Origin of the sequence: Pseudoalteromonas sp. SG45-2, assembly GCF_014164115.1 — a bacterium.
Taxonomy (GTDB): domain Bacteria; phylum Pseudomonadota; class Gammaproteobacteria; order Enterobacterales; family Alteromonadaceae; genus Pseudoalteromonas; species Pseudoalteromonas distincta.
The window spans coordinates 23,550-81,220 of record NZ_JACJEO010000010.1 but is presented as its reverse complement, the minus strand read 5'-3'; the positions used below and the strand labels follow the sequence as shown (position 1 = coordinate 81,220).

General features: G+C 37.9%; 54 protein-coding genes and 1 tRNA gene (1 of these 55 only partly in view). 35 read left to right on the top strand and 20 right to left on the bottom strand.

Going from position 1 to position 57,671, the window contains the following annotated elements:
- On the top strand, positions 1-1,403 hold the 3' portion of the coding sequence (putP, locus tag H5116_RS09195) for a sodium/proline symporter PutP (protein WP_149602304.1). The gene continues 76 nt to the left of window position 1, outside the view; only the last 1,403 of its 1,479 coding nucleotides appear in the window; its start codon lies beyond the left edge, outside the window; its stop codon occupies positions 1,401-1,403.
- A 273-nt stretch (positions 1,404-1,676) separates the two neighbouring features.
- On the opposite strand, the gene H5116_RS09190 is transcribed toward putP, so the two are convergent.
- Complete coding sequence (locus H5116_RS09190) at positions 1,677-1,994, bottom strand: YebG family protein (RefSeq protein WP_004335683.1); 318 nt, start codon at positions 1,992-1,994, stop codon at positions 1,677-1,679.
- A gap of 314 nt (positions 1,995-2,308) precedes the next feature.
- On the opposite strand from H5116_RS09190, the gene H5116_RS09185 reads away from it, so the two are divergent.
- On the top strand, positions 2,309-2,605 hold the full coding sequence (locus tag H5116_RS09185; RefSeq protein ID WP_165723515.1) for a helix-hairpin-helix domain-containing protein: 297 nt from the start codon (positions 2,309-2,311) through the stop codon (positions 2,603-2,605).
- 24 nt (positions 2,606-2,629) lie between these two features.
- Here the strand turns inward: H5116_RS09185 and H5116_RS09180 are convergent, their stop codons facing one another.
- Both H5116_RS09180 and dsbB read right to left on the bottom strand, forming a co-directional pair.
- Entirely contained in the window at positions 2,630-2,932 is a 303-nt protein-coding gene (locus tag H5116_RS09180; RefSeq protein WP_024595348.1) for a DUF6170 family protein, read from the bottom strand.
- Position 2,933: 1 nt separating this feature from the next.
- Positions 2,934-3,452, bottom strand: coding sequence for a disulfide bond formation protein DsbB (dsbB, locus tag H5116_RS09175; protein ID WP_024595347.1), 519 nt, complete (start codon positions 3,450-3,452; stop codon positions 2,934-2,936).
- 528 nt (positions 3,453-3,980) lie between these two features.
- On the opposite strand from dsbB, the gene fadR reads away from it, so the two are divergent.
- Positions 3,981-4,694 (top strand): fatty acid metabolism transcriptional regulator FadR, encoded by a 714-nt coding sequence (gene fadR, locus H5116_RS09170; RefSeq protein ID WP_004335692.1) that lies wholly within the window; start codon positions 3,981-3,983, stop codon positions 4,692-4,694.
- Between the two features lie 362 nt (positions 4,695-5,056).
- Positions 5,057-5,662 carry a peroxiredoxin gene (locus tag H5116_RS09165; RefSeq protein ID WP_007378637.1) on the top strand — a complete coding sequence of 202 codons (606 nt, stop codon included), beginning with the start codon at positions 5,057-5,059 and terminating at the stop codon, positions 5,660-5,662.
- Positions 5,663-5,749: 87 nt separating this feature from the next.
- Here H5116_RS09165 and H5116_RS09160 read toward each other — a convergent pair whose 3' ends face one another.
- Together H5116_RS09160 and smpB are read right to left on the bottom strand one after the other, a co-directional pair.
- Entirely contained in the window at positions 5,750-8,341 is a 2,592-nt protein-coding gene (locus tag H5116_RS09160) for a TonB-dependent receptor (protein WP_182695461.1), read from the bottom strand.
- A 425-nt stretch (positions 8,342-8,766) separates the two neighbouring features.
- Entirely contained in the window at positions 8,767-9,246 is a 480-nt protein-coding gene (gene smpB / locus H5116_RS09155) for an SsrA-binding protein SmpB (RefSeq protein WP_004335699.1), read from the bottom strand.
- A gap of 146 nt (positions 9,247-9,392) precedes the next feature.
- Here smpB and H5116_RS09150 point away from each other — a divergent pair, with 146 nt between their 5' ends.
- Positions 9,393-9,833, top strand: a complete 441-nt coding sequence (locus tag H5116_RS09150) for a type II toxin-antitoxin system RatA family toxin (RefSeq protein ID WP_182715998.1) — start codon at positions 9,393-9,395, stop codon at positions 9,831-9,833.
- Positions 9,830-10,153 carry an RnfH family protein gene (locus tag H5116_RS09145; protein WP_138488725.1) on the top strand — a complete coding sequence of 108 codons (324 nt, stop codon included), beginning with the start codon at positions 9,830-9,832 and terminating at the stop codon, positions 10,151-10,153. The genes H5116_RS09150 and H5116_RS09145 overlap by 4 nt, the downstream gene beginning before the upstream one ends.
- A 132-nt stretch (positions 10,154-10,285) precedes the next feature.
- On the opposite strand, the gene H5116_RS09140 is transcribed toward H5116_RS09145, so the two are convergent.
- Positions 10,286-10,645 carry an outer membrane protein assembly factor BamE gene (locus H5116_RS09140; protein ID WP_004335706.1) on the bottom strand — a complete coding sequence of 120 codons (360 nt, stop codon included), beginning with the start codon at positions 10,643-10,645 and terminating at the stop codon, positions 10,286-10,288.
- Between the two features lie 107 nt (positions 10,646-10,752).
- Here H5116_RS09140 and H5116_RS09135 point away from each other — a divergent pair, with 107 nt between their 5' ends.
- The gene (locus H5116_RS09135) at positions 10,753-11,082 is read left to right on the top strand and encodes a GIY-YIG nuclease family protein (protein ID WP_004335709.1); all 330 of its coding nucleotides are present in this window, start codon (positions 10,753-10,755) and stop codon (positions 11,080-11,082) included.
- A 94-nt stretch (positions 11,083-11,176) separates the two neighbouring features.
- On the opposite strand, the gene H5116_RS09130 is transcribed toward H5116_RS09135, so the two are convergent.
- Both H5116_RS09130 and ilvC read right to left on the bottom strand, forming a co-directional pair.
- Positions 11,177-13,096: a methyl-accepting chemotaxis protein gene (locus H5116_RS09130; RefSeq protein WP_182715997.1), complete on the bottom strand. Its 1,920-nt coding sequence runs from the start codon at positions 13,094-13,096 to the stop codon at positions 11,177-11,179.
- A 192-nt stretch (positions 13,097-13,288) separates the two neighbouring features.
- Positions 13,289-14,761 carry a ketol-acid reductoisomerase gene (ilvC, locus tag H5116_RS09125; RefSeq protein WP_182715996.1) on the bottom strand — a complete coding sequence of 491 codons (1,473 nt, stop codon included), beginning with the start codon at positions 14,759-14,761 and terminating at the stop codon, positions 13,289-13,291.
- A 138-nt stretch (positions 14,762-14,899) separates the two neighbouring features.
- Between ilvC and ilvY the strand changes: the two genes are divergently transcribed.
- The 6 genes from ilvY to H5116_RS09095 all read left to right on the top strand — a co-directional run bounded on the left by ilvY (position 14,900) and on the right by H5116_RS09095 (position 20,543).
- Positions 14,900-15,805 carry an HTH-type transcriptional activator IlvY gene (ilvY, locus tag H5116_RS09120; RefSeq protein ID WP_024594947.1) on the top strand — a complete coding sequence of 302 codons (906 nt, stop codon included), beginning with the start codon at positions 14,900-14,902 and terminating at the stop codon, positions 15,803-15,805.
- 116 nt (positions 15,806-15,921) lie between these two features.
- Positions 15,922-16,968 (top strand): GGDEF domain-containing protein, encoded by a 1,047-nt coding sequence (locus tag H5116_RS09115; RefSeq protein WP_182715995.1) that lies wholly within the window; start codon positions 15,922-15,924, stop codon positions 16,966-16,968.
- Between the two features lie 400 nt (positions 16,969-17,368).
- The gene (locus H5116_RS09110; RefSeq protein WP_182715994.1) at positions 17,369-18,181 is read left to right on the top strand and encodes a MipA/OmpV family protein; all 813 of its coding nucleotides are present in this window, start codon (positions 17,369-17,371) and stop codon (positions 18,179-18,181) included.
- A 1-nt stretch (position 18,182) separates the two neighbouring features.
- On the top strand, positions 18,183-18,563 hold the full coding sequence (locus H5116_RS09105) for a DUF3019 domain-containing protein (RefSeq protein WP_024594944.1): 381 nt from the start codon (positions 18,183-18,185) through the stop codon (positions 18,561-18,563).
- 14 nt (positions 18,564-18,577) lie between these two features.
- Positions 18,578-19,270, top strand: a complete 693-nt coding sequence (locus H5116_RS09100) for a response regulator (protein WP_004335729.1) — start codon at positions 18,578-18,580, stop codon at positions 19,268-19,270.
- 25 nt (positions 19,271-19,295) lie between these two features.
- Positions 19,296-20,543: an ATP-binding protein gene (locus tag H5116_RS09095; protein WP_004335732.1), complete on the top strand. Its 1,248-nt coding sequence runs from the start codon at positions 19,296-19,298 to the stop codon at positions 20,541-20,543.
- A gap of 91 nt (positions 20,544-20,634) precedes the next feature.
- Here the strand turns inward: H5116_RS09095 and H5116_RS09090 are convergent, their stop codons facing one another.
- Together H5116_RS09090 and H5116_RS09085 are read right to left on the bottom strand one after the other, a co-directional pair.
- A complete protein-coding gene (locus H5116_RS09090; protein WP_024594942.1) occupies positions 20,635-20,856 on the bottom strand; it encodes a DUF3820 family protein in 222 nt (73 codons plus the stop codon).
- Positions 20,857-21,206: 350 nt separating this feature from the next.
- Positions 21,207-22,781: a cation:proton antiporter family protein gene (locus tag H5116_RS09085; RefSeq protein WP_004335737.1), complete on the bottom strand. Its 1,575-nt coding sequence runs from the start codon at positions 22,779-22,781 to the stop codon at positions 21,207-21,209.
- A 266-nt stretch (positions 22,782-23,047) separates the two neighbouring features.
- Here H5116_RS09085 and H5116_RS09080 point away from each other — a divergent pair, with 266 nt between their 5' ends.
- Both H5116_RS09080 and H5116_RS09075 read left to right on the top strand, forming a co-directional pair.
- Positions 23,048-23,791, top strand: a complete 744-nt coding sequence (locus tag H5116_RS09080) for a sporulation protein (RefSeq protein WP_182715993.1) — start codon at positions 23,048-23,050, stop codon at positions 23,789-23,791.
- A gap of 69 nt (positions 23,792-23,860) precedes the next feature.
- Positions 23,861-24,310 (top strand): GNAT family N-acetyltransferase, encoded by a 450-nt coding sequence (locus H5116_RS09075; protein WP_004335742.1) that lies wholly within the window; start codon positions 23,861-23,863, stop codon positions 24,308-24,310.
- Positions 24,311-24,388: 78 nt separating this feature from the next.
- Here H5116_RS09075 and H5116_RS09070 read toward each other — a convergent pair whose 3' ends face one another.
- The 6 genes from H5116_RS09070 to H5116_RS09045 all read right to left on the bottom strand — a co-directional run bounded on the left by H5116_RS09070 (position 24,389) and on the right by H5116_RS09045 (position 30,427).
- Entirely contained in the window at positions 24,389-25,744 is a 1,356-nt protein-coding gene (locus H5116_RS09070) for a sodium-dependent transporter (protein ID WP_182672328.1), read from the bottom strand.
- Between the two features lie 204 nt (positions 25,745-25,948).
- Positions 25,949-27,241: a HAMP domain-containing sensor histidine kinase gene (locus tag H5116_RS09065; protein ID WP_182682682.1), complete on the bottom strand. Its 1,293-nt coding sequence runs from the start codon at positions 27,239-27,241 to the stop codon at positions 25,949-25,951.
- Positions 27,242-27,260: 19 nt separating this feature from the next.
- Positions 27,261-27,965 (bottom strand): response regulator transcription factor, encoded by a 705-nt coding sequence (locus H5116_RS09060; protein ID WP_004335749.1) that lies wholly within the window; start codon positions 27,963-27,965, stop codon positions 27,261-27,263.
- A 24-nt stretch (positions 27,966-27,989) separates the two neighbouring features.
- Positions 27,990-28,373 (bottom strand): DUF3019 domain-containing protein, encoded by a 384-nt coding sequence (locus tag H5116_RS09055; RefSeq protein WP_024597091.1) that lies wholly within the window; start codon positions 28,371-28,373, stop codon positions 27,990-27,992.
- Positions 28,363-29,145, bottom strand: coding sequence for a MipA/OmpV family protein (locus tag H5116_RS09050; RefSeq protein WP_259395072.1), 783 nt, complete (start codon positions 29,143-29,145; stop codon positions 28,363-28,365). Before H5116_RS09050 ends, H5116_RS09055 begins: the two co-directional genes overlap by 11 nt.
- A gap of 478 nt (positions 29,146-29,623) precedes the next feature.
- Positions 29,624-30,427: a hypothetical protein gene (locus tag H5116_RS09045; protein WP_182715992.1), complete on the bottom strand. Its 804-nt coding sequence runs from the start codon at positions 30,425-30,427 to the stop codon at positions 29,624-29,626.
- Between the two features lie 112 nt (positions 30,428-30,539).
- Here H5116_RS09045 and H5116_RS09040 point away from each other — a divergent pair, with 112 nt between their 5' ends.
- Positions 30,540-31,694: a serine hydrolase gene (locus H5116_RS09040; RefSeq protein WP_182715991.1), complete on the top strand. Its 1,155-nt coding sequence runs from the start codon at positions 30,540-30,542 to the stop codon at positions 31,692-31,694.
- Positions 31,691-32,191, top strand: a complete 501-nt coding sequence (locus tag H5116_RS09035) for a histidine phosphatase family protein (protein ID WP_002963152.1) — start codon at positions 31,691-31,693, stop codon at positions 32,189-32,191. Before H5116_RS09040 ends, H5116_RS09035 begins: the two co-directional genes overlap by 4 nt.
- 82 nt (positions 32,192-32,273) lie before the next feature.
- On the opposite strand, the gene yhbY is transcribed toward H5116_RS09035, so the two are convergent.
- A complete protein-coding gene (gene yhbY, locus H5116_RS09030) occupies positions 32,274-32,570 on the bottom strand; it encodes a ribosome assembly RNA-binding protein YhbY (protein ID WP_002963153.1) in 297 nt (98 codons plus the stop codon).
- Positions 32,571-32,658: 88 nt separating this feature from the next.
- On the opposite strand from yhbY, the gene rlmE reads away from it, so the two are divergent.
- The 8 genes from rlmE (at position 32,659) to H5116_RS08990 (ending at position 40,748) form a co-directional block, all read left to right on the top strand.
- Complete coding sequence (rlmE, locus tag H5116_RS09025) at positions 32,659-33,288, top strand: 23S rRNA (uridine(2552)-2'-O)-methyltransferase RlmE (protein ID WP_002963155.1); 630 nt, start codon at positions 32,659-32,661, stop codon at positions 33,286-33,288.
- A gap of 66 nt (positions 33,289-33,354) precedes the next feature.
- Positions 33,355-35,298, top strand: a complete 1,944-nt coding sequence (ftsH, locus tag H5116_RS09020) for an ATP-dependent zinc metalloprotease FtsH (RefSeq protein WP_033013425.1) — start codon at positions 33,355-33,357, stop codon at positions 35,296-35,298.
- Between the two features lie 79 nt (positions 35,299-35,377).
- A complete protein-coding gene (gene folP, locus H5116_RS09015; RefSeq protein ID WP_154903580.1) occupies positions 35,378-36,223 on the top strand; it encodes a dihydropteroate synthase in 846 nt (281 codons plus the stop codon).
- On the top strand, positions 36,223-37,572 hold the full coding sequence (gene glmM, locus H5116_RS09010) for a phosphoglucosamine mutase (protein ID WP_002962765.1): 1,350 nt from the start codon (positions 36,223-36,225) through the stop codon (positions 37,570-37,572). The genes folP and glmM overlap by 1 nt, the downstream gene beginning before the upstream one ends.
- Before the next feature lie 71 nt (positions 37,573-37,643).
- The gene (gene tpiA, locus H5116_RS09005) at positions 37,644-38,393 is read left to right on the top strand and encodes a triose-phosphate isomerase (protein ID WP_002962767.1); all 750 of its coding nucleotides are present in this window, start codon (positions 37,644-37,646) and stop codon (positions 38,391-38,393) included.
- A 1-nt stretch (position 38,394) separates the two neighbouring features.
- The gene (gene secG, locus H5116_RS09000) at positions 38,395-38,748 is read left to right on the top strand and encodes a preprotein translocase subunit SecG (protein ID WP_182715990.1); all 354 of its coding nucleotides are present in this window, start codon (positions 38,395-38,397) and stop codon (positions 38,746-38,748) included.
- Positions 38,749-38,828: 80 nt separating this feature from the next.
- A tRNA-Leu gene (locus H5116_RS08995) sits at positions 38,829-38,913 on the top strand.
- Positions 38,914-39,122: 209 nt separating this feature from the next.
- Positions 39,123-40,748, top strand: a complete 1,626-nt coding sequence (locus H5116_RS08990) for a methyl-accepting chemotaxis protein (protein ID WP_024594860.1) — start codon at positions 39,123-39,125, stop codon at positions 40,746-40,748.
- Between the two features lie 188 nt (positions 40,749-40,936).
- Here H5116_RS08990 and H5116_RS08985 read toward each other — a convergent pair whose 3' ends face one another.
- Together H5116_RS08985 and H5116_RS08980 are read right to left on the bottom strand one after the other, a co-directional pair.
- Positions 40,937-41,344, bottom strand: a complete 408-nt coding sequence (locus H5116_RS08985) for a hypothetical protein (protein WP_002962772.1) — start codon at positions 41,342-41,344, stop codon at positions 40,937-40,939.
- A 12-nt stretch (positions 41,345-41,356) separates the two neighbouring features.
- On the bottom strand, positions 41,357-42,487 hold the full coding sequence (locus tag H5116_RS08980; RefSeq protein WP_024594859.1) for a porin: 1,131 nt from the start codon (positions 42,485-42,487) through the stop codon (positions 41,357-41,359).
- A 478-nt stretch (positions 42,488-42,965) separates the two neighbouring features.
- Between H5116_RS08980 and H5116_RS08975 the strand changes: the two genes are divergently transcribed.
- From H5116_RS08975 to H5116_RS08950, 6 genes are read left to right on the top strand one after another with little or no spacing between them, the layout of a single operon-like run.
- Positions 42,966-43,436, top strand: coding sequence for a hypothetical protein (locus tag H5116_RS08975; protein WP_182673104.1), 471 nt, complete (start codon positions 42,966-42,968; stop codon positions 43,434-43,436).
- 52 nt (positions 43,437-43,488) lie between these two features.
- Complete coding sequence (locus H5116_RS08970) at positions 43,489-43,965, top strand: hypothetical protein (protein WP_182673105.1); 477 nt, start codon at positions 43,489-43,491, stop codon at positions 43,963-43,965.
- 56 nt (positions 43,966-44,021) lie between these two features.
- A complete protein-coding gene (locus H5116_RS08965; RefSeq protein ID WP_182673106.1) occupies positions 44,022-44,720 on the top strand; it encodes a molecular chaperone in 699 nt (232 codons plus the stop codon).
- Positions 44,721-44,761: 41 nt separating this feature from the next.
- Positions 44,762-45,436 carry a hypothetical protein gene (locus H5116_RS08960; RefSeq protein WP_259396093.1) on the top strand — a complete coding sequence of 225 codons (675 nt, stop codon included), beginning with the start codon at positions 44,762-44,764 and terminating at the stop codon, positions 45,434-45,436.
- Between the two features lie 29 nt (positions 45,437-45,465).
- Positions 45,466-47,847: a fimbrial biogenesis outer membrane usher protein gene (locus H5116_RS08955; protein WP_259398801.1), complete on the top strand. Its 2,382-nt coding sequence runs from the start codon at positions 45,466-45,468 to the stop codon at positions 47,845-47,847.
- Positions 47,837-48,688 (top strand): hypothetical protein, encoded by an 852-nt coding sequence (locus H5116_RS08950; RefSeq protein ID WP_182712939.1) that lies wholly within the window; start codon positions 47,837-47,839, stop codon positions 48,686-48,688. Before H5116_RS08955 ends, H5116_RS08950 begins: the two co-directional genes overlap by 11 nt.
- Here the strand turns inward: H5116_RS08950 and H5116_RS08945 are convergent.
- A complete protein-coding gene (locus tag H5116_RS08945; RefSeq protein WP_182715988.1) occupies positions 48,678-49,268 on the bottom strand; it encodes a LuxR C-terminal-related transcriptional regulator in 591 nt (196 codons plus the stop codon). The genes H5116_RS08950 and H5116_RS08945 overlap by 11 nt on opposite strands.
- Positions 49,269-49,676: 408 nt before the next feature.
- On the opposite strand from H5116_RS08945, the gene H5116_RS08940 reads away from it, so the two are divergent.
- The 4 genes from H5116_RS08940 to H5116_RS08925 form a co-directional block, all read left to right on the top strand.
- Positions 49,677-51,899: a TonB-dependent receptor gene (locus tag H5116_RS08940; protein WP_182715987.1), complete on the top strand. Its 2,223-nt coding sequence runs from the start codon at positions 49,677-49,679 to the stop codon at positions 51,897-51,899.
- Between the two features lie 255 nt (positions 51,900-52,154).
- Complete coding sequence (locus tag H5116_RS08935; RefSeq protein ID WP_039484462.1) at positions 52,155-53,276, top strand: 4-phosphoerythronate dehydrogenase; 1,122 nt, start codon at positions 52,155-52,157, stop codon at positions 53,274-53,276.
- 48 nt (positions 53,277-53,324) lie between these two features.
- Positions 53,325-54,341, top strand: a complete 1,017-nt coding sequence (locus H5116_RS08930) for an aspartate-semialdehyde dehydrogenase (protein WP_182712937.1) — start codon at positions 53,325-53,327, stop codon at positions 54,339-54,341.
- 353 nt (positions 54,342-54,694) lie between these two features.
- Positions 54,695-57,671: FimV/HubP family polar landmark protein (locus H5116_RS08925; RefSeq protein ID WP_310735990.1), on the top strand; the 2,977-nt coding region annotated here is incomplete at its 3' end.

Below are 57,671 nucleotides of genomic sequence, written 5' to 3'. Positions count from 1 at the left end.
AATCTACTGACGATGTATCTGGTTACATGTTAGGTGGACGAAATCTATCTCCAAGTGTAGCTGCACTGTCTGCAGGTGCATCTGATATGAGTGGCTGGATTTTAATGGGCCTACCTGGTGCGATGTTTGTTACTGGTTTTAGTAGTACATGGATAGCAATTGGCTTGGTGATTGGTGCTTGGTTAAATTATCTGTTAGTTGCACCGAGATTACGTGTTTACACTGAAAAAGCAAATGACTCTATAACCATCCCAGACTACTTTTCAAATCGCTTCAATGATAAATCCAACCTATTACGTGTTGTATCAGCTGTGGTAATTATTGTTTTCTTTACTCTTTATACTTCATCTGGTGTTGTCGCTGGTGGTAAATTGTTTGAAAGCTCATTTGGTTTAACTTATGAAATGGGTTTATACATTACAACGGGCGTAGTTGTTTTATATACCTTGTTTGGTGGTTTTTTAGCTGTAAGCTTAACTGACTTTGTGCAAGGTTGTATTATGTTCATTGCACTTATTCTAGTACCAACGGTTGCATACTCTTTGCTTGAACAACCTTTAGAATCAACTTTACATAGCGTAAATCCAGATATGCTTAACTGGATTGGTGCAGGTTCTGCATTAGGTATTATTTCTGCAATGGCTTGGGGTTTAGGTTATTTTGGCCAACCACATATCATTGTTCGTTTTATGTCGGTACGTAGTGTTAAAGATATGCCTAAAGCACGCCGTATTGGTATGACATGGATGATTGTTGCTGCCATTGGTGCTGTTGGTACTGGTATATTTGGTGCAGCTTATACTTATGAGAACAACATTGTAGTTGAAGACCCTGAAACAATTTTCTTAATTCTTTCTGAGTTGCTGTTCCACCCACTTATTGCTGGCTTTTTACTTGCTGCAATTTTGGCTGCGATTATGAGTACTATCTCATCTCAATTATTGGTTAGTTCAAGTTCATTAACAGAAGATTTCTATAAAACATTCTTACGTAAAGATGCCAGTGATAAAGAGCTAGTTGCTGTTGGCCGTATTAGTGTTGCCGTAGTTGCTATGTTCGCTATTTATTTAGCTTACGACAGAGATAGCTCTATTTTAGACCTAGTAAGTAATGCGTGGGCTGGCTTTGGTGCTGCGTTTGGACCACTTGTATTGTTTAGCCTTTATTGGAAACGCATGAACTTTGCTGGTGCGTTAGCTGGTATGTTAGTAGGCGCATTTACTGTGCTAATTTGGATATATGGACCATTTACTATCAATGGTGAAAGCTTAAGTAGCTTTATGTACGAAATAGTACCGGGCTTTATTTTAGCGAGTATTGCAATTGTTGTTGTTAGCTTAGTAACAAAAGAGCCTGAGCAAAACATCACTGCTTTATTTGATGAAGTAGAAAAAGAGCTTTAATTAGCAATTACTATTTATTTTAAAATGAGTAGTAATTAATACCAATCCGCAATAATACTTAATCATTTTGCGGGGCTAAACGTGTTGCTACCGGCGTTAAAAAATTCTCATTTAGAACAACTAAATATCGAATTTTTGCCTAGCTATCAACACGTTTTTCCACCCTCAAAGAGATCACTTAATTAAGCGAATTGGTATAATAAAAAAGGGAGCAACTTAGTTGCTCCCTTTTTTATTTAGTTTGTCCCGTCCGAGGAGGGAGCATTCTATGAATTAACTTACTTTTTTATCGTTGTTATCTTCAATTGATGCAACGTTATCTGACTTTTTACTTTTTGCTGGCGCTTTGGTAACAGCTGGATCTTTGCCACCTTTTAATATGGTCATAAAATCATCTTTGCTTTTCGCTATTTCTAAAGCAAGTGATTCAATTTGTTGCTCACTAAGCGGTACGTCTACCTTTTCTAGCATCAGCTCAAGTGATTCTGCTATATCGAGCATCTTGTCATAAGCATCCGCTTCTTTTTTGGTAGTAAACGTCATACGCTCGACTCCGTTTCGTTCTACAACATATTTAACAACAACAGCCATGATTTCTCCTGCAAAATTGCTTGGCACCGTGGTTTTTAAAAAACCATTAGATTACTGTTTTTATGTACAGTAATGGTTTGTAAGTAAATTTGCAAGCGCGAAGTATTAATTTTTAGGTGTCTTAAATTTGACAAAAAACGGTAACTTTACTTTAGTTAAGCAATCACTTTGTTGTACCAGCTGCATTTTCAGGATTTCGGATCATAGTGATAATGCGTTTAGGTACACTTTAAGTGATGAACTTTACAGTTCCTTATTTATTGATTTCCTGAGCAATACTCAAAATTAAGAAAAGAAGAATAAGGGCAAGTTTAATGAAAACGTTAAAAAATTTACTCATCATAAGTTTATTATGTTTACTACCCGCGACTACCGCGTATGCACAATTATCAGAAGTAACTAAGCAAATGCCTCAAGCTGAGACAATTAGTATAAATAATGCTGATGCAGAGATGCTTGCTAAGTTACCTGGTATAGGTAAGAAAAAAGCGCAGGCAATTGTGGATTATCGTGAAGAAAATGGCGAATTTAAAAGCGTTAGTGATTTATCGCAAGTTAAAGGGATTGGCAAAAAACTTTTAGCTAAATTAGAGGGGAAACTTTCACTTTAATATTTCTAAAAAGTAATCAGGGTGCTAGGCGCCCTGATTAAATTGTTTTAGCGCATCGCTTAAGTGCTTTTTAGCAAAGTTAATTTCAATAGGTGTAGTTAATAGTGGATAGCACAATCCGCCAAGTATCAAAAATGGTATTAATATCCAACCTTTAAATACAGTGAATATTAAAAATAGTGGGCTAAGTAATAGCAACTTTATAATACGCAATAGAACTTTATCAGTTGGCGATAGCTGACTTAATGCAAGCGCAATTACGTCTTGACGCTGGCGTACTTTTAAATGCTTAAGCTGGTCTAATTGGCTTGAAAAAAATGTAAACATATCAAATCGACTTTTTAATTGATAAACGGGCAATAATTATAATAAATAGCGTTAGTGAGAAAATCCCAAATATCACTTCCATCCAAGCAGGCATGCTCATGCCAACAAACTGCCAATCTATATTTCCACAATCCCCGGTAGCTTGAAAAAAGCTAGGTATCCATTCATGTAGTGGCATAAATGATGGGAAATTTGGTTCAAACTCGCAGCTAAATGCAAAAGGGTCTGTGGTGGTTTGCATATCAATATGTTCGCGAGCAATTAAGTATCCCCAAACACTCGATATTCCCCAAATAACATACGCTATCATACGCACAGTTTTACTTTGTGGTTTACTTGAGCCTACAATCCCTGCGCCTAATAACCCCAATACTGCAGTGCGTTGATATATACACATTATGCAAGGCGCTAACCCCATTTTGTATTGAAAGAAAAGAGCGGTAACTTCAAGTAAAAAAACGATAGCTGTAAATAAAAGCCACGGGGTTCGTTGGGTAGGTAATTGTGCAAGCCAGTTCATAAAAATTCCGCGTTTTAATAGGACGTTAGATTATGACGTAGGATAAAGTATGCAGCAACAAAAAGGAAAAAAAAGCTACCGAAGTCGCTTTTTATAAGATGAAATTAATGACTACTCAATTCAGCCTTAGCAAAGGTTAAATGACGTTCTATTATTTTCCCATCGATACATAAGCTCAGTTATATTGCTTACTTATACTAAGGTGATGCATCATCTAAAGAATTTTTTATGGTTGCACTTTTTTGTACTTTTTCTTATGGCAAGTGCGGGATAAGTTAATTAAGCTCAGGCGCTGCGTAAATAAAAATATCTCCATAATAACAATGTACCTACAATGAATATTACTCTAGATATTCATGCATTGTAGCTAAATTAGAGAAACCCAAATTTAATTATTTATTAATTTTAAATTTCTACCCATTTGCTTTATTAATATATTACTTTACTTGTTAGTTGTGCTTCGTCTGGTACAATCAGTCAGTTATTCGTGTAAAACGATGAGTGTTGATTAATTCGAGTGGGAACTGGATGAGAATTTTTAAAGCGAAAAGCCCAGCAGGATTTGCTGAAGAATATATAGTTGAGTCCATTTGGAACGGCGATTTCCCTCCAGGTTCAATTTTACCTGCCGAGCGAGAACTTTCAGAGTTAATTGGTGTTACAAGAACAACCTTGAGAGAAGTATTACAGCGTTTAGCACGTGATGGTTGGCTAACAATTCAGCATGGTAAACCTACAAAAGTAAATAACTTTTGGGAAACGTCTGGCTTAAACATTCTTGAAACATTAGCGCGCTTAGATGAAGACAAGATGCCAGAGCTGACAGATCAGCTTTTATCTGCACGTACTAATATTAGTGCTATTTATACACGTGCTGCAATTAAGTTAAATCCTGAACGCGTGATTGAAATTTTATCACAAAGCCATGAGCTAGAAGACACCGCTCAAGCATTTGCTGACTATGATTATAAAGTGCATCACGAATTAGCCGTTGCGGGTAATAACCGTATTTATGTATTAATACTTAATGGCTTTAGAGGTTTTTATTCAAAGATTGGTTGTCATTACTTCTCTGATGCCGGAACTCGTGAACTTGCTCGTCAGTTTTATAAAGATTTAACCATTTTGGCAGAAAATAAAGAGCATGATGGTGCTATTTCTATGATGCGTAAATATGGTCATCAAACGGGTGAGATTTGGCAAAAAATCCGTGGTGATATGCCCTCAGATATAATGGACTAAGTCTAAGCGAGAAACCTGCATTTGCAGGTTTTTTTATATCGGTAAAATTTAGCGCCACCGTATATGAAATTCTAAAAAGTTTAATGTATAAACCACTTCGATATTTTTAAAATTTCTACTTAGTTACAACGCAACTTACACTTTAAAATAGACCTATTATTTAAGTATATTAGTGCAAGTTGCAAGTGTTCGTTATTTTCGATTGCTCACATCGTTAAATGCGATTGTCCTTTTGCAGTGAATAACTTTAGAATGCCAATTAATTATATGTATGCGCTATTGGTTTTTAATTTTTAGCGCCCATATAAGTACCAGCATTGCGAAAGCAATTGAAAACAAACTCAAAATATTTGGAGAATAAAATGGGTGTATTAGTAGGCCGCCAGGCACCAGACTTTACCGCTGCAGCTGTTCTTGGTAACGGTGAAATTGTAGATAGCTATAACCTTCATGAAACAATTAAAGGTAAAAAAGCAGTTATCTTCTTTTACCCACTAGATTTCACGTTTGTATGTCCTTCTGAACTTATTGCATTTGATAAGCGTTTTGAAGAGTTTCAAAAGCGTGGCGTAGAAGTAATTGGTGTTTCTATCGATTCACAATTCTCACATAACGCATGGCGTAACACTGCTGTTGCAGACGGCGGTATTGGTAAAGTTCAATACGCACTAGTTGCAGATGTTAAACACGAAATTTGTAAAGCATACGACGTTGAGCATCCAGAAGCGGGTGTTGCGTTCCGTGGTTCTTTCTTAATTGATGAAGAAGGTAACGTACGTCACCAAGTAGTGAACGATTTACCACTAGGTCGTAACATCGACGAAATGCTTCGCATGGTTGACGCGCTAGCGTTCCACACTGAGCACGGTGAAGTATGTCCTGCTGGTTGGACTGAAGGTAAAAAAGGTATGGACGCAAGCCCTGAAGGCGTTGCTAAGTTCTTATCTGAAAACGAAGGCGAGCTATAATTTAGCCCTTAGTTTTAAATAAAAAAACCGCCAATTGGCGGTTTTTTTATTTGTAGCGTTAGCTCACTTTAAAATAAGCTCGCAAAGTTAAAACGAGAAACTAACTTTAGTGTAGAAGTATCGGCCTCTAGGGTTGTGTACACCTGAGGCATAACCGTATAGATCAGCGTCGCCATCACCAATTGCAAATGGTGGCTCTTCATCAAATAAGTTATTTACACCTAGCGATACTTTAGTTGAGTCAGTAACACGATAAGATGTTTGTAAATCTACCAATGTTTGCGAATCAATCATACGTGATGTATTGCTATCAAAGTCTAAATTACCGTCAAAATCAATATCAGGGGTATCTTCAAACTCACCTACATAACTGATGTTTACGTTTGTATTAAACTCGCCAATTTCCCAGTTTGTAGAGAAAATCCAGCGGTGCTCTGGATAGCCATACTCACCGGTGTAATCGCGGCCATCTTTTTCAAATTTATCTTGGTATGCCCATTCTAAATTAAATTTCAATAAACCTAAGTCATCAAGTGAGTGATTGTAGTTAGCTGAAACATCGACCCCAGATACTTCTTGCGAAGAAACGTTTTCAAATGTGCTGTAAATTTTTTGAATTGTTCCTAAGCTATCGCCACCTGTAGGTGTTAAGCGCACACATACAGTACTATCTTGGTTATTACACTCAGAGTTATAAATTGGACCAAACTCTTGCTCATCAATTTTGTTATCTTGAGTGATGCTCCACACATCGACACTTAAACCAAACTCAGCAGAAGGCGCCCAAATAAAGCCGACATTCCATGATTCTGATTCTTCAGCTTCAAGGTCAGGGTTACCAGCAAATTCAATGTTGTAATCAAGTGCATCACAATCAAGGCCCGTTGCTTCACATCGGTATGTATCTACAAAGAATTGGCTTTCTTGAGATGGACCCAAACCAACTTGTGCCAAGGAAGGCGCTCTAAAGCCTTGTGCCCAAGAGCCACGCACTGTGATTTCATCAGTAGGCGCCCAGCGAAGAGCTACTTTAGGGTTTGTTGTTGTACCGAAGTCACTGTAGTCATCGTAACGGCCAGCAAGTTGTAGCTCTAAATTATCAGCAAGAGGGATAGAAAACTCGACATAGGCAGCGTATTGTTCACGATCTGCAGATGCAGATACAGACTCTGTGCCAAATATTAAACCACGTTGAAATTGATCATCAGGAATGTCATTAACGTCTTCTTCACGGTACTCAATACCTGCAGCCATCATTACTACATCATCGCCAAAACTAAATGCTTCGCCTGTAATATTTGCATCAAAGGAAGTCATGTGAGACTCACCACGACGCACTAAGCTTGTTGTAATACGATCAATTACAGCAGGGTCGTTGTATGTGCCACCAAATGGATTGTAGTTTCCTGCATCAATTTCTTGTTGTAAGAAATCAGTACGCACCCAACCTTGTGTTCTATCACCTGTTTGAAGAGATTTACTTCGGCCTTTTTGTACAGCGGTTTCCCAACTCCAGTCATTAAACTCACCTCTAAGCCCTGCAACAAAGCGAAGAGTATCTGATTCAATATCCCATTGGCGTGCGCCAGCATCAACTGTACGGTAACGACCAATTTGAATGTCTTCACCAAATGGATTGTTAGGGTGGCTAGCTGGGACAGTTAAGCCTGCATCTTCATCAAGTGGAGTAGGGGCTCCGGCCGCAACAGACGTATTGTGCTGTACTGCCATTTCTAAAAAGCCCGTAATGCCATTATCAAAGTTATATTCAAATTGAGAAATAGCACCCACGCGTTCAGACGCTGGTGCGATATAACCGTAGGGGCCGTAATCAAATAAACAACTGCCGCTTGAAGTTGCATTTTCAGCAGGACAAGCCGGATCAATTGTTTTAACACCGTCTACATAAAAATATCCAGGGAAGCCACGAGATGAGCGAAAATCTTCACCACCATAAGGTGATTGATTTGCTGTACCTAAGCTGCCCATTTCATCAGAAGAAAGAGATGTATTTTTAAAGTAATCGATAATAACTGACGCGCTACTTTTCTCGCTAGTAGTACCCCATACTAAACTTGCTGTTGTTTCTTCATAATTGGGACCATCAGTACCACCGTAGCCCAAATTAACTTCAACACCGTCAATGTCTTTTTTCAAGATTACGTTTACCACACCCGCCACTGCGTCTGAGCCGTAGATAGCTGAAGCACCATCTTTTAGTATATCGATTCGCTCAATGGCAGAAACTGGGATACTGTTAATATCTACAAATGAGTTTGTGATACCTTCGGCAAATGCACTAATAGATACACGACGGCCATTGATTAGTACGAGCGTAGCATCAGCACCTAAGCCACGTAAACTAACAGCAGCAGACCCATTTGCAGTTGAGTCTTGGTTGTTACCACGTGTTGAGAAAGTACCGCTACCCGCGACAGGCATTCTTTCGAGGAGTTGTTGTAGGTTGTCATAACCCATGTTCTCAATATCAGCTCTTGCGATTGATTGAACCGGAGAAGGTCCTTCGATATCTGAACGTTTGATTCGTGAGCCAGTTACTTCAATGCGCTCTACTTTTTTAGCTTCTTCAGCAGCGTAAGTTGTTGTTGTAAAACCTGCTGAAAGTGCGATTGTAGCACCTGCAATTAAGCTAGGTGTAAATGCAGTTGATTGCTTCATCCTTAAGTCCTTGTTGATATGTTATAAATTTAGTTGCTCTATACCAATCCTTTTTAAATTGTTAAATAAATCCCATATTTAAGCGGATTGATATAACAAGCGACGACATTAATATCATGTAACTTAAGTGTTAGCAATTAGACTGAAATGTGATTTTAGTATGGTTTTTTGTGTGTTTTTGGATGATTTTAAAACAGATGTTATGCGCTGAAGAAGGTTGAAATAGGCGCATATGCTTTATTTTGGAAATAACAAATACAGCCTAAATGCGAGTAATAATTAAATTAATTAATTCACAATAAAATTGTAATAAATTATTTACATGTATATTCTGAATGAATAGTAATCTTGTTGTATATTAATAAAACAAATAATAGTTGGTTTTTTAATAAAAAAACGCCTAACTTGTTAGTTAGGCGCTGTGCTTATACTTTGTGTTTCATTAAACGTTCTTTTTCGCGAGACCAATCTTTATTTTTCCCGTCGTCACGTTTATCGTGCAACTTTTTACCTTTTGCTAGATGAAATTCAAGTTTTACCCAACATTTTTTCCAGTACATAGCTGTAGCTATTAATGAATAGCCATCTCGCTCTGTTGCACCGAGTAGACGGTCAAGTTCGCGTCTGCTTAATAGTAACTTACGATAACGCAACGGATCGCAAATTACATGGGTTGATGCACTATTAAGTGGCTGGATTTGCGCGCCAAGCAAAAATGCTTCGCCATTTTTAAGATGAATATAAGTTTCGGTGATGTTTACCTTACCTGCTCGGATACTTTTTACTTCCCAGCCTTGTAGTTCAACACCTGCTTCAAACTTATCGTGTAAAAAATACTCATGTCGCGCTTTTTTGTTTAGCGCGATGGTATTACTTGTCGATTTTGATGAATTTTTCTTAGCCATAGTGCCCTATAATATACGTAATGTGAGATGTTTTACATCGATTTTTTAATAATGCTTTTAAAAATTAAGCTTTAATTTAAGCAGCATGAAAATTTGGGGAAACGCGCAAAGCTTGCTAAAATTCGCCCACACAGTTGGGAGTGAGTATGCCACAAATAGAAAAAAGTGCGCTGGTTATGTACAGCACTAAAGAGATGTTTGATCTAGTTAATGATGTAGAAGCTTATTCGCAGTTTTTACCAAATTGCTCAGACTCAAAAATTGTTTCACAGCATGATAATAACATGACCGCGAGTTTAGAAATATCCAAGGCGGGTATAAAAAAGTGGTTTACCACCGAAAACACCTTTGTTGATGAGCAAACAGTGTTACTAAGCCTTGTTGATGGACCATTTAAGATGTTAAAAGGACGTTGGCACTTTCAAGAGCTTGACGCCAAAGCATGTAAAGTTCACTTGCAACTAGAATTTGAATTTTCAAGTAAGTTAATAGAGCTTGCCTTTGGTAAGATTTTTAACGATGTTGCAAAAAATATGGTGAGTGCATTTACTCAACGTGCAAAACAGGTTTATGGAGCGAGAGCATGATTAATGTTGAGGTGGTATTTGCATTACCAACCACGGCCACGTGTTTATCAATTGAAGTGCCACTAGGGACTACAGTCGAGCAAGCTGTTATTCAGTCAGGTATTATACAAAAGTGCCCTGAGATAGATGCTACATCGCTAACTTTAGGTGTGTGGAATCGAACTGTAAAAGCTAACTATGAGTTAAAAGACGGTGACCGTATAGAAATATATCGTCCATTAATTGCAGATCCTAAAGATGCGCGTAGAAAGCGTGCAGAAAAAGCTAAAGAAGAAGGGCGTGCAAATAAAATAACGGGTGGCCGCCCACTCGAAAAGTAACGAAAATCGGTATAAACGTGGAAAATTTAACGGATTAAATCACACGCTGACGTTGTTTAAAATGGTAAAAGCTTTTAAATAAACCAATAAAAAAGGTGAGCCATGCTCACCTTTTTTTACCACTTGAGAAATTTATTGCTCGAGCGGTGTAGTAAAGTTTTCAGGTTGGTCATAATCACCTGAAATTGAAACTAACTTTTCATTTTCAAAGTTAATTACTAACTCTTTATTTTGCTCGTTTTTACGGCCTTTATTGAAGCTGTAAATATAACGCCAAGTATTGTTATCAAAGGCGTCTTCGGCAATAGGTCTGCCTAATACGTAAACAACTTGCTCTCGAGTCATATTTACACGAAGTTTTTCAACATCCGATTGCTCTAAAAAGTTGCCTTGTGGGATGTTAATTCGGTATACCCAGCTAGAGCAACCTGCTGCTGAGCTAAGTGTTAAAGCAACGATAAGCCAAAGAGAAAAAGTTTTTAACGACTGCATTGTTAGTTGTGATCCTTATTTTTTATAATCTGCATGATACCGATTAGTCACTGAAGGTAAAACCCTTTTAAGCAATTGTTTTATGTTAAGGGCGTTAAGGTAATGTTTTGACCATTAATAATGAAAAAAGTTTACAGCACATCGAAACGAATATTTTAAAAACGGAGTCTACTTGGTTTTTATATATAGTTGAGACACGATTTGGTCATTGGTACACAGGGATCACGACTAATGTTGAAAAACGCTTTGCAACTCATCAAGCCGGCAAAGGGGCCAAAAACCTTAGAGGGAAAGGGCCGCTTTTACTTATCCATCAACAACAAGTTGGTAATAAAAGTGAAGCAAGTAAACTTGAGTATCAATTAAAAAAGCTTTCTAGAGCCAAAAAAGAAGCATACGTTTTAGCATTTAATACCGGCGACACTAAAATCATTTAGTTAATTTACTTAGATTAAACCGTATTCGCTGTGGGCAAAAGCTAGCTTTTAATATAGCTTTTGCTCACAAAGGAAATATAGCCGTTATAGCTGCTTAGCGATGTTTTTCAAAGGTAGCGACAAGTGCATCGAGTGTTTGAGCGCTGTTTGCCAAGTCACGAATAGCTTGCTCTGTATTGATTTGCTCGCTCATTGCTTTATCGCTAATTTCACTTATTTGCTCTATGTTACGACCTACATCAGCAACCACATTACTTTGCTGCTCAGTTGCAGTTGCAATAAGCGTAGCCATATCGTTTATTTGATTAGCTGTTTCGGCTATCGCATCGAGTAATTCTACTGAGCTTTGCATGGCTCCAACGCTTTGCTGCGCTTTATCTTTTGATTGGCTAATATCGTTAACTACATCATCAGATATTCTTGTAAGCTCTTCAATCATAGATTGAATTTCGGTGGTTGATTGCGATGTACGGTTTGCCAGAGCGCGTACTTCATCAGCAACAACAGCAAAGCCTCGGCCGTGCTCACCTGCGCGAGCAGATTCAATTGCCGCGTTTAAAGCAAGTAGATTAGTCTGATCCGATATCCCTCTAATTGAATCCACAATACTTGCTATATCAACCGTTTTTTTAGAAAGCAAAGTAACTTGCTCTGTTATGCCATCAATATCGCTAGCTAGGGCTGAGATAGTTGCCTGGCTTTGTAATACTTGTTTATGGCTTTGAATGGTGTTCTCACGGCTGTTATCGGTTAACTTAGCTGTATTCGCTGCGCTTTGTGCTATTTCTTGCACTGTAGCGCCCATTTCGTTGATAGCTGCTGCGACAGATATTGTTTGCTCTTTTTGATTATCAATTGCTTGCGAGTTTCGTTTTGCCTGTTCAAATACATGATCAGAACTTTGGCGAATATCGTGGCTTTCACTGGCAACTTGAGTAATCGCTGTTTCTATTTTATTTATAAACTGGTTAAAGCCATTACTTAAATTGTTGAGCTCTGGTTGGCTTGATTCTGGTAAGCGGTACGCTAAGTTTGCATCGCCAGAGCCTAAGCGTGAAAATAACTCAGCCATTTTAGAAAGTGGAGATGAAAGAGAGCGAGCAAGTAAGTAACTAATCAAGCTAGCAACTAACGCGGTGATTACTGTAAAAGTAAATATTTGCCATTGTAGGGTGTTTACACTTGCGAATACTTCACTTTTTGGTACTTGAGCTACAACATATAAGTCAGTGTTTTTAATTGGGGTTGCAGCTATAAGAGTTGGTTCGCCATTTAAGTTAATTTCTTCTAGTGCAAAGCCATTACTATTAAATAGTTGGCTGTGAATATTTGCAGTATATAAATCGTCAATATTTGCTTTTGCTACTTTATTGGCATCTTTATGAAGTTGAATTAATCCATTTTTATCTGCAATAAATACAAAACCTGTTTGCTCAATTTTAAATTGCTGTAATAGCTTTTGCATATCAGTGATGCTTTTTGCAAGACCTGCTAAACCAGTACCATTAGCTTGCTGATGATTTACAAACATTTTCACATCATTGGCTGACTCTTGATAAATACTGATAGAATAAGGTTGTTTTGATTGTTTGAACGCAAAAAACCAGCCATCAGCTGCATCGTTTTTTAACACACGCAAAAAACCATTTTGGTTCCAGTACTGTGCAGTGTCTCTATTTGCCCAAGATGCTGTTGCTAAATCGTATTGCTGGGCAACACGATTTAATTCTTTTAATAATAAAGTGTCGTCTTGATTACTAGACTGAGCCCACTGTAAAACAAATTCGTTTGATGATAGTTGCTGAGCAGCACCAAGTAACTCATTAATTTCACCGCCTATATGATTACTGATTGTTTGCAGTTTACTAGGTAGCTCTGACTCGATCATACGTTGCTCAATTATGTCTTTAGAGCTGTATAAAGAGGTCAAGCCAATCAGTGCCGCTACGCATATAGCAATAACACTGCCTAAAGCTGTGATTTTTTGAGTAATAGAAAGGTTTTGTATCGTCATGATATTAATTAATTTTACAACTGAGTAGAGGACTATACTAGCACATTATTTATTTAGAGCTAGATATTGCCTACTGTGAAATGAATAGAAGGTAGCGTGTTATGGTTAAAATTTTATGGATATGCATAAAAAAGCCCATAAGCAAAGCATATGGGCTTGGTTTCTAACAAGCGAAACATTTATCGTTTAGGGTTAAACAATCTTTTTCATTGCTGACATGTAGCCACGTAATTTAGCACCTACTTTTTCAACTGGGTGTTCACGAAGGGCGGCGTTAATTTGAATTAATGTTTGGTTATCAACTTGGTTACTGTGCTCGCCAAGGCCTTTACCAATAACATCTGTATCAATTTTTTTCATAAAATCTGCAAGTAATGGTAAACATGCATGGTTATATAGGTAACATCCATACTCTGCAGTGTCAGAAATTGTACGGTTCATTTCAAAAAGCTTTTTGCGTGCAATAGTATTAGCAATTAATGGCGTTTCATGTAAAGACTCGTAGTAAGCTGACTCTTCAATAATACCGGCTGCTGTCATGGTTTCAAAAGCAAGTTCAACACCTGCTTTTACCATTGCTACCATTAAAATACCGTTATCAAAAAATTCCTGTTCTGAGATTTCTACATCGCCAGCAGGGGTCTTTTCAAAGTTAGTCTCTGCTGTTTCAGCGCGCCATTTAAGTAAGTTTACGTCATCGTTATTCCAGTCTTCCATCATAGTGCGTGAGAAAGTGCCGTCGATGATGTCATCTTGATGCTTATTATAAAGCGGGCGCATAATTAGTTTTAGCTCTTCGCTTAGTTCGAACGCTTTTACTTTTGCAGGGTTTGAAAGGCGGTCAAGCATGTTTGTAACGCCGCCGTACTTAAGTGCTTCGGTAATTACTTCCCAGCCGTATTGAATTAGCTTTGATGCATAACCCGCATCAACGCCTTTTTCTATCATTTTATCAAAACATAAAATAGAGCCAGTTTGTAACATGCCACATAAAATGGTTTGCTCGCCCATTAGGTCTGACTTAACTTCAGCAATAAATGATGATTTAAGTACACCTGCACGGTGTCCGCCAGTCCCTGCTGCATACGCTTTAGCTTGTGCTAAACCATGACCTTGAGGGTCATTTTCTGGGTGAACAGCAATTAGAGTTGGTACACCAAAACCGCGTTTGTATTCTTCACGTACTTCAGAACCAGGACACTTAGGCGCAACCATGATTACAGTAATGTCTTCACGTACTTGCATGCCTTCTTCAACAATATTAAAGCCATGAGAGTAGGCAAGTGTAGAGCCTTTTTTCATAAGCGGCATAATTGCACTTACTACAGCAGTATGTTGCTTATCTGGTGTTAAATTAAGTACTACATCAGCTGTTGGGATTAGTTCTTCGTAAGTGCCAACATTAAAGCCGTTTTCAGATGCGTTCAAAAATGATTGGCGACGCTCAGAAATAGCTGATGCGCGTAATGTGTAAGAAACATCTAAACCAGAGTCACGTAAGTTTAAGCCTTGGTTTAAACCTTGTGCGCCACAGCCTACAATAACTAGTTTTTTACCTTTAAGTGCATCAACGCCATCGGCAAATTCGCCTGCGTCCATAAATTCACATTGCGCTAATTGCGCTAATTGCTCGCGTAAAGGTAAGGTATTGAAATAATTCGCCATTGTTAGTGTCCTATAAAGTCATGTTTGTTAGATGCGCAATGTTTACTGCGCTTACAAACACCATATGTAAAATCGTTGCTTGCGTAAAATGATATATTTGAATTAAAGTGTTTCATAATATGAAATGCAGGGGGTTGGATGGAACATAAGCACTTAAACTACTTTTTAGCGTTGGCTAAAACACTTCACTTTGGGCGCGCAAGTGAGCTTTGCCACATAAGCGCACCCACTTTGAGCCGAAATATAAAACATTTGGAAGAAGAAGTTGGAGTGGCATTGTTTATCCGCGATAACCGAAGTGTTAAATTAACGCGTGAGGGGGAGTCCTTTATTGATTACGCAACGGCAACGCTTGCTAATTGGCAACGTTTTAAAACGAATGTAAAAGACCCACAACAGCATATTTACGGCAAAGTAAGTATTTATTGTTCTGTAACTGCATCTTATAGTTTTTTACATCAAATATTAGAACAACTTCGTGCGCAGCATCAGTACATAGAAATAACATTAAATACCGGTGACCCAGCACTTGCTATAAATCGTGTCCTAGATGGCCACGAATTAATGGCAATTGCAGCTAAGCCTAATAAATTACCGTCGCAAATTGCCTTTGTTGATATTGGGCACTCACCACTTTTATTAATTGGCCCAAAAATTCAATGTCCGATCACACAAAAGCTTACACAAAATAGTGATGATATTAATTGGTCTGATTTAGAGTTTATTGTCCCAGAACAAGGTTTTTCTCGCCAAAGGTTAGAGCATTGGTGGCGCAAAAATAATATTCACGGAAAAATCTACGCTCAAGTTGCAGGACATGAAGCAATGGTATCTATGGTGAGCTTAGGACTAGGTGTCGCTATGGTCCCTAAAATAGTGCTAGATAACAGCCCGCTGCAGGATAAGGTACAAATACTAACACCAAAAATGCAAGCACCTGAAGGGTTTGATATCGGTTTGGCGGTATTAAGAAAAGAGTTAAATGACCCTGCAATCAGTGCGTTGTGGAATATTGCGCAAACTTTAGAAGCAAAAGCAATTTAATATGCACACAGAGCAAGCAAATTAGTTAAATAGTATTAATATAGGTTGCGTATGAGTTTACTATTACTTAACATTGAGTGCTAATAATAAAAACAATGACGCTTGAGAGTTTATTTATGAACCACGCCGTATCACTTGCTCATTCTGCTCAATGCCTTAAAAAGGCGATTCCTTTGATGGTAAAATACCGCATGCCGGTTACGCCTATCAACTATGCAATTTGGTACTGTTACATTCAAGGGAGTAACCCTTCATTAAATGCTGAATTAGACCATGTTATTGCTGAGCAACAAACATGCTCACAAGACAAAGCAAAAGAAATTTTTGATAAGCATTTAACGCAAGACGATCTGGCTTTCTTTCAAGAAATGACTGAAAAGTTCCATACAACTATGGAGCAGGTCCAGCAAGATATAAGCACCACGCTTGAGCATTCCAAAAGCTTTACAACAAGTTTAGTTGATTCACAAAATGAATTAAATATGCTTGCTGATGTAAATTCTTATAATGAAATATTAGGTTGTGTAGAGCGCTTAACCGACGATTCTATTGCTATGCAGGATTATGCTAGAGAATTTCAAACTAAGTTAGCTGTTGCTTACAACGAAATAAAAGATTTAAAAGAAGCACTTAATATTTCAAAAGAAGCAGCTGATACCGACACGCTTACGGGGTTTTATAACCGAGGTAAGTTTGATTCAGATATCGTAAAATTTTGTTTAGAATACTCAGAGAAAGCACAGGAAGATTCTCTTGCCGTACTAATTATGTTTGATATTGATCACTTTAAACGTTTTAACGATGACTTTGGTCATCAAAAGGGTGACGAAGTGTTGAGGTTAGTTGCCAAAAAAGTGAGAGAAAATACAACTGAAACAGCAAATATATATAGATACGGTGGCGAAGAGTTTTGTATAACAGCTTATTTTGACACTATTAACGATATAATAGCGTTTGCCGATTGTATACGTTTAGCTATTGCGAAATTAGCGATTCGTAAAAAGCATGATATAACAGCTAAACGTGCTATTTCTGCAAGTTTTGGTTTAGCTATTTTACGTCCATTTACTAATAGCTCAGTTTTAGTTGAGCGTGCAGATAGAGCCTTATATATCGCAAAAACACATGGCCGAAACCGAATAGAAATAGCCCCTGATATTTAATAAGCATCAGAAGCTTGATTTATTACGGCTAAAGCCGCTATTAACTTTGGTAACCTAGTAGCTTGTAAGGTTAATAAAAAAAGTTGTTAGAGTTGGCTTCCTGCAGATTTTATTTGAATTAAAGCATTTGCGAGGTTATCCCTCATTTCCAAAGTTTCTCAAAGCAGTGCCAGGTTAGCCAACGCACATAACTAATTTGAAGGGTTTGTCACTTCAAAAACACAAAAGTTAACATTTGTGTATACAAATTGTGAATAATTGTAACCAGCTAGAGCTAGTTTAAAAAGACCTTGCTAGTATGGGGAACTTACTTAATTTAATACTTTGATGTACGCTGATGCGGTATTCCTTCTCCTTATTAACTGCTCTATGTTTTAGCACTTTGTTTGCTTGCCTTTCGGTGCAAGCAACACAGGCAAGCAAGCATGCTGACGATTATAAAGAGCAAGATATAACAACTGATCGCCTGCATTTGAGTTTAAGCGTTGGGGCTGGAGTTATAACCAACCCTTTGCATGGTGGAGATAATATTCCGCTTGTGCTTATTCCACAAATTGCGTTTTATGCAGAGCAATGGTTTTTTGATAATGGCCGCCTTGGCTATTCATTTTCACAATCCCCAAAGCATCACTTTAATCTAGTTAGTGAACTCAACTCTGAATCTCGCTTTTTTATAGACTGGCACCCTAAAAATGTATTTGCATTGCAAAGTAGTGCTCTTAATAATCAGTTTGTAATGCAAAATGAAGCCTCGTCCTCTCGCTACGCTGATATTGATAATTTGCATAAACGGCAAATTGCCTTGGATGCGGGTATTGCATATCACTATGTAAATGATGACCATGTTTTTTCAGTTCAGGCTCTGCATGATATAACCGATGTTTATCGAGGTGTACGCGGTGCATTGCAGTGGCAATATCATACTGTGCTAGGAAAGCTTAAAATAAAGCCAACACTTGGAATAAACTATAAATCTGCGGAACTAAATAGCTATTTTTATGGACTTAATGAGGGTGAAACTCAATTTGGCAAAATAGACGTTGGTAGTAGTTGGCAACCTTATGCTAAAATCGACGCCCGTTGGCCACTGAGTAAGGCTGACTCTCTTCGTTTTCATGTAGCATATTACGACTATTCGGCTATGGATGGCAGTCCGCTCTTTGAACGTACTTATTCAATGACTGCATTTATAGGATTCGATCGTACTTTTTAATATGAAGTATTCAATATTAGTTGTGTTTATTACCACTTTTTTTAGTGGTTTTAGTGTGGCACAAACCCCTGTTTTTAGTGTTTCTCCAAAAGTCTGCGTGGTTTCCGAACAGCAGGATTTTTGCGATCTTGATTTACAGTTTAAATGGCTATTAAACACCTATAGTGATGTCTGTTTGTATCAACAAGAACAACTACTTCAATGCTGGCAGCAGCAGCGTTCTGGGCAATTTAATTATAAAGCGCGTGTTCAGGTGGAGACCATATACTCCTTAATCAATCCTCATACGGGTGTGTTAATAGCAAAAACACAGGTTGAAGTACAAAGCGCCCATGCTAAAAAAAATAGGCGTAGGCTTCGCTCTCCGTGGAGCTTTTTTTAATTTAGGAGCAACTAATGCCAAAAATTTTACTTGTTGAAGATGATCTCGGTTTACAACAGCTAACAAAAGATTACCTTGAACATAATGGCCTTGAAGTCGAAGTGTTAGACCGCGGTGACGAAGTGTTTAATTACCTAGAAAACAATACACCCGATTTAATGATTCTAGACGTTATGCTGCCAGGTAAAGATGGCTTTAGCGTTTGCCGCCAAGTAAGAGATAAATTTACTCTACCAATTTTAATGTTGACTGCTAAAGGTGAAGACTTCGACCAAGTGCTTGGTTTAGAACTTGGTGCTGATGATTATGTAATAAAACCAGCAGAGCCACGTGTATTACTAGCGCGGATCAATGCATTACTACGACGTGGGCAACCAATAGTAAAGTCTAGTGAAGAACTGCAGTTTGGTGATTTAGTCATCGATAAAACAAGCCGTATTGTAAAACTAAGTGATTCAGAGATTGTATTAACTTCGCACGAGTTTGAACTACTATGGCTATTAGCGTCAAATGCGGGTGAAGTACTAAGCAGAGAACATGTGCACCAACATATGATTGGCCGTCAATACGACGGACTTGATAGAACTGTGGATGTACGCGTATCACGAATTCGTAAAAAATTAGGCGATAATAGTGATAAGCCGTATCGTATAAAAACCGTATGGGGACAAGGCTATTTATTTGTTTCTGATGCATGGGATCTTTAGAACTATTTAAGGTTAATCGGCTGTAATGGGAAAACTGTTTACCAGCTTATACTTATATATCATTGTTTCATTATTTGTTGTAAGTGGTGTTATTGAGCAGCTGTGGCCCTATGAAGAGTCGCAGCAGCAGGTCTTCTTAGACGATGAGTTTGGGCAATCACTGTGGTTGCTTTCACAAACCCCAAATGGTCTTAAAAAACTAAAGCATAACTTTGAAAGTAAAGTGATTGAACGACGTGATTTAATACTTCCTCAAAAACAACAATCGCAGCTAAATCAAAACCACTACTTATATTTGTATGATAAGCAACAACGCATTGTTTGGTATGTAGATCTCGGTAATGATTCATTACTTCAAGTAGGACCGGTAGGCGTATTAACGCAGCAATCATCTTCTGTTTGGCCGTATTTATTACTACTTATTATTGTAGGTATACCAGTTGGGCTATGGAGCTTTTTACTCTGGCGTGACTTTGCAAAGCTACGTAAAGCGTGTGAAGCGGTAGAGGGTTTGCAAGACTTTCAACTAAATGACTCTTCTAAGTCTTTCTTTTTACCTATAACTGATACATTAAAGGTAATGCAGCAACGTATTGAGTTTTTACTTAGTGCGCAGCAAGAACTTACCTCATCGGTGTCGCATGAGTTTAGAACACCACTAGCACGTTTAAAGTTTGCAATAGTCATGCTACAAGAACAAATGCTTGACGAAAAAGGCGAAAAATACCTAACAAACATGCAAACAGATATTAGTGAGCTTGAATCACTAGTTTCTGAAATGCTTGAATACGCGCGATTAGACTCTCAACAACCAAGTTTACAGCCAATAAACTGCGATTTAGCTGGGCTGGTAAAAACCACTGTTGAAAAGCTAAATTTTGAAGCTAGAACAACGCTCTCTATAAACCTCCCTGAGCATTTAAATTACTACTGTGATAGCCACTTTATGGCGCGAGTATTTCAAAATTTAATTGGCAATGCGCTCAAATACACTCATCAACAAGTCAAAATTTCATTGCTACAAGAGGCAACTCACATCGTATTGATTGTTGAAGATGATGGTGAAGGGATTGACCCCGTTGAGCGAGAAAACGTATTTAAGCCTTTTACTCGATTAGATAAAAGTAGAGGCAAGGACACTGGTGGCTTTGGTTTAGGGCTTGCTATAGTTGCTAAAATTGTGTCGTGGCACCAAGGAGAGTGTAAAGCAGAAAGCTCAAGCTTAGGTGGTGCTAAATTTATTGTATATTTACCTCTTAAATTTAAGACATAAAAAAAGCGCCTAAGGCGCTTTTTTTGCGGTTAAAAACCAAAATCAACAAGTAGCAATATAATAGACCGCAAGTATTTAAAAAAGTTCTCAATTATTTTTTATTTTTTTCAAGTAATGGCATTAACATTTGCTCAAGGCCATTTAGTTTAACCTCATACATCATCGCTAGTTGGCTACCAAGTTTCGAGTTAGGAAATCCCTGCTGTTTGAACCACACCAAATAAGGTTCTGGTAGTAGTAATAAAGGGCGCCCAGCATATTTCCCAAAAGGCATCGTTGTATTTACAGCTATTTTTAATTGTTTTGGATCCATAAGAGTTACTTAGGTTTTAAAGTCTGCGTAAGTGTAAGGGATTTTAGAAATATAAAATAGGCTGTGACGGGCAAGAAACAGCCTATTTTGCGAGGGAGTAGGCCCTCTGATTTAATAATTTTTTGTTGATTAATATAAACCTAGTTGAACTTTAATTAGCTGGGATCTAATTAAGTTATTATTAGAACATGGGGTTTTATTTAACCAACATGGATAGTCTACCTGTTTTTTATAGTCGTGGTGAAATGGCTTGTAAAGGAATGTAAATAGAATTGCTTTTCATTTAAAAACTAATAACAAAGCCTTAATGATTTTAAGGCTTTGTTATTTATAGACGTTATAAAAAGTGATTATTCGTTAAATAGCTCTTGTTTAACGTGCTCTGCAAAACCACTACCTGCTTCTAAGTAAAAGTTATAAGTAGAATGAACACCCATTTCTTCTAGCTCTTTTTGTTGATCAGGGTAGTTTGCAATAGCTGTTACTTGGCCTTTATAACCTGAGGCTTGTAGTTGCTCTAGCGCAAAAATATTTTGCATATGCTTTGGCATTGCAAGCATGACCATTTCTACTTGCGAATGATTTACTCGTTGCCAAAAGTCAGGATCTGTTGCATCAGCAATTAATACGTTGCGGCCTCTGTTAACGTGCTTATCTACCACTTCAGGTTTTATATCTATGCCTGCAACAACATTTGGGTGAGTCGCGTTGATTGTTTCATAAGCACCAGTACCAATACGTCCCATACCAAAAATGACTATTTTAGTATCGTTTAGGTTAACAGGTAGCTCTTCAGCTAAACGAGTTTTGCTTTCAAACTTTAATAGCCAGTGCTCTATTTTTACGTATAGCTCGTTTGAGCGCTTATTTAACGGCGAGGCAATTACAAAGGTAATAGAAACAGCAATTGCCATTACGGCCAGCCACTCAGAAGTGATCATGCCTGTGCTAGCTGCTACTGCACATACAATTAACCCAAATTCACTGTAGTTAGATAAACTAAAGGCGGTAAGTAATGATGTACGTGCGCGTAGTTTGAATATATTTGTGAACACGTAATAAAGCGCTATTTTAATAGGTAAAACTAAAACAAGTATAATAGCAACGATTAATGAGCTAGTGGTTAGCTCTGCGCTCAAGCCAATACTTAAGAAAAAACCGACTAATAATATGTCTTTTAAATTAAGCAGAGATTTTGATAGTTCTCCTGCTTTTTTATGTGGTGCAAACATCATCCCAATTATGAGTGCGCCTAGGTCGCCTTTTAATCCTGCAAATTCAAATGCATGATAACCAGCAACTAAAGCAAAGAAAAAACCAAATAATGGTAATAGTTCACCATGTTTAGAGCGATTTAATACGCCATACATGACAGGTCGTAATAAAGGCAGAGCAATTATTAATGCAATTGCCCATACATTTGGAATTTTACCTGTACTAATCGCTAAAAAGATAACAGCAAAGATATCTTGCATGACTAGTATACCAATGGCTATTTTACCGTGAAGGCTTGCCATTTCTCCGCGTTCTTCAAGCACTTTTACTGCAAATACAGTACTTGAAAAACTAAGCGCAAACCCAACTAATAAAGCACTTTGCCAACTTAAATCAATAAACAGTGGAATAGCGAAAACACCAAGCAATAACATAAAGCCACTAAAAAGCGCGCTGCTAAAAATAATATGCAATGTTGCAGGCGCCCACACTTGGGGTTTAATTAAACTGTTTACCTTTAGCTTTAAACCAATACTAAAAAGAAGAAGGGTTACGCCAAGTGCTGCTATTGTATCGAGCAACTCTGTACTTTTATAACCCGATAAATTTAAAGCAAAACCTGCTAATAAAAATCCAATAAGAGGAGGCAGCTTTAACTGATAAACAGCAAAGCCACACACAAACGCGGCGGCAAAATAGATTAGTTCCATAATTCTTAATATCACTTCATTTGGGGTTGCAGTGTAACGAAAAATTTATACCATTGAAAATAAAAATAGACCTAAAAATGAACGCGTCTAATCAAATACTTGCCTAGCTGTGTATAAAAAATGCGCATCAAACATATATTTAATCGTAAATAGCATGTAAATAACATTTTTTCACTGACATTGGCTTTTAAATATGGTTAAGATGCGATAACGAAGAAGTTTAAGCAAGAGCAAATAATAGAACCGCTCAGCTTAAGGAGAAATATATGTTTAAAAAGATTTTAGCGTCGGTAGGTATTGGTGCTGCAAAAGTAGATACTGTTTTAGAGACTGAACACCTACAACCTGGTCAGCTTTTTAACGCACAAATAGTCATTACCGCAGGTGATGTTAGCCAAGATATTGCAGGCTTAGATTTATTACTTATGACCCGTGTTAAAGTGGCAGGTGATGATGGCGATTATTTTACCAATCATGTGATTGACCAATGGCGAATTACAGATATAGGTACAATTGAGCCGGGCGAAATTAAAAGTATCCCTTTTGAAGCACGTCTTCATTCTGAAACACCTATTACAGAAATTAATGCAGGTTACAATCAATCTCATGTGTGGCTTGAAACAGGTTTAGATATTAATTTAGCACTTGATCCGAGCGATAAAGACCATTTACATATTTACCCTAATGAAGCTGTTAAAACGTGCATGCAGGCGATGGAAAAGCTAGGTTTTAGCTTAATGAAGGCTGATGTAGAAAAAGGCCATTTGCGCGCTTCAACATTTCAATCGTTATCGGGTTGTTATCAGGAACTTGAATATAAGCCAAATAGCCGTAGTTTATTTGGCATTCAAGAGATCGAGTTGTCATTTGTACCAGAGGCACATAAAACACATGTGCTTATAGAGCTAGACAGGGCCTTTAGAGGCGATGGTTATGTAGATTTAACCATAGAGCATGACCACGTGAATTTATCGCAGTTGTGCGACCAACTAGAGCGCTTATTTGCTTAATATAAACTAACAAGTGAATAATTTTATTAAACCCGGCCTAGGCTGGGTTTATTGTTTATAGGATTTAAAATGCAATTTAAATGTGAGCAGTTTAATGCTTTAGATGCGCATACTCTTTTTACTATTATGCGAGGACGTGTAGACGTATTTGTTGTAGAGCAGGCGTGCCCTTACCCTGAACTTGATGATGTAGATATTGATTTAAATACACAGCATTTATATACACTAGACAATGGGCGGCTACACACTTATGCCCGATGCTATGAAAAAAATGAGCAATACAGCGCAATAGGGCGCGTGCTGGTAAGTAAAAGTGCGCGTGGCAAAGGCGACGCCACTGTACTTGTAAGTAAAGCTATAGAATGCTGTAAAGAGCGGTGGCCTGAACGAGATATTTATATTGGCGCACAAACCTACTTACTTGATTTTTACCGCTCCTTTGGCTTTGAAGATTACAAAAGTGAATATCTAGAAGACGGTATACCTCATCAAGATATGATTTTAAAACTCACTCAATAAATCCAATTTAAGCAGCTATAAAAAAGCCCACTAATGTGGGCTATTTTATTTAAAACTATTTTAAGGCTAAGGTATCATTTAGCTCAATAGTGAGTGTAAAAACACCATGCCAATAGCCAGTGGACATACAAACTTAGTATACCAAGGCCATATTTTCCAAAACAATGTATTGTGAACCTCTGGGTTACCCTCTTGAATTGCTTTTAGTAATGAGCCTCTATACCAAATCCAGCCTACAAATATACAACACATAAGACCAAGTAAAGGCTGAGCTACTTTTGTAGTGAGAGTGATTACTAAGCCAAATAAGCTGCTAAGGTTACACACAATTGTAATGCTAACGATAGCGATTAGCGCCCCAATTAACCACGTTGCTTGAACGCGTTTCATCCCAAAGCGCTCTACAGTGTATGATACTGGCGCCTCTAACATTGAAATAGATGATGTTAAAGCGGCAATACTCATTAACGCAAAAAATGAAAAACCCACAAATAAGCCAACTTCGCCCATACCATCAAATAAAGCGGGGAGTACCTGAAACACTAATGTATCTTCAGAGAGTAGCTTACCCGTTGTGGCCGAGAATATTTCAACGCCTTGAGCTTGTGCTACGTACATAGCCGGAATAATCAGTAAACCTGCAACAAAGGCTATAAATACATCAATAAGGGTCACATAGGCACCTAAAGAAACAAGATTTTCTTTTTTACTAATGTACGAGCCGTAAATAATCATTACGCTAGTGCCAAGCGATAAAGAGAAGAAAGCTTGCCCTAGTGCACTTACTAATAGTTTTGCGTCAAAAATAGATGAAAAGTCAGGAACTAAGTAGGCTTTTAAGCCTTCCATAGCACCATCTTGCGTCATCACATAAGCAATAAGTGCAAATAAAATGCCTAAAAGTGCAGGCATTAAACGCTTAGACCACTTTTCAATACCGTTTTCAACGCCTCTACTTATAATAGCGACAGTTAGTACGATAAAGATCATAGTGAATATAATATTTCGAGTAAGTGATTGCTCGCTTAACCATGTAGATGCTGTGTTGGCACCAACTAAAGTGGCTATGGGTTCAGCTGTGGCGCTGAGCATCCAACCGGCAACAATGGCGTAAAAGCTTAGTATAAAGCCAGCGCATAAAATACCGCCAAAACCAACAGCAAAAGCAAAGTGTTTTTGCCATGACTTATTAGATATTTTTTGAAGTGATGACACTGCGTTTGCTTGGCCATGACGTCCAATCATAAGTTCAGCCATTAAAGCAGGGTAGGCTAAAAAGAACGCAAGCACTAAATATGCGACTAAAAATGCAGCACCGCCATTACTTGCTGTTTGTGTAGGGAATCCCCAAATATTGCCCAAACCAACGGCAGAACCCGCGGCGGCCATAATAAAACCAAAGCGAGAGCTAAACTCGCCTCTAACTGCGCTCATATTATTGTACTTCTCTATTGTGTGACGGCGGTGACAATCTACTGGAAATGTAAAAAAATAAAAAGTGCTTATTTGCTGATCTAGCACAAATTAATAAGTAAAGTGTATGTTATAACCATCGATTTTAATTGTTGTTATTAAGTCGTTTAAAATAACGAGTTGATTTTGTTTAATAATTGTTAATTACAGTCTGTAACTATTGCTTTACGGATTATGGTGCTGTGCAATAGTGAGAGTAAAGCACGCCCCCCCTAACTGGGTGCTTTTACTTACTTTAACGCTGCCATGATGCCAATCAGCTACCTTGGTAACAATGGCTAGGCCAAGGCCATAACTCTTATCGGCTCTGTTACGGTGATCTTCCTCTCTAAAAAATGGGCTAAATACATTACTAAAGTTCTCTTGTGCGATACCTGGGCCGTCATCTTCTACCGTTATTATAAGCTGTTGCTCGTGTAACTTTGCACTGAGGTAAATATGTTGGTTTGCAAAATCACATGCGTTAGTTAATAAGTTAGTAATTGCACGGGCCAGCCAGTGAAGATCTGCATTTATTATTTTATCTGTACTATTGAGTTGTACGTTGAGCATTTGCATTTCAAGTTTTGGTGCAAGTTGAACTAAAATATCTTCAAGGTAGGATTTAATATTGGTTGATGAATAGGTTAGTTTATTCGCGTTTTGCTCTAAAGTAGCAAATGCTAAATAGCTACTAAGCATCGATTCCATATGATCTAAATCGTTTTCCATACGGGTTAAATACTGTTTTACTTTTTGCTCATCATGGCTATCTAATGCCGCATCTAAACCAAATCGCAGGCACGCGATAGGGGTGCGGATGTCGTGAGACAAGCTCGAGGCCATTAGTTTGTTTTCGGCGACGAGTTTCTCTATTTGGCTAGCCATGCGGTTAAAAGTAAGTTCCACATCTTTTATATAGGTAAAGTGCGATACCTTTATTCGGGCTTGAACATTACCAGAGGCAAACTTTTTAGCGGCTTCATTTAAGACAGTTAGCCGTTTAGCTAAGGGCGCGATAATAAACCCCATAAATACACATAGGCCTGCGTAAAATAGTAGAGTTAATATAATGTCGTTATGCTGCTCGCTATCAAAAATTTTATCTAAGCGCATTGATAAGTGAAAAGGATTTAAAACGTCGCTACTATAAAGCATATAAAAGCCTTGCTGATCCTCTAAAATCAGCCCACCTGGCGTGTGCATTTGTAATAATAAAGAAGGTGGTAAGGCGAGTGACTCATTTGGCTTGTAGTCAATTAAAACATCAAACTCTCGGGCTAGTTGTTTTACATAATCGCTGCGCTCAGATGTAGGTATGTTAGCTAACTGCTTATTAAAACCCATGATCATTTTACTTTGCTGACTAAATTCATCTTGTGGGGTATGCGCTTGTTGACTAAAAGCATCAATAAGCCAGCCCAATACCACAATAGATAAAAGTGCACTGCCTAGAAGCGATATATAAAACTTTTTCATTTATTTATTCATCGCTCTATTACCACGCGGTAGAAACAAGTAAATATCCACGGCCCCAAATAGTTTTAATTTTTTCGGGGTTTTGTGGATCATCATTAAATTTTTTACGAAGTGCAGAAATAAGTACATCAACACTTCTATCAAGCCCGTCGTACTCTCTACCTTTCGTCGCTTTAAATACGGCATCGCGTGAGACAACTTGACCTGCATTGCTTGCAAGGTAGTGTAATAATAGATATTCGGCGCTTGATATGTTTATATCTTGCTCGTTAAGGGTCACATTTCTAGATTCGGTATTAATACTAAGTGCACCAACTTGAATAATGCTTTGGCTAACCTGTGGTTTATTTGGTTCATTGTTTTGACGCAGTGCTGCTTTTATTCGCGCTAGTAATGCACGCGGACGCACCGGTTTCATTATGTAGTCGCTTGCGCCAACTTCTAAACCAATAACTTCATCCATCTCTTCATCGCGTGCGGTGAGCATTATAATAGGCGAATTATAAAAGCTACGAAGCTCTCTACATACGCTGATACCATCTTGCCCCGGGAGCATAATATCAAGGAGCACAATATTTGGGTTTAACGTTTTGACCTTGCTAACAACTTCGTCACCACGATGACAAACATGCGTTGTATAGCCTTGCTCTGTTAAATATTCAGCAACCCATTGCGCTAGTGATGCATCGTCTTCAACAAGTAAAATAGTGCCGTAGTTATCCATAAAATATCCCTAATGCGATTGGTATTAAAATAGTCGCCAGCGGCGTTTTTTTTGTCTGTTTTGATAAACCCATTGTAGTTTTACTTCTGCTGTACTGATGACTTTGGATGTATTGCTATCAAATAGTTCAAATGAAATGCTTTGCTGTGAGTCAAAAGCATAATTAAAAGTACCACTTTGTTGCTTTAGCCAACATTGCATAATGTACTTTGAAGTTGCATCGCGTAGGCAGTAATTACCAATGATAGGCTGCTCCCACGTAAGTGTAACATCGGCATAGCAATTACGCCCTTCGCGCAGTGCAACGCAAGTGTCGGGTAGTGCTATGAGTGCTTCAGGGGGGTCCTGCGCTTTAACAGTAAAGGTACTGGGAAAGATCAGTAATACCCAGATCCATCTAAAATACATAACGTAGGCCTACCTTGGCTTTATGTTGATATCCTTGGGAAATAATTGGACTGTCGTCAATTTCTTTTGAAAACCATGTAGTAAGCCAACCGGATAAAAACACCCAATCTTGGCTTATTGGATATTCAGCATGGAACTCAAAGATGATACTAGTACTGGCATTGCTGCTATAAATCGGGCGAAGGCTGGTGGCTTCATCGCTATCAATGCCAAAGTAATAATTTGTAAAGTCAGCAGAGTAGGCGCTTAAACCAACACCAGACCTAAACTCCCAGTTTCGCCATGGCAAAATGTGGGTAAAAAAGCTATTTATAACCCAGCCATTATGGGCACCAGATACGTCATGAAGGTATTCAAAGGAGAATTGTGAATTTTCAAATCGGCGCGAGAGCCTAAGACCAACATCAAAATCGTAATTACGTTTTTTAATACCTTGGAGTTCTTTTATAACACCGTGGTTATAAAACCCGAGGCCTTTTTCGTCAAACCCGGCTTGAGTATTTGTGCCAAGTATATCTAAGCCCCAATCAAATTTATCTATAAGGCTGTAACCAATTACAAGACCACCGCTGAGTTGATTGTGATCAAAATCAAGATAAAATTTATCGTAAGAAACAGCAAGACTTAAATCAAGCTCAACGCCCTTATCGTAAGATTCGATACCGATTAGGTAAGAATCTTCAATATAAAAGCCCGCACCTGCACTCCAATCCCAGGCAAAGCCTTGGGTTGGCTCTAACGTATTGTCTGCATAATAGCGATTACTTGCCATACTTGTGGTGCTAAAAATAAAGCAAAAAAGCAATGTTATGCTAACTAAAGTATGGTTAAGCAAAGTGTTTCTCATCCCTATGGGGCCTAATTATTATTTGTTATTAAGCGTAGTATATTGTTAATTCGTTCCTTTAATCTGTAAAAAAATGTAGTAAGTGTTAGGTCTGTTGAACTTTCAAGGTTAAATTTTCAGCAGCCTGTTTGGTATTTAGGCAAGGCAGAGCCTATGCAGTGTGGCTATTCCCCATAAATGGGCGATAACGTAGCATTAATGCCAAACAGGCGCTGCCCAAAGTGTTTTTCCTAAGGGCTATTTACGCTTTGTTGCTCGGTTTTTACTTATTCTTACATGGATGTAAGCCATTAGAATAACGCAGGAGCAGTTATCGAGCCCACTAGGTTACAAACCGAGCGCCGCGATTAAATAGCCCCTAGTTTGAACAAATTTTAATCCGTAAAGATCAACAGACCCTAATTTACTGAACTTTAATTTTATCGATTAATATACTGCTTAAGTAAAACTGCATCATAGGCGTTAATGCGCTTACTTCTGTTCTGTTACATGGACCACTAAGCTTGGCAAGGCTAGATAACTTTGACAACGTTTTGTACCGAGGAATTTGAATGTCTTTTCCAAGTCTTTCCATGCGGGCTTCATCAGTATTTTGCTGATGGACAAAAGCGACAACCTCAAGCTCATTAGTTATTTTTTGCTCTTCGGTGAAACTATAAACTAGTGGCTCACGATGAAAACTTGCACTATCAATAGAAGATTTAGCAAACCAAACAACATCACCTGATGCTTTGTGTGTGAGGCGCATACTTACTTGTGCAAATATTGCAGCGCATTCCTGAGTTGGGTATTGCTGAGCAATATCTGAATATAATGTAAAAGGGTTCTCAGGTTGCTTTATTGCGTACTTAACATCGTCAGTGAAAGTTAAATCAAGTTGCTGAATAGTTAGTGTGTAGTCGCTGTTATTTTTAGTGGTTACTTTTAGTTGTTTATCGTTAAGTGCTTGGCTAATTTGCGATAAAAGTTTATCGGTTACACTTGCCTTATCGGTAATAATTTTTACAGTTTGGTTTCTAACTACCTTATGTGCAGGAAGTTGAACGGATTTAACTTTTGGGGATGAGTGTTCTGTGGTGTACTCAAGCTGGTAGGTCTGACTTTTTAATGTTGGCTTTAATGGCATAGCCAGTGGCTCGGCCGGCTGCTTTGTAAGAGTACAACCAGTTGATAATATAACAAAAAGTGACACAACTAAAAAACGCATAAGTACTAAACACTCACTAAAAACCAAATAATCGTCGTATTGTACGTTAGTCCAAACAAAACTTCATGATATTATCTACATAGATGTAGTTAAAAAGATAAAATTTATAAAAATGAAGTATCTCAAATCTTTATTGTATAGCCTACCTGCTTTGTGTTTGTTGTTTAGCTCTGTGAGTTATGCAGCAAAAGCAGATCCTGATTGGGATGCATTTGTAAAAAAGTACGGCCGTTATACGCAAAAAAAACTGAAAAATAAAGGTATACCAGGCGCTGCACTTTCGATTGTAAGTACAAATAACTCAGACTACATACATACTATGGGTGTAACTAAAACCCGAAATGGACAAAAAGTAAATAAGCATACCCGGTTTAGGCTCGCGTCTGTTTCTAAAACATTTGCAGGCTCGTTATCTGCTAAATTAGCCAATGAGGGTTTACTTAAATTAGATAAAGCTGTTAGCGATTACATAACTGAGTTCAAAGGGACTGTTTATCAAGATGATTTAAAGGTATTTCACCTTCTAAGTCATGCAAGTGGTTTAGTGCCTAATGCGTACGATAATTTGATAGAGTCTCGTATGGATTACCCCAGTATTGTTGAAAAATTACTTAGTGTTAAACCTATTTGCAAACCAGGCGAATGTTACGGTTATCAAAATGTTATGTTTAGCCTTATAGGTAATGTGATATTACAAAGCAGTGGTAAAAGTTACGCGCAGTGGTTACGAGAAACTATTTTTGCGCCTTTAAAAATGAGTGATGCCAGCTTAGGTTTTGAATCTATGGTTCAGGATGAAAATTACGCATTACCACACGTGCGCGGTACAAAACGTTGGTATAGCGCTAAGCTTAAAAAAAATTATTATAAAGTGGGACCTGCAGCGGGTGTAAACGCAAGCGCAAATGACATGGCCATTTGGTTAAAAGCCCAGCTAGGGCAATACCCTGATGTTTTGTCATTGGATACTCTAGCAAAGCAAACGCGTCCTTATACACATACAAAAAAAGAAATGCATCGCAGGGTGTGGAAAAAACACCTTAATGAGGCTTATTACGGACTAGGTTGGCGGGTTTATAATTACGCTGATGAAACGCTTTACTATCATAGTGGCTGGGTGCAAGGATATAGAAGCGATGTGGTTGTGTTTCCCCACTTAAATGTTGGTTTTAGTTTAATCGTTAATGCTGAAACCGGCGTAATAAATGAATTAACAACTGAATTTATCGACAGGCTATTAGAATACAAACGAGGTAAAAAAATATGAATAAAATAATATTAGCAATCACTTTTTTAGCCTTGTCATTTAATTGTAGTTTGGCATTTGCCGCACCTGACGAGGTATATTTGTTTCGTCATAGCGAAAAGTTAACGGGGAAAAACCCAGCGCTCTCAGAAGAAGGGAAGGCACGTGCAAATAATTTAGTTACTTTGTTTAAAGAACATCAAAATATACATCTTTTTAGCAGCAACTATAAACGCACGTTGCAGACAGCCGCACCTTTGCAGGCACATTTTAATACCAAATTAAATGTGTATAACGCAGGTGAGCTAGGTGATTTAAAAAATGAGTTACTCAAACTAAAGGGTGTAGTTGTTGTTATTGGGCACAGTAATACGACGCCGCAACTGGCTGAACTACTCTCCAATGAAAAAGTGCCAGCTATGAGTGAGACACAATTTACTCAGTATTTTATATTGCATAATAAGCCCAGAAGTAATGGCACTGATTATGATGTAACGCACCATACAATGAGCTTTTAAATTAAAAAGTGTTATATAACAAAAAACCAGCATTAAGCTGGTTTTTTAATTTAAACGTACTAAATCCTTTAAATAGGATTAATTAGTTACGTGGTAAATGTATTTTTTTCTCAACACTTTGACGATAAAGCACAATAGTGTGACCTATCGTTTGTAGCTTAGTCGCACCAGTTTCACGTACGATTGCTTCAAAAATAAGTGCTTTTGTTTCACGATCATCAGTTGGAACTTTAACTTTGATTAATTCGTGAATTTCTAATGCACTTTGAATTTCGACTACTACGCCTTCGGTTAAACCGTTAGAACCTAGTAAAACTACAGGCTTGAGGCTATGTGCCTGACCTTTTAAAAACTGCTTTTGTTTGTTTGATAATGTCATGTTTATACAAATTTTGCTGAATATGGCTTGAATTAAGGGTATTCTAACGCCATCTAGAGAATATTACTAATTAGTTGCGTGTTAATTTATGACAAATAAAAAACAGTCAGCCAGTTCACAGCGATGGCTGAAAGAACATTTTGATGATAAATATGTTCAAGAAGCGCAAAAAAAAGGCTGGCGTTCACGAGCGGTTTTTAAATTAGATGAAGTACAAAATAGAGATAAGTTACTTCGCCCTGGTATGACCGTTGTTGATTTAGGAGCAGCTCCAGGAAGCTGGTCACAGTATTTGGCAGAAAAAGTAGGTGACAAAGGTCAAGTAATTGCCTGTGACATATTACCTATGGACTCACTTGCGGGTGTTGACTTTTTACAAGGTGACTTTCGTGAAGAAGCTGTGTTAAATGCGTTGCTAAAACGTATTGATGGTAAAAATGTTGATGTGGTACTCTCTGACATGGCACCAAATATGAGTGGTAATAACTCAGTAGATCAAGCGGGTAGTATGTATTTGGTAGAACTTGCGCTGGATATGTGTAGTCAAGTACTAAAGAAAAATGGCGCATTTATTGTTAAGGTTTTCCAAGGTGAAGGCTTTGATCAATACTTGCAAGATGTACGTAATAGTTTTAAAGCAGTGAAAATACGCAAACCTGATGCCTCACGTGCCCGTTCTCGGGAAGTATATATAGTAGCGACTGGATACAAACTGTAGTACAGTTGCTTGGCGTTTAGTTGAATTTAAATTAATTGGATACAAGAGGTTAACCCCTTGAGCGATATGGCGAAAAATTTAATACTATGGCTGGTGATTGCAGTTGTGCTGATGTCAGTCTTTCAGAGCTTTAATGGTGGCGAGCAAGTTGATCGTCAAACAAGTTACACTCAATTTGTTAAAGATGTCCGCAGTGGCTCTTTACAAGAAGTTATTATCGACCGCGGTACAGGAAATATTACTGGTACTAAGAGCAGTGGTGAGCGTTTTCAAACAACGATGCCAATGTACGATGAAGACTTAATAAATGATTTACTTAAAAATGATGTAAATGTGAAGGGTGTACAACCTGAAGAACAATCATTCTTAGCAAGTATATTTATTTCTTGGTTCCCGATGATACTGCTTATAGGTGTATGGATATTCTTCATGCGTCAAATGCAAGGCGGTGGCGGTAAAGGCGCTATGTCATTTGGTAAGAGTAAAGCCCGTTTAATGAGCGAAGATCAAATTAAAACCACGTTTGCAGATGTTGCTGGTTGTGATGAAGCGAAAGAAGATGTTACCGAATTGGTAGACTTTTTACGTGACCCTTCTAAGTTTCAAAAGCTTGGCGGTAGTATTCCTAAGGGCGTACTAATGGTTGGTCCTCCTGGTACTGGTAAAACGTTACTTGCAAAGGCTGTTGCGGGTGAAGCGAAAGTACCGTTTTTTACAATTTCTGGTTCAGATTTTGTTGAAATGTTTGTCGGTGTTGGTGCGTCACGTGTACGTGATATGTTTGAACAAGCTAAAAAAGCGGCACCTTGTATTATCTTTATAGATGAGATTGATGCGGTTGGTCGTAAACGTGGCGCAGGTATGGGCGGCGGTAACGATGAACGTGAGCAAACACTCAACCAAATGCTAGTAGAAATGGATGGTTTTGGTGGTAACGAAGGTATTATCGTTATTGCGGCAACTAACCGACCAGATGTTCTAGACCCTGCATTACTTCGTCCAGGTCGTTTTGACCGTCAAGTAGAAGTAGGTTTACCTGATATACGTGGTCGTGAGCAAATACTTAAAGTACACATGCGTAAAGTGCCATTAGGCGATAACGTAGAAGCGGCTCTTATAGCACGTGGAACACCTGGTTTTTCTGGCGCTGATTTAGCGAACTTAGTAAACGAAGCTGCACTTTATGCTGCACGTGGTAATAAACGTGTTGTAAGTATGGCTGAATTTGACGCTGCTAAAGATAAAATCATGATGGGCGCAGAGCGCAAAACCATGGTGATGAGCGAGCAAGAAAAAGAAATGACAGCATATCACGAAGCAGGCCACGCAATTGTGGGCCGTATGGTTCCTGAACATGATCCAGTTTACAAAGTTTCTATTATTCCACGTGGCCGTGCGCTAGGTGTAACAATGTACTTGCCTGAACAAGACCGTGTTAGTCATTCAAAAGAACTTTTAGAATCAATGATTTCAAGCCTTTATGGTGGCCGTATTGCTGAAGCGCTTATTTATGGTGCTGACAAAGTAACAACGGGTGCAAGTAACGATATTGAGCGCGCAACTGATATTGCACGTAAAATGGTTACACATTGGGGTTTAAGTGAAAAGCTAGGTCCATTGCTTTACGCTGAAGATCAAAACGAGATGTATATGGGTGGTGGCGGAAGCCGTGCATCTAGTATGTCGGATGATACTGCTAAAATAATTGATGCTGAAGTACGCTTGTTTTCAGATCGTAACTACCAAAGAGCAGAAGAAATATTAAAAGAAAATATTGATATTCTTCACTCAATGAAAGACGCGTTAATGAAATACGAAACAATCGACGCTAAGCAAATTGATGATTTAATGGCGCGCCAACCAGTGCGTGAGCCGCGCGATGCTCATGACCGCCATGAAGCTAAGCCGGTAAAAGAGCAAGAACCTCAAGAGCCAGTGCTTGATGAAAGTCAAAAAGCGGATGATTCATCGAAAAAAGATGAAACAAACCTTGATGATAAAGCTGAATAATCGTTAAAATAGTTAGTGAAAGCCCCGAATTTCGGGGCTTTTTTGTATCAGCTATTTAGAAAAAGAATAAAGGTTGGCAATGACTAATATATTAAAGCTTCCCAGAGGACGTACGCTCAATATTGAAAAGCCTGTTATTATGGGAATATTGAATGTAACGCCAGACTCATTTTCTGACGGCGGGCAGTTTTTAGACCCCAAAATAGCGCTAAAGCGCGCAATGCAATTGTTAGGGGATGGTGCGCAAATTTTAGACATTGGGGGAGAGTCTACCCGCCCCGGCGCGCCAGATGTGAGTTTGAAAGATGAACTAGCCCGAGTAATTCCTGCTATTAAAGCGATACGTGAGTACAGTGATTGCGTTATTTCAATTGATACCAGTAAAGCACAAGTAATGGAGCAAGCAATACTCGCTGGGGCAGATATAGTCAATGATGTAAGAGCTCTACAAGAAATAAACGCCTTAGAAACGGTTGCGCAGTATGAAGATGTAGCAATTTGTTTAATGCATATGCAAGGGCAACCCCGCAGCATGCAGTGCGCACCTCATTACGACAATCTGTTTGCAGATATAAATATGTTTTTTAGTGAACGTATTAAAGCATGTGAAACAGCAGGGATTAAGTTTGAGCGACTTATTCTAGACCCTGGTTTTGGATTTGGAAAAACACTTAGCCATAACTATCAAATATTGGCTAAGTTTGATGATTTTAACAAGTTAGGTTTGCCATTATTGGCCGGATTATCTCGTAAGTCGATGATAGGTAATCTATTAAATAGAGAAACAAATGAGCGATTAGCGGGCAGCTTAGCGGGTGCGTTAATCGCGGCGCAAAATGGCGCAAAAATTATTCGTGTACATGACGTTAAAGAAACCGCAGACGTACTTGGTGTATATCAAGCCTGCGAGAAAGGAATTGCATAATGAAAGAAAGAAAATATTTTGGTACTGATGGCGTACGTGGTCTAGTAGGAACGCCACCTATTAACCCTGAGTTTGCAATGAAGTTGGGTTGGGCTGCAGGGCGCGTATTATCTCAAAGTGGTACTAAAAAAGTCATTATAGGTAAAGATACGCGTATTTCTGGCTACATGCTTGAAACTGCACTTGAGGCTGGTTTAATTGCCGCTGGTATTGATGTTGTATTACTGGGTCCAATGCCGACACCTGCAGTTGCGTATTTAGCGCAAACATTTCGTGCAGAGGCAGGTATAGTAATTAGTGCCTCACATAACCCTTATTACGATAACGGTATTAAGTTTTTCAATGGGCAGGGTCTAAAGCTTGACGATGAAGTAGAGCTTCAAATTGAAGCGATGCTTGATGAGCAAATGACATGTGTTGCTTCAGATAAACTAGGTAAAGCTTCGCGTTTAGTTAGTGCAGACGGCCGTTATATAGAGTTTTGTAAGAGCCAGTTCCCCCAAGGGTTATCTTTAGAAGGGCTTAAAATTGTTGTCGATTGCGCAAATGGCGCTACATACCATATAGCTCCTTCTGTCATGCGCGAACTTGGCGCTGAAGTTATAACACATGCATGCGAGCCTAATGGCGTTAATATAAATCATGAATGTGGCGCTACTCATGTAGATACCCTTAAACGCAAAGTGCTTGAATTTAAAGCTGACGTAGGTATTGCATACGATGGGGATGGCGATCGTGTAATGATGGTTGATCATAATGGTCGTGTATTTGATGGTGACGATTTAGTTTATATTATTGCTTGCCAAGCTGCCGAAGATGATATGTTGGGTGGAGGTGTAGTTGGCACTGTAATGTCTAACATGGGTCTTGAAAATGCTTTAAAAGCAAAAGGTATCGAGTTTGCTCGCAGTAAAGTGGGTGACCGCTATGTAATGGAATTACTACAGCAAAAAGGCTGGAAAATTGGCGGTGAAAGCTCAGGCCATGTATTAAATTTAGATTTAATTAGCACGGGTGATGGCATTATATCAAGTTTGCAAGTACTTGCAGCTATGGTTGCACAAAACCGTACACTACAAGATTTGGGTGCTGGTTTTACTAAATATCCAATGAAAATGATTAACGTGCGCTATACCGCTGGAACAGATCCGACAAAAGCGCCAGAGGTACTTTCAGCTGTAGCAGAAGTTGAGCTTGCTTTAGGCGACAAAGGCCGAGTTTTACTGCGCAAATCAGGCACAGAACCTGTTGTTCGTGTTATGGTTGAAGCCGAGCAAGAAAAAATTGTAATAGACAGCGCTCAAAAAATTGCAGCTGTTGTAGAATCTATGAGCAAACAGACTGATTAATAACAATAACCTCTTGTAACTTTGGGCGAGAAAAGTTAATATCTCGCCCGCTTTCTAATGTGGAGTGGAAAATGGCAATACGCAAGGCGATGGTCGCAGGCAACTGGAAAATGAATGGTTCGTTAGAGCTAGTTAAACAAATGTCTGATGCTATTAACGATGTAAAATCACAAGAGATGGACATTGTTTTATTTCCTCCATTCCCACTTGTACCTGCGATGATAGCTAGTGGTGTTTCTACAGGTGCTCAAACTGTTTCTGAAAATACACCTGGTGCGTTTACCGGTGAAGTAGACGGACAGCTTCTAAAAGACTTAGGTGCAACTTACGTACTCGTTGGTCACTCTGAACGCCGCAGTATTTATAACGAAAGTAATGAAACTGTCGCTGAAAAGTTTGCTAGAGCACAAGAAGTTGGGTTAACACCAATCTTATGTGTTGGCGAAAGTGAAAGTGAGCAAGAAAACGGTCAAACCGAACAAGTAGTTGCTGCACAAATTGATGCAGTAATTGAAAAATTAGGTGTAGCAGCACTGAAAGATTCTGTGATAGCATACGAGCCCGTTTGGGCCATAGGCACAGGTAAGACTGCATCGCCAGAGCAGGCACAAACTGTTCATAAATTTATCCGTGATAAAATTGCTGCACTTGATAGCACTTTAGCACAAGGGCTTTCCATCTTATATGGTGGTAGCGTTAATGAAAAAAATAGCGAATTATTATTTGCACAAACAGATATAGATGGCGGCTTAATTGGCGGCGCAAGTCTAAAAGCAGAATCTTTTTCTGCAATCTGTAACAGTGCAAAAGGGACTGTATAAGATGTACGAAATTTTATTAGTAGTTTATTTAGTTGTGGCTTTAGCTCTAGTTGGAATGGTTTTAATTCAACAAGGTAAAGGCGCAGATATGGGTTCTTCATTTGGTGCTGGTGCTTCAGGCACGGTTTTTGGTTCGTCTGGTGCTGGTAACTTTATGACAAAAACAACCACAAGCTTAGCAACAGTATTTTTTGTTTTAAGCATTGTGCTAGGTAACCTAACTGCAGGTCAAATTAAAAAGACTGACGAGTGGGAAAACCTAGAAGCAGCTCCTGCAGTAGAAACTGTCGTTCCTGTTGAAGAAGATGTTCCGGTAACACCTACGAAAGAGCAAAGCTCTGACGTACCGAACTAATTTAGCGTAATGCTATCGTTAAACGATTTATACTCCTCAAATAAATCATATGTTTAACAAATAAGCGAAAGCTTAAAAATGCGGATGTGGTGGAATTGGTAGACACGCCACCTTGAGGGGGTGGTGCTTTCGGGCGTGGGGGTTCAAGTCCCCCCATCCGCACCAAATTTAGAAACCAGTAACAGAAATGTTACTGGTTTTTTTGTGCCTGCGATTTAAATTGAATGTTATTTGTACTTTCTTTTTTTAAAGGGCAATTAGTTATGTAGAATTTTGAATTGTTTGTAAAAAAAACTAGAAATTTTACAAATTTAGTTAACACTTATGAGTAATAAGCCGATAATAGATTTAGACAATAAAATAAGGTATTCACAATGGCTTCAGGCTTCACTTTTCAAAATCTCAGCATAAGTAAAAAAATACATGCGATTACGAGTATTGCTGTCGTTGCATTTTTAGTGATTGTTCTGATCAACTATTTTGCTATGAATGATAATAGAATTGCACTTGATGAAATGGAAAAATCATCCTACAAAGTTGTTAAGTTAACATCTGCTAATGTTGGCATTTTAGAGAAGCTGGACGAACTTTACACCCAAGCCGTAACATTTGGTGAGCAAGATTTAGTCGAGAAAGCATCTGACACATACAAGCAACTTGAGTTGAATATTATTGCGATAGAAAAAATAAATGCCTCTTACATTCACAGTGACACTAAAGAGCAGCTCGCAAATTACGAAAAAATATCAGCGACTATCGCAAATGGCATGGTAAATGGAACAGCAGATTTTAGTAAAATTCAACAACAAGCACAGAGGAAAACAGCGCTTTATAACGATGTCCTAGAAAAGTTTAAGGCAGCACAAGTCAAAGCTGACGATCGTTTTTTTGAACTTGTTGCAAGCACAAAGGACCGCTCTGATTACGCCCTTACGTTAATGTTAGTTGTTTCTATTGTATCGCTTATTTTATTGCTCTTTATGGCTATTTGGATAGCTAAGCGAATTGCTTCTTCGGCAAGTGATGCGGCAAATAATTTAAGCTTATTAGCAAGCGGTAAAGGCTCGCTAAGCACTAAATTGACAGTTAACTCTGAAGATGAAATAGGTCAAGTATCTATAAACTTCAACTCTTTTATTGGCATATTGAAAAAAACGGTGTTAGAAATTATCGCGGTTTGCGAACCGTTAATGGAAAACTCTACTCGCTTAGTGCAGGGGATGGAACAAGCGGAGCGTGCAACGACTAAACAAACCACTGATGCTGAGATTGTAAAGCAATCGATGGAAGAGATGAAACAGAGTGTAGGAGATATCTCTCAATCAGCTGCAAGTGCTTCTCATGCAGCGCAAACGGCAGAGAAAGAAGTTGAGCAAAGTCGAACTCAAGTACAAACATCAGTAACCGCTTCTCGTACGTTAAGTGATGAGATTAATCACGCTGCTACAACTATCAATAAATTAGCAGACGATACAAAAAATGTGTCGCAAATATTAAATGTTATTACATCAATAGCGGAGCAAACAAATTTACTTGCACTTAATGCTGCCATTGAGGCTGCCCGTGCTGGTGAGCATGGCCGAGGCTTTGCTGTTGTTGCTGATGAAGTTAGAGAGCTTGCATCGCGAACTGCTCACTCTACAAATGAGATTCGAGAGCTGTTGACTACTTTAACTGAAGCGGCTAACGAATCAGTTACTGCAATGACGACTGCAAGAGATATGGCTACAGATAATGCAACTGCAGCAGAAAAAACGGGTATTTCTATAGAGAAAATTGCAGAGCAAATGTTAGAAATAAATGGAATGAACTCACAAATTGCTGCTGCCACAGAAGAGCAAACATCAGTTGCTGCTATGGTTGTAGAAAACGTGACAAATATGCACGTATCATTTGAAGATACAATGGACTCGCTAACGGCTGTGAGGGATGTAGCTAAAAACCTTCATTACCTTTCAGATAACCTATTAGATGCCACGGCTAAATTTAAAATTGAGTAACGTAGCTAAATCAATTCGAAGTAATGCTTATTCAATTTGAGAGGGCAGATCAGACGCTAGCTGTGTTAAAATTTCTATTGAACAGTTTTTCTCCCTCAAAATATCTTACTTAATCGAGCGAATTGTTATTAAAGTTAAGTTATAAAAAAACCACCGATTAGGTGGTTTTTTTAATTTAATAATAGCAATTAAAAGGTAGCAATCACTTTAACTTTGTCAGTTGCTTTACTGCTATCTATATAGCCGATTGAATCACCATTAGCGGCAACAAAGTCAATGACAGCTTGATCTGAATCAAACTTTTCAGGCGGTGTTCCTTTACCTGTAAAAACAAGTTTTGACCAATAGGCATTTAATTGGCTGCTCGATTTACCTACCACTTTAGAATTGAATTCATCAGCAATAGCGGTACCGTTTTGAGTTGCTGGGTTGACCTTATTGCCGTTATCAAACGACTTGGCCTTTCCTAAGTAAATTTTCTTAATAGTCTCTGCATCAAGTGCATTTGCATTACCAGGATTTACAATTACTGCAACTTCAGCCAAAGCACCGAAAGAACATAATGAAAGCGCACTAGCGAGGATTAATTTTTTCATATTCCGCTCCAATTAAAATACTAAATCAACACCAACGGCTACTACATCCGTTTCAGTGTCAGTGATGTCATCATCAAATCGACTGAAGTCAATTTTAAATGCAGCAGAAGGGTGGAAGTCATAACGTGCGCCAATTGTGTATACGTTACTCTCTGCACGCATGCTCTCTAGGGCAAAGTTCACTGTAGTATTTAATAAAGGAATTGATTCAAGAGTATTAAAACGTGATGAATCATGTTTATCATCATTTTTTTCATAGGTGAAGTGAACAATAACATCGTCTATACGATAACCGGCAGAGGCATAGTATTGTGATTGTTCAGCCAAAATACTTCCCTCTACTTCAAACTGTGTATATTCAGCATCAAATAAGAAGTTATCATAGTCAATAGAGAAGCCAATACCAACAAAAGTTGTTTCATCTTCGTCAGTAGTAAGATCATTTGCTGTGCTCGTTAAACCGTTAGTATTAAGTACTTCAACAAGTCCAATTAAACCGCTGTCATTAGATGAAATGCTTGTGTCGGCAACAATATATGCAGCTCGTGCACTGAACCAGTCGTATGATAGGCTCCAGTTTATACCGCCTAAATTATTTAACTCAGCAGGTAAGCTATCTCCAAATACATCTATATCGCCATCAAAAGCGCCATAAAACCCTTGCAAAGTAGAGTCCCAATCTCCTAATTGATTGTTGTAAACAACACTCAAGCCTTCATAAGTCGAAAATGGGATACCGTATACTGAGCGAGGTGGACGTACCCAGCGATAAGCATAGCCAACATCCAAGAAATCTGAGTATTTATAGAAAGGAACACGCATTTTACCAGCGCTAAATTGCAGTTCATCGCTGTATTCATAAGTAACATATGCCCATTCGAATGTGGCGTCAAAGTCGTCCTCTCCACGCGCAATAATTTGAGCCGTAGCCGTTAGCTTCTCTTGAAGATCAGCAGATAGTTGTAAAGCGAACTTACTCTCATTTTTAAATGAGATATCATCGTCATATCCGTATAAGGTTTGATCACTGTCTAGGCTTTTACCACCCACTATAGATGCAAAACCATTAATACGTACTTCAGCGCTTGCATAGCTAGATGCAAGTACAGCACATACAGCTACTGCTACAGATAGCTTTTTCATATGTATTTCCTATTTGTTATTTAGATGTTGATTTCTTTATTATTATAGGTCCATAACTTCTATTTATCTAATAATTAGAATAGTTTAAGTTTTTTATTTTAATTTTAATTTTAATTTTAATTAGTATTATTGTTTCTTTTTATAAATTAGATGCAAATATTTTATGTTTAAAAATGTTTAGTGCCAGATTTGGGTCTCTAAATATGTGGGTAGTAACTTTTTTATTTTTGCTTATAACTTTTGAAGGTAACTGATAAGTCGTAAGTATTGTATTTGTTGCTTCATAGAACCTTTAATCTTCCACTCTATAGATTTAGAGTAAACTATTTAGTTTAAATGTTTATATTTTTATATATCTCCCGTAGTTGAAATTATCAATAAGTAAAGCTAGTCATAAGCAAATAACAACTTTCTAAACGGCAAATTTATCATAGTATCAGTCCTGTCCTAGCGAGGTCGGTCAAAGGAGATGGCGCGGATGAAGAAGGTAATATGGTTTTTATTATGTTTCTTTGCAATGAATGCATACAGTAACGATGAAGTAAGTTTAACTTTGGTAGGTTATATCTCACCAGTGTGCGGCTTTACTACACAAAATAATAACCTTCACTTTTCTTCAGATGGCCTCGCGAGTACAAAGCTAGTGATTAATTGCAATTCACCTATGCGAGTATCAATGCAATCTGAAAATGGTGGCCTGCGCCATCAGCAAAGTACTCAAATAAATGCTTATAACCTGAATTGGTCAATAGAGGGCGTTTCAAGCGAAGTTTCTGCAACGGCACTTGAACTTAAATCTATCTACAATTTTGATGTTGATGAGATTCTATTTAACAGCGTAGCTAAATTACAACTAAAACTAGATAAGCCTTTAATTTATGCAGGTAGTTACCAGGATGTGCTCCGCATAGAAATGACACCATCGGTTGTATCTGGTGGAGTTTGGTAAAACACTAACTATTAATTAAAACAAATATGTCACATGGATAAGGAATATTAAAATGAAAAAGTTAATCGTGTTATCAGCAATCGCAACTCTAACATCTGGCGCAGCATTTGCTGAAAATCTAAATGTAGGTGGCGCAGTGTCATCGGTTTGTGGGGTGAGCAACATTAACACTACACAATTCTTTCAAACATTGTCAGAAGGTGCTACTAAAAATGTAGGCTTTGATTTGCAGTGTAATGATGTTGATGGTGCAACAATGTCATTAACAACATCTGAAGGGCACTTACAAAATGCTGACCATGAAGATCGTGGTGTCGGCTATACTGCCAAGTTAACTGCAGATACATTTGATTTTACGCTTTCTGCTGAGAATGGCCAAAATGATCAGTCAGAATCGCAAAGTCGTCCTGGTTCACCAACCCTTGCCGCCGGTGGCGTAGCTGGAAATATATTACTAACTGTAACACAAGCACCAGTTTATGCAGGTACTTACGCTGATACACTTATGTTGGCAATAACAGCTAACTAAGCAGCATAGTAAAAGGCAGTAGCTACTGCCTTTTACTTCATTAAGAGGGATTTTATATGCGTTATATATTTCTAATTATAGTGTTGTTAACTTCATATTCTACAGGGGCTTTTCAAGTTAAACCAATGGTCGCGGAGCTAGAGTCTTCAGGTAGCCAATCACAGCAAACCATTCGTATATCAAACCCTTCAGACAGTCCTTTAACTATTGAGATATCTGCGTTTGATTTACTAATTGACCCTAATGGCGATGAAACATTAAAAGCAAACGACGATGACTTTTTAATTATTCCGATGACTACGATTATTCCGTCTGGGCAAAGTCAATCAGTAATTGTTCGATATATTGGGGAACCAATATTAGAAAACTCAAAAGCGTACCGTGTAGCCATTGATCAGGCATCTGTTGATTTAGAAAAGGCGGGGCAATCAGGCGTAGGTATGTCAGTTAGCTTTAGAACTTTGTTTAATGTAGTTCCCAAAGGTGCGGAGGCAAAATTATTAATTAAAAATAAACGTCAAGTAGATACAGAAACATGGAGTGTACTACTAGAGAATACTGGTAATAAATATATCCGTTTATCTCAGGCACAGTGGCTTATTAAAGGTGATGAACAACAGCTATTATTAGAAGGGGCTGAATTGAGTAAAGCATTGACTGGAAAGATTTTATTACCTAAATCTAGCCGTGAGGTTTCAATAAAAATTCCTACAAGGTTTAATGCAGCAAGCAGTGATCTAGAGGTCAATTTTTAATGCTGCGGATATGCAGTTACTTTTTTATATATGTAAGTGTAATGACACCTGTTTTTGCTGTGGAAGTAACGCCTATGGTGGTTACTTTCTCTCCTGATAGTCGTTCAAATAATGCTTCTAGCTTGGTTCATAATCAATTACCAAGAGACATTGCTTTTGATATCCAAATTTACGAAATTGACTTTTCTCAAGGCACGCCTAAATTAATTTCTTTAGATGATTCCCCATTGTGGGTTTTTCCTCCATCACTATTTTTGCAACCAGGGCAAAGCCAACAGTTGCAATTTAGATGGTTAGATAAAAAACTTCCTAGTACAGATAAAAGCTATCAAGTTAGCTTGATTGAGCAGCCCATTGTAAACCAGTCTATAGATAAACAGTCACAACTAACAATGCTGTTAAATGTAAATTTAATTGTTCATTTAGACCAGCCTAGATTAGTTCCTAAACTGACTATAAAAGAGCCTCACGTTGAAGATGGCTTTATTGTCACTGAAGTATTAAATGAAGGAAAAGGGGCAGGACGATTAAGTGATTATGAAATAAAAATTACTAAAAATAAAACTCTAAGCGATCGAATTTTAAAAGATCAATTAAAAGCAAACGGATACGATGTTTTTTTTGCTCCTAATAGCACCAGTGTTATAAAAGTCCCAATTCCGCAATCGTTACAGAGAGGAAGCTTAAATCATTTACGTTTAGTGCTGGCTCGCTAGTTATGCGAGTTCTATTATGTATATTTTTATTGAGCTTTACTCAATTATGTTATTCAAAAATTAACCCGTCTAAAAGAACCATCGAACTTAGCGTTGAGGCAGAACTGAATAAAAATGCTATTGGCAAAATAACTCTTGCAGTTGATCCAAATGATAATTTATCTCTTAAATGGAGTGAAATTAAAGTTTCGTTTGAACGACTTTTATTTTCAGAGGACTTTGATTCTTTAGAGTCTAAGGTTAATAAAAATATTATTGATACAAAAGCATTAGAGTTATTTGGATATAATATTTCATTCGATATGAGTGATTTTAGCTTAGCAATATCAGTACCTCTTACACTGACTCGCCCTCAACAACTAAGTTTAAAATCAGATTCGAGGAATTTAACAGCATCTGCACCGGCTAAACTGAGTGGATTTTTTAATGCTTATTCAAGTTATTTGTATCAGCAAGATAAAGGCGAGAATACAACAGATGACCTCTTAGCTATTCGCTCTGAAATGGTAGTGAGTTGGGAAGGGTGGGTTTTAGAAAACGAAGTGGAGTATTTATCTGAAGTAGCTCCTACTTCATCAAATATTAGGCGCTTAGGTACTCGTGTAATGCATGACCTACCGCTTAGTGGGCTTCGGATATCCATTGGTGATAATTATAGTTCAGGTAGTTACTTTCAATCAACGGCACGGGTACTAGGTATGTCGCTTTCACATGATTTTTCGCTAGTTTCTGACAGGCCTATTAGACCCAGCGCTTCACGTAGTTTTACCTTGGAGAGTCCATCCTCTGTTGAGGTATTAGTTGGCGAGCGGATAGTACAAAAACTTAATTTAGCCGCAGGTATATATTCTCTTGATGATATTCCCCTTAATGAAGGAAGCAATAATATTACTTTGAGGATTACTGATATAGCAGGAGTAGTCCGTTTTGTTGATTTTGATGTAACGACCGGTTTAGATCTTTTTGCTCAAGGGCAACTGGAATATGAGTTTCATTTAGGCGTTCCTTCACGCTTAGGTAGTGAGCTAGATTATGATTACGACGAGCCACTAGCTAGCTTTTATCTTGATTATGGCATTACACCTAGCTGGACAGCCGGTGCGGCAGTACAAGGTGATGAGTATTCTCAGCAGATTGGTTTTAAAAATATTTATGCAGCTACAGTTGGACAAATTGCGTTTGAAAATGCGATAAGTTTCAATGAAAAAACAGGTCATGCTTATCGCATTGTTTATAGTAACTATAGAAATCATAGTGATAATAACACTGACATTACGGTGGGTTATGAATACTCATCAAGATATTTTACAGGTCTTGGCTATCGACCTGATTCTCAATCTAGTTCTCACTTAAGAGAGCATTATATTCAGGCTAATTATAGTTTTTTTTGGGGAGAGAATACGCAAACATCTTTTTTTACAAGTTTATCAAGGTCATATGATGAAGCTCAATTTGATAAATCAGTTGGAGTTAGTTTTTCTGGTGAGATCGATAATAGCCAATGGAGATATAGTTTAGGTGGGCAATGGGAGGGTCTCGCTGAAGAAAGTCAATGGGATGTAAGGTTGTCTGTCACTTATAAGTTTTCTAATACTCGGCGGGCTAAATTATCTCATCAATCTAGGCAGGATAAAACACGCTTAGAATTCTCTCAAGATAGTAATCAGCGCTATGTTGGAGCTTTGAATATAAGAGCTGGGCTTGAAAAAAATGATCAAAATGAAGCTGTTTTTGATTTAAATACTCAATATAACGCGAATCGTTTTGTTATGAACTTTGATCATGGGAGTTTTTACGAGCAGTTTAATGAGGCCTCAGCTTACCATCAGAGCCGATTAAGCTTGGCATCAAGCATAGCATTTGCAGATAAGAGTTGGGCTGTTGGGAAACCCATATACGATAGCTTTGCTTTGATAGAACCCCACTCTAGCCTTAGAGGAAAAAAGATCACCTTGGGACAATATGAGGATAACTATAGGGCTGATAATGAAGACTTCGAAACTATTTTATTAAACGATATTAGTTCATATGCCTCAACCAACGTTACAGTCGATATTGATAACTTAGAGCCGGGGTATGATATTGGTTCTGGCATAATTACCCTTTACTCACCTTATCGAACAGGTCATGCAATCACAATAGGGACTGCTGCAAACATATCAGTGATTGCGACTTTGTATGATCAACAGAAAAAACCCTTATCATTACAAGTTGGTACTGCAATTTGTATCGATAAAAACAGCCAAAAAGAGCATACATTTTTTACAAATAAAAAAGGACGATTTGCATTAACAGGTTTAACCGCCTGTAATTATAAAATTACACTTAAGAATGCAGAAAAGTCACATTTTACGATTCAAGTATCTGAAGGTGAGCAATTACAGCGCAAAGGAGCTATTTATGTACAATAAAAAAGTAAGTTTATTATTGGGTGGTTTAGCACTCTTTATTTTTACGCCCTTAATTCATGCGCAATGCGCCGCTAGGTTCGATAAGATTGAACATATTTATGATGATTTTGAAAGCTACCATGCCTTACAGCAAGTAGACTCTAAGAAAGAGCTACGGATAAGCGTCACTAATGATGAAAGCTGTCAATTAGAACTCGTGCTAACAAGTGAGAATCAAGCTCAGCTAAAAGGGCAATTTCAAAGTATTCCTTACGAGATGCAGAGTATACAAAGTAAGTTAGTCAGCACATCAACTTTAAAGTTAAACTTTACTGATTCTTCGACGATATTGACATTAGTCCTACCGTCAGGAACACCAATTAAAGCAGGTATATACTCAGATAGGCTCCAAATGAAATTATATGATCAGGGGAGTAAGTTATTAGATGAGCGAGAATATAGTATTCAAGAAAATATTGCCCCTAGGACAAGTCTTTCTGTACTTGGGTATAATACATTTTCAAATACTATCAATTTGGGAGAACTAATTCCGAGTAAGGAATACACTATGTTACCTAGTTTACAAGTCGTTACTAATTCAGATGTTCAATTGTCTGTAAGTTCAGATAATAATGGGAAATTAATACATAGTCTCTATAGAGACAAATATGCAATTAATTACAGTCTAGATCTGGCTGGAAGTTGGCTTCAACTAGATAACTTATCACAACATAAATTTACATACTCAGGACAAACCGTTTATCTATTACCTTTAAAAATTCAATTAAATGATTTCGAAAGGCAAGCTGCCGGTGAGTATTCAGATACAATCAGGTTTCAAATAAGCCCGCTTAACTATTAATTTTATTTAAGTTTTTTTGACACCAAAGCAATGCTTGTTGCTTGTTTTTTACAGCGATTTTTTGATACACCTTGTGTAAATGTACACGAACTGTAGCTTCACTGATAAATAAAGTGTCTGCAATTGCGCTTGAATGTAAGCCAGAAAATAACAAGTTTAATACTTTCATTTCTTTGCAGGTTAAGTTATTTGATTGCAGCGCAGTTTGTTGTTCACTCGCTAGCATTTGTCTCATCCAACCATCAGTTACCGCACGTGGAAACCAAAGTTTTCCTTGTTCTATTGCTTGTAATCCTTGCTGCAGTAGTACTTCGTCAGTGCCTTCATAAAACAAACCTTTTAAATTAGGCCACTCTTTTAATGCCAAAACATCACCGTCTTTGGGCACGTCAAAAATAACGAGGCCTTGATGACCGTTTTCTAGCATAAACTGATTTATAAGTTCATGGTTTGTAATAACATTTAAAGCTTGATAATTAACAAGTAGGACGTTGAAGTCAGCTGCAACACAAAAAAGTGATGTGTAATTTGGGCTGGTGAAGCATGTGGGGCTTTTATTGGCTGTATTTTCAATATTCATAATATTCTATCCATAGACTACATTTTAGCACTATATTCTTATTTTTAGTTAATTTCAATGATACCTGAATGTATTTTAGCTCTTTTTTTATACACTAAAGTACATGTATGAGTATGTTTTATGCGCTCTTTAAAGTAGTATTTATGAGATTTTTTGTTTTAAAACAGTTCATTAGTGAGGTAAATATTAGAGGGGTTTATTTATGATAATTCATCTAAAGCTAACAATGCTTAAATTACTGTCATTTTCTATGAATTTATTTAAATAATTTATACATTTATTCACAATAATGTCATATAATACCTGTCCAGAGGAAAGATGCTATTTAGCGTCTTTTTTTATGCCTAAAATTTATATTATCAATATAAAAGCATAACAAAAATCACACGGTATCCTTTGGAGAATATTTTGAAACTACGCACACTCTCACAGTTAAGCCTAGCAATTGTCGCTGCACTATCTACCTCAGTAAATGCTGAAGAAGCTAAAACAACCGCAAAACAAGACGCGTTTGAAAAAATCGAAGTCACAGCTCGTAAACGTACAGAGAGCTTATTTGAATCTCCAACCGCTATCACATCAATTGGGGCGAACCTAATTGATAAAGCCAATATGAGTAATCTTGAAGATATTGGTAAATATGTTCCAAACTTAAACATCACCCGTTACGGTGTTGGTAATGCAGCACATGCGTCTGTGTTCATTCGTGGTATTGGTCTGCAAGATCACATAATAACTACTGATCCAGGTGTAGGCGTATACTTAGATGGCGTTTATTTAGGTCGTCAAATGGGTTCTAATTTATCATTACCTAATGTTGAGCGTGTTGAAGTGCTTCGTGGTCCACAAGGTACTTTATATGGTCGTAATACATTAGGTGGCGCTGTAAATGTAATTACAAAGCAACCTGGTGATGAAGGTATTGTAACTACTTCAGCTAAGCTGGGAAGTCGTGGACGTATTGCTGGTGATGTTTATTTTAATAACTCACTAAACGATGAACTAAGCATGTCTGCGAGTGCATCTTACAAAACACGTGATGGTGTTGGTGAAGCTGTTAATTTAGCAAATCCAGAGAAAGAAATTGGTGAGGAAGAGGAATTCAGTGGTCGTGTAGCCCTTAAATGGCAAGCGAACAGCGATTTAGCATTCACTTTTGCTTTAGATGGAGTTGATAACGAGTCAGGTCAATCGCCTTACACAATTGAATTAACTGACCCGCTAGATGCAAACGATGTGTTTAATGGCGACTTCCCATTATTGACTCAAGATTTAATTCCATCAGACCCTGATGATTTAGGTACAACCGTTGCAGGTATTGAATCAACTTCTTACTCAGGTTGGGGCACATCGTTCTCGGCTGATTGGGCAATTAACGATACTTATACTACTAAGTTTATCTCAAGCTACCGTACATCTGAGTATGAAGGTGGCCTAGATGACGATGCATCACCTTTAAACTTATCTGAGTTTCCAGAAGAGGGCGGAGCTGATCAGTACTCGTTTGAAATTCAACTAAATGCAACATTTGATAATATGGACTTTGTGTCAGGCCTTTACTTTTTTAATGAAGATGGCTTTACACGTTCAGGCCCATTTGTATTCAGCCCATTTAATACACCCAATGGCTTATTGAATGACGGAGTAACAGAATCATTTGGTGGTTACGGCGATTTTGAAATTAACCAAGAAACTAATTCTTACGCAGCCTACTTTAATGCAAGCTACGATTTAACTGACGATTTAACGGTAGGTGGTGGTCTTCGTTATTCAAAAGATGAAAAAGATGCAAATGCTATATTCCCATCATTTCCTACTCGTAAGTATGTAAGTGCAGATTTTGATGCAGTTACGTGGGATGTAAATGCATCTTATCAGCTTAGCAATAATATGAATGTGTATGGCCAGATTCAAAAAGGCTACCAAACAGGTGGTTTTCCACCGCGCCCATTTGGTGGACCAGACCAGTTTGTATCATTTGACGAAACGAAAGCGATTAACTACGAAATGGGTCTAAAAGGCCAAGTACACGAAAATGTATCTATGATGCTTGCGGTATTTGTGACTGATTACACTGATTTAGCATTACCGTTTTCAGACCCAACAGCAGGTGGCGGTTTCGTAACAATTGTAGAAAATGCGGGTCAGTCTAAAGCACAAGGTATTGAGCTTGAAACAACCGTCGCTATTACTGATGATTTTACTATTCGCAGTGCAGTTGGTTATTTAGATTCTGAAATAACAGAAGTGGCTGAGGGTGTACAAGGTATAGGTAAAGGCGATTCACCAGCACTTACACCACGCTGGACTGTCATGGTTGCACCTTCTTACTTTATGGATTTAGAGAGCGGCGCAACACTTGCGCTTAATGCTAATTATTCGTACCGAAGCGAAATGCAAGGGCAATCAGTTTATAACCAAAGTGAGACCATTGACTCTCGTGAACTAGTTGGTTTTAATATTTCCTACACTAATCCATATGGCGATATGGAAGTTACACTGTATGGTGAAAACGTTCTAAACGAAGTTTACGATGTTGGTCGTCTACAACAATCAGGTTTTGTTGGCGTAATGCGCAGTAATGATCGAAGTGAATTTGGTTTGAAATTCAAAAAAGATTTTGAGCTATAAACTAAAATCAAGTAAATGTAATTGAAGTTTATTTTGCATAATAAAGGCCGAATCATGCTGTGATTCGGCCTTTGTGTATTCAATAGTAAGGTTATTATTTGCATCGTTTAAATTCCTAATTTTAATTGCTGATTTAAAACAATCCACATCCCCATTTTTGAGTGTTTGTATTAACTAAAATGCGCCTTTTTAGTTTGTGTAAAGGCTAGGTTGTTCGCTACAATGGCGCCTCTTAATTGCCAAACGGACTCTGTAATGAAAATTCTTGCCGATCAAAATATGCCTTTAGTTGAGCAGTACTTTGCAGACTTTGGTGAGGTTGAGCGTTTTGATGGTCGTAAATTAACGCCTGAACAATTAATAGATGTAGATGTTCTTCTTACTCGTTCGGTGACAAATGTTAATCATGAACTTTTGGTACAAGCTAACAAGTTGAGCTTTGTAGGTACTGCCACAATCGGCATTGACCATATTGATACGCAATTACTGCATGATAGAAATATCGCTTTTACAAGTGCACCTGGTTGTAATGCTGTTGCTGTAGCTGAATATGTAATTAGTAGCTTATTTGCATTAAGCCAAGAAAATGCGCGTCCATTGTGTGCTCAAACAATTGGTATTGTAGGGATGGGCAACATTGGTACATGTTTGGCGCAAAAATTAAAAGCATTAAACGTAGTTGTACTGCTGTGCGATCCGATTAAGCACGAACAAGGCTTATTACAAGAGCATGTAGCGCTTGATGAGTTATTAGCGCAGTCAGATGCTGTTACTTTTCACGTTCCCCTTGTTAAAAGTGGCGAGCATAAAACACTGCACATGATGGGTAAAGAGCGTTTAAAAGCACTTAAGCCAGGAACCACGCTAATTAATGCAAGCCGTGGCGATGTAATTGATAACCAAGCATTGCTTGAGGTAATGGAAGCTGGGGCTGATTTAGATTTAGTACTTGATGTATGGGAGAAAGAACCCAATATTTTAACTGAATTACTAGAGCATGTTCGTTACGCTAGTGTGCATATTGCAGGGCATACACTTGAGGGGAAAGCTCGTGGTACACAAATGTTGTATCAAAAACTGTGTCAGCTCAAAGGTGTTGAGGCGATTAAATCGTTGGATGATTTTTTACCAACACCAGCCGTTACAAATGCAACTGTTACGCAAAGCCTTAATGAGCAAGATATTGCTCGTTTAGTGCATTTAATTTATGACGTTCGCCGCGATGACGGAATATTACTTCGTCGTCTAGAGAGCGACGGCTTCGATAGTTTACGTAAAAACTATCCAATAAGGCGAGAATTTAGCACCTTATTTCTACAAGGTGATAGCCCACAACTAGCAGCACTTAGCCAGCTTGGCTTTAGCATAGCTGAATAATTATTTAACTAACGATGTTGTTTTAATGTCGTTTATAGAGGAAGAAATATGTCGCAAAAATATAACGTTGCCGTACTTGGCGCTACTGGTTTAGTAGGCCGTCAAATCATTGAAACGCTAGCAGATCGTAAGTTTCCTGTTGATCAGCTTTTTTTACTTGCTAGCAGCCGCAGCGCAGGTGAAGATATAAAGTTTCGTGGTGAGACCATTGAAGTACTTGACGTTGAAGGCTTTGACTTTAGCCAAGCGCATATAGGTTTGTTTTCTGCTGGTGGCAGTGTATCTGAAAAATATGCTCCTATTGCTGCTGAAGCCGGCTGTATTGTAATCGATAATACATCGCACTTTAGAAATGATTTTGAAATACCACTCGTGGTGCCAGAAGTTAATGCTTCAAGCCTAGCTGATTTTAGAAATCGTAATATTATTGCTAACCCTAACTGTTCAACTATTCAGATGATGTTAGCACTTAAACCAATTTATGATGCTTACGGAATAGACCGTATTAATGTATCTACTTACCAAGCTGTATCGGGTGCAGGTAAAGACGCGGTTGATGAACTTGCAAAGCAAACAGCTAATTTGATGAATGCACGCCCTATGGATAATGAAGTATTTCCAAAGCAAATTGCATTTAACGTTATTCCTCAAATTGATAGTTTTGAAGATAATGGTTATACGCGCGAAGAAATGAAAATGGTAAACGAAACTCATAAAATTTTGGGTGATACCACTATTGCCGTGAACCCAACGTGTGTACGTGTTCCCGTATTTTTTGGGCACTCAGAGTCAATTAATATTGAAACGCGCATGCCTTATGACTTTGAACACGTTAAGCAACTTTTAAAAGACGCCCCTGGTGTCGAGCTAATTGATGATGAAGGTGACTACCCAACAGCAGTGTCTGACGCTAGTGGTAACGATACTGTGTATATAGGTCGATTACGTGCTGATATTTCTCATCCTCATGGATTAAACATGTGGGTTGTAAGTGACAACACTCGTAAAGGTGCTGCAACTAATAGTATTCAAATTGCAGAAGAGCTTATTGCCAATTACATGTAATAGTTAATTGCGCTAACATGCTTTTGAAGCGGTAAACAGTAGTTGTTTGCCGCTTTTTGTTTATATAGCTTGTCAAATTTTTGCCGTTTAATTTTAAAAATACAAAAACTGATTGATAACACTCAATAAATTAATATTTATAAAGATGTTTTAAGGCATTTATTTTCAAGGTGTTGCGATGGATATTACGCTCTAACTGGTTTATAGTTTGTAATTGGAATAGAGCTTGCAATAAAAATAGATTGTAATAATAAATGCGAGTCAGTCATTTGGCTGATAATAGCAATAATAAACAATATTTATGCACTTAAGTTTTAGGTGTTTTATTAATATTTAAATATTAAAGGATCAGCATGCGCGGTTTAGCTACACTTATTATATTAGCGTCTGCATTGATAGTAACGCCAGTTTACTCTCAGGACAGTACCCAATTAAAGGGGCCTAAAGGCGTTGACTATGGTGCGCAAGGGCGATCAATTGGGCCAATTAAACCAACTGATACGCTTTGGCGTATAGCAGCTAAAGTGCGCCCAGACAATTCTGTCAGTATTTATCAAGTTATGCAGGCTTTGTATAACAAAAATCCCGATTCATTTTTAGAACAAAATCTTAACCACATTCAAAATGGTGCCTATTTAAAAATCCCTACCTTAGCCGAAATAAAAGCTGTAAATACGCAGCTCGCAAAGCAACGCTCTGAGCAAGATGATGCATTATGGGAAAAGAAAAAAAATGGCACGCTTACACAAAGCGAAATTAACTCAGCGCAAACAAAAGTAACTCAAGCGCGTAAAATTGATGTAGACGATGCTAAAAAAGAGATACAGAAAGAATTAAATGAAATAAAAACAGAGCAAGGTACTAAGCTTGTTGAGTTACAACAACAGTTTAAAAGCTCAGTTAGTAATGTAGAAGAGATTTTAGTTGAAAATAATAATCTCAAAAAACAGTTATCAGGAATATCAAAAGAGCTCGAAAACTTACGTTTGCAATTAGGACAAGACAGCGAAATTCAAAATCAGTTAAAAGAACTCATTGTTAAACAAAACGAGATTATTGCCCAACAAAAAAAACAAGAAGTAATACCAAAAGAGTCATTTGATTTTGGCTCATTATTTTCAAATCCCATAGTACTGGGCTTGTTAATGTTTATTCCTGGGTTACTGATTATTTTTGCAATCGTTATGTTTTTACGCAAACGAGCAAGTAATCAAGAAGAGCCGCAAAACGATGATGACTTTTTACCACAAACCCCAACTTATACTGGCGATGATGATTTAGGCCCAAGCTTAAATGACGATCCAATTGTACCTGACCCTTTAGATGACTTGAGTGTTCAATTAGATGATAGTCTCGAAAGTGATATGTTGCCTAATGATGATTTAGACGACGGCTTAGATGATTTTTCTGGCGACGAAAATTTACTTGATCAGGATGAGCTCGAAAGCTTGCTAAGCGATGACATTGTTTTTGATGATGAAAATACCGATGACGATGATGAGCTCGATATTTTTATGCAGCAAGGGTTTGATCAACCTTCAGATGAAAACGCTGAAGATATAGATTTAGACTTATCTGATGACTCAATTAACAATGATGAAATCCTAACTAATGACGATTTAGATAGCTTGTTTGATGAAGAAGATAGTCTACCTGAATTTGATGCACCGCAAACAAGCGAAGCTTTAGAGGATGACAGCTTAGAATCTCATGATGAAATGGCGGCTTTAAGTGAAGAGCTTGCAGATGAAGATAATTTTGATATAGATGAATTATTAGATCAAACATCAACAGAATTAGATACCTCAAATAACACTTCAGCTGAACTTGATACAAGCGACGACTTTGATTTAGACGATATAGCTAGCTTAATTGATGAGGCGAATGACCCAAAAAGTGATGTGGTAGATGCCTCACTTAATGCAGAGTTACTCGACGAAGATGAACTTCTAGAAGAAAGCGACGACTTTGATTTAGACGACATAGATAGCTTAATTGATGAGGCTGCAGATGACTCATTAGTTGAGGAAAGTGACGACTTTGATTTAGACGACATAGATAGCTTAATTGATGAGGCTGCAGTTGATACTGCAGATGGCTCATTAGCTGAGGAAAGTGACGACTTTGATTTAGACGACATAGATAGCTTAATTGATGAGGCTGCGGTTGATACTGAGAATGATTCATTAGTTGAGGAAAGTGACGACTTTGATTTAGACGACATAGATAGCTTAATTGATGAGGCTGCAGTTGATACTGCAAATGATTCATTAGTTGAGGAAAGTGACGACTTTGATTTAGACGACATAGATAGCTTAATTGATGAGGAAGCAGTTGATACTGCAAATGATTCATTAGTTGAACAAAGCGATGATTTTGATTTAGACGACATAGATAGCTTAATTGATGAGGAAGCAGTTGATACTGCAAATGATTCATTAGTTGAACAAAGCGATGATTTTGATTTAGACGACATAGATAACCTAATTGATGATGAAGTAAAAAATTCAGATGTAAGAGATTCAGAAATTGATAATGCATTGGCAGACTCAGTTGAGGATTTAGCAGATGCTCAAGAAGAATTAAATGTTGATGATATTGAGTCGCTTGCTTCATCATTAAATGAAGAGCCTGAGCCTGAGCTTGACGATGAGCCTGAACTTGCAGAAGAACCTGAACTTATAGATGTAACGGTTGATGATTTTTCAGATACATCAGAGTCGCTTCTTGATCCTGAAGATGCGCTTGAAGAATATACAGATGATACTTTAAAGAGCGTTGATGAGCTTTTAAATGAACTACAACAAGCGACGGATGATGACTATATAGAAACACCAGATTGGTCTTTAGATGAGCTTGAAGACGATCTTGAAGAAATAGAAGTAGATCTTGGTGACGATCCGTTAGCGGGCGACGATGGCTCAGATCTTACAAAAATTGAAGAGCAGCTTGATAGCGATCTTATAACGCCAAGTGAAGAGTTAGATGAATATCCTGAACTTGAATTAGATGATGATCATTCATTATTGGAGAATGAACCTTCGTTTGAGCCGCAAGAACCTAAAGAAAATGCACCGAGTGAAGAAAATGCAGTAGCACTTAGTCAAACAGAGAAAGATCTCGCAAATGCGCTTTCTGAAAATGCTAACTTAGATAGCTTAGAAGATGATTTTGATGATGAACTATTAATTGATAATGACTTCTTTGAATCAGAAGCTAAGGTTGAAGACGAGTCGTTTGATGATGATTTACTGCAAGAAATTAATGACGGAATTGATTCTGTTGAACCAGTTAGTATAGAAGAGGATACCAAACCTCTTAACCTTGATG

What these genes read in the sequence shown, in the direction of transcription:
- H5116_RS09055 (WP_024597091.1), bottom strand. Translation starts at nt 28,373, where the DNA reads ATGTATTTTAGATGGATCTGGGTATTACTGATCTTTCCCAGTACCTTT.
- H5116_RS09130 (WP_182715997.1), bottom strand. Translation starts at nt 13,096, where the DNA reads ATGACGATACAAAACCTTTCTATTACTCAAAAAATCACAGCTTTAGGC.
- H5116_RS08930 (WP_182712937.1), top strand. Translation starts at nt 53,325, where the DNA reads ATGTCGCAAAAATATAACGTTGCCGTACTTGGCGCTACTGGTTTAGTA.
- H5116_RS09095 (WP_004335732.1), top strand. Translation starts at nt 19,296, where the DNA reads ATGGGAAAACTGTTTACCAGCTTATACTTATATATCATTGTTTCATTA.
- smpB (WP_004335699.1), bottom strand. Translation starts at nt 9,246, where the DNA reads ATGGCTAAGAAAAATTCATCAAAATCGACAAGTAATACCATCGCGCTA.
- H5116_RS09105 (WP_024594944.1), top strand. Translation starts at nt 18,183, where the DNA reads ATGAAGTATTCAATATTAGTTGTGTTTATTACCACTTTTTTTAGTGGT.
- H5116_RS09060 (WP_004335749.1), bottom strand. Translation starts at nt 27,965, where the DNA reads ATGGATAACTACGGCACTATTTTACTTGTTGAAGACGATGCATCACTA.
- H5116_RS09190 (WP_004335683.1), bottom strand. Translation starts at nt 1,994, where the DNA reads ATGGCTGTTGTTGTTAAATATGTTGTAGAACGAAACGGAGTCGAGCGT.
- ftsH (WP_033013425.1), top strand. Translation starts at nt 33,355, where the DNA reads ATGGCGAAAAATTTAATACTATGGCTGGTGATTGCAGTTGTGCTGATG.
- H5116_RS09070 (WP_182672328.1), bottom strand. Translation starts at nt 25,744, where the DNA reads ATGAGCGCAGTTAGAGGCGAGTTTAGCTCTCGCTTTGGTTTTATTATG.
- H5116_RS08985 (WP_002962772.1), bottom strand. Translation starts at nt 41,344, where the DNA reads ATGAAAAAATTAATCCTCGCTAGTGCGCTTTCATTATGTTCTTTCGGT.
- H5116_RS09150 (WP_182715998.1), top strand. Translation starts at nt 9,393, where the DNA reads ATGCCACAAATAGAAAAAAGTGCGCTGGTTATGTACAGCACTAAAGAG.
- H5116_RS09140 (WP_004335706.1), bottom strand. Translation starts at nt 10,645, where the DNA reads ATGCAGTCGTTAAAAACTTTTTCTCTTTGGCTTATCGTTGCTTTAACA.
- rlmE (WP_002963155.1), top strand. Translation starts at nt 32,659, where the DNA reads ATGACAAATAAAAAACAGTCAGCCAGTTCACAGCGATGGCTGAAAGAA.
- tpiA (WP_002962767.1), top strand. Translation starts at nt 37,644, where the DNA reads ATGGCAATACGCAAGGCGATGGTCGCAGGCAACTGGAAAATGAATGGT.
- ilvY (WP_024594947.1), top strand. Translation starts at nt 14,900, where the DNA reads ATGGAACATAAGCACTTAAACTACTTTTTAGCGTTGGCTAAAACACTT.
- secG (WP_182715990.1), top strand. Translation starts at nt 38,395, where the DNA reads ATGTACGAAATTTTATTAGTAGTTTATTTAGTTGTGGCTTTAGCTCTA.
- fadR (WP_004335692.1), top strand. Translation starts at nt 3,981, where the DNA reads ATGAGAATTTTTAAAGCGAAAAGCCCAGCAGGATTTGCTGAAGAATAT.
- H5116_RS09075 (WP_004335742.1), top strand. Translation starts at nt 23,861, where the DNA reads ATGCAATTTAAATGTGAGCAGTTTAATGCTTTAGATGCGCATACTCTT.
- H5116_RS09165 (WP_007378637.1), top strand. Translation starts at nt 5,057, where the DNA reads ATGGGTGTATTAGTAGGCCGCCAGGCACCAGACTTTACCGCTGCAGCT.
- H5116_RS09090 (WP_024594942.1), bottom strand. Translation starts at nt 20,856, where the DNA reads ATGGATCCAAAACAATTAAAAATAGCTGTAAATACAACGATGCCTTTT.
- H5116_RS09080 (WP_182715993.1), top strand. Translation starts at nt 23,048, where the DNA reads ATGTTTAAAAAGATTTTAGCGTCGGTAGGTATTGGTGCTGCAAAAGTA.
- H5116_RS09185 (WP_165723515.1), top strand. Translation starts at nt 2,309, where the DNA reads ATGAAAACGTTAAAAAATTTACTCATCATAAGTTTATTATGTTTACTA.
- H5116_RS09180 (WP_024595348.1), bottom strand. Translation starts at nt 2,932, where the DNA reads ATGTTTACATTTTTTTCAAGCCAATTAGACCAGCTTAAGCATTTAAAA.
- yhbY (WP_002963153.1), bottom strand. Translation starts at nt 32,570, where the DNA reads ATGACATTATCAAACAAACAAAAGCAGTTTTTAAAAGGTCAGGCACAT.
- H5116_RS08965 (WP_182673106.1), top strand. Translation starts at nt 44,022, where the DNA reads ATGCGTTATATATTTCTAATTATAGTGTTGTTAACTTCATATTCTACA.
- H5116_RS08935 (WP_039484462.1), top strand. Translation starts at nt 52,155, where the DNA reads ATGAAAATTCTTGCCGATCAAAATATGCCTTTAGTTGAGCAGTACTTT.
- H5116_RS09035 (WP_002963152.1), top strand. Translation starts at nt 31,691, where the DNA reads ATGAATAAAATAATATTAGCAATCACTTTTTTAGCCTTGTCATTTAAT.
- dsbB (WP_024595347.1), bottom strand. Translation starts at nt 3,452, where the DNA reads ATGAACTGGCTTGCACAATTACCTACCCAACGAACCCCGTGGCTTTTA.
- folP (WP_154903580.1), top strand. Translation starts at nt 35,378, where the DNA reads ATGACTAATATATTAAAGCTTCCCAGAGGACGTACGCTCAATATTGAA.
- H5116_RS09145 (WP_138488725.1), top strand. Translation starts at nt 9,830, where the DNA reads ATGATTAATGTTGAGGTGGTATTTGCATTACCAACCACGGCCACGTGT.
- glmM (WP_002962765.1), top strand. Translation starts at nt 36,223, where the DNA reads ATGAAAGAAAGAAAATATTTTGGTACTGATGGCGTACGTGGTCTAGTA.
- H5116_RS09115 (WP_182715995.1), top strand. Translation starts at nt 15,922, where the DNA reads ATGAACCACGCCGTATCACTTGCTCATTCTGCTCAATGCCTTAAAAAG.
- H5116_RS08990 (WP_024594860.1), top strand. Translation starts at nt 39,123, where the DNA reads ATGGCTTCAGGCTTCACTTTTCAAAATCTCAGCATAAGTAAAAAAATA.
- H5116_RS09100 (WP_004335729.1), top strand. Translation starts at nt 18,578, where the DNA reads ATGCCAAAAATTTTACTTGTTGAAGATGATCTCGGTTTACAACAGCTA.
- H5116_RS09045 (WP_182715992.1), bottom strand. Translation starts at nt 30,427, where the DNA reads ATGCGTTTTTTAGTTGTGTCACTTTTTGTTATATTATCAACTGGTTGT.
- H5116_RS09040 (WP_182715991.1), top strand. Translation starts at nt 30,540, where the DNA reads ATGAAGTATCTCAAATCTTTATTGTATAGCCTACCTGCTTTGTGTTTG.
- H5116_RS08945 (WP_182715988.1), bottom strand. Translation starts at nt 49,268, where the DNA reads ATGAATATTGAAAATACAGCCAATAAAAGCCCCACATGCTTCACCAGC.
- H5116_RS09065 (WP_182682682.1), bottom strand. Translation starts at nt 27,241, where the DNA reads ATGAAAAAGTTTTATATATCGCTTCTAGGCAGTGCACTTTTATCTATT.
- H5116_RS08980 (WP_024594859.1), bottom strand. Translation starts at nt 42,487, where the DNA reads ATGAAAAAGCTATCTGTAGCAGTAGCTGTATGTGCTGTACTTGCATCT.
- H5116_RS08950 (WP_182712939.1), top strand. Translation starts at nt 47,837, where the DNA reads ATGTACAATAAAAAAGTAAGTTTATTATTGGGTGGTTTAGCACTCTTT.
- H5116_RS09050 (WP_259395072.1), bottom strand. Translation starts at nt 29,145, where the DNA reads ATGGCAAGTAATCGCTATTATGCAGACAATACGTTAGAGCCAACCCAA.
- H5116_RS08975 (WP_182673104.1), top strand. Translation starts at nt 42,966, where the DNA reads ATGAAGAAGGTAATATGGTTTTTATTATGTTTCTTTGCAATGAATGCA.
- H5116_RS09085 (WP_004335737.1), bottom strand. Translation starts at nt 22,781, where the DNA reads ATGGAACTAATCTATTTTGCCGCCGCGTTTGTGTGTGGCTTTGCTGTT.
- H5116_RS08970 (WP_182673105.1), top strand. Translation starts at nt 43,489, where the DNA reads ATGAAAAAGTTAATCGTGTTATCAGCAATCGCAACTCTAACATCTGGC.
- H5116_RS08960 (WP_259396093.1), top strand. Translation starts at nt 44,762, where the DNA reads ATGACACCTGTTTTTGCTGTGGAAGTAACGCCTATGGTGGTTACTTTC.
- ilvC (WP_182715996.1), bottom strand. Translation starts at nt 14,761, where the DNA reads ATGGCGAATTATTTCAATACCTTACCTTTACGCGAGCAATTAGCGCAA.
- H5116_RS09160 (WP_182695461.1), bottom strand. Translation starts at nt 8,341, where the DNA reads ATGAAGCAATCAACTGCATTTACACCTAGCTTAATTGCAGGTGCTACA.